Annotated in this window: 52 protein-coding genes and 6 pseudogenes (1 of these 58 only partly in view); 36 read left to right on the top strand and 22 right to left on the bottom strand. The window is 70.0% G+C overall.

The features are described 5' to 3' along the window. Positions 1–86: 86 nt before the first annotated feature. The 4 genes and pseudogenes from OH735_RS36510 to OH735_RS36495 all read left to right on the top strand — a co-directional run. A pseudogene (locus OH735_RS36510) lies at positions 87–337 on the top strand (FAD-binding oxidoreductase); the annotation flags it as partial. Between the two features lie 150 nt (positions 338–487). Beyond that, positions 488–979 (top strand): hypothetical protein, encoded by a 492-nt coding sequence (locus OH735_RS36505; RefSeq protein ID WP_406386033.1) that lies wholly within the window; start codon positions 488–490, stop codon positions 977–979. Between the two features lie 88 nt (positions 980–1,067). After that, positions 1,068–1,295 carry a hypothetical protein gene (locus OH735_RS36500; RefSeq protein ID WP_406386032.1) on the top strand — a complete coding sequence of 76 codons (228 nt, stop codon included), beginning with the start codon at positions 1,068–1,070 and terminating at the stop codon, positions 1,293–1,295. Positions 1,296–1,550: 255 nt separating this feature from the next. Continuing rightward, a pseudogene (locus OH735_RS36495) lies at positions 1,551–2,217 on the top strand (arabinose isomerase); the annotation flags it as partial. 114 nt (positions 2,218–2,331) lie between these two features. On the opposite strand, the gene OH735_RS36490 reads toward OH735_RS36495, so the two are convergent. The 5 genes from OH735_RS36490 to OH735_RS36470 all read right to left on the bottom strand — a co-directional run bounded on the left by OH735_RS36490 (position 2,332) and on the right by OH735_RS36470 (position 6,825). After that, positions 2,332–3,405 carry an enoyl-CoA hydratase/isomerase family protein gene (locus OH735_RS36490; RefSeq protein ID WP_406386030.1) on the bottom strand — a complete coding sequence of 358 codons (1,074 nt, stop codon included), beginning with the start codon at positions 3,403–3,405 and terminating at the stop codon, positions 2,332–2,334. Between the two features lie 456 nt (positions 3,406–3,861). Continuing rightward, entirely contained in the window at positions 3,862–4,350 is a 489-nt protein-coding gene (locus tag OH735_RS36485; protein ID WP_406386029.1) for a GNAT family N-acetyltransferase, read from the bottom strand. Between the two features lie 43 nt (positions 4,351–4,393). Continuing rightward, positions 4,394–5,545: a DUF6397 family protein gene (locus tag OH735_RS36480; RefSeq protein WP_406386028.1), complete on the bottom strand. Its 1,152-nt coding sequence runs from the start codon at positions 5,543–5,545 to the stop codon at positions 4,394–4,396. Positions 5,546–5,640: 95 nt separating this feature from the next. Beyond that, a complete protein-coding gene (locus OH735_RS36475; RefSeq protein ID WP_384459665.1) occupies positions 5,641–6,054 on the bottom strand; it encodes a roadblock/LC7 domain-containing protein in 414 nt (137 codons plus the stop codon). Positions 6,055–6,198: 144 nt separating this feature from the next. Then, positions 6,199–6,825, bottom strand: a complete 627-nt coding sequence (locus OH735_RS36470; protein WP_406386026.1) for a GTP-binding protein — start codon at positions 6,823–6,825, stop codon at positions 6,199–6,201. 441 nt (positions 6,826–7,266) lie between these two features. On the opposite strand from OH735_RS36470, the gene OH735_RS36465 reads away from it, so the two are divergent. The 5 genes from OH735_RS36465 to OH735_RS36445 all read left to right on the top strand — a co-directional run bounded on the left by OH735_RS36465 (position 7,267) and on the right by OH735_RS36445 (position 12,040). Further along, the gene (locus tag OH735_RS36465) at positions 7,267–7,632 is read left to right on the top strand and encodes an ArsR/SmtB family transcription factor (RefSeq protein ID WP_406386025.1); all 366 of its coding nucleotides are present in this window, start codon (positions 7,267–7,269) and stop codon (positions 7,630–7,632) included. Between the two features lie 115 nt (positions 7,633–7,747). After that, a complete protein-coding gene (gene mgtA / locus OH735_RS36460; protein WP_406386023.1) occupies positions 7,748–10,336 on the top strand; it encodes a magnesium-translocating P-type ATPase in 2,589 nt (862 codons plus the stop codon). Next, positions 10,333–10,881, top strand: a complete 549-nt coding sequence (locus OH735_RS36455; protein ID WP_406386021.1) for a GNAT family N-acetyltransferase — start codon at positions 10,333–10,335, stop codon at positions 10,879–10,881. Before mgtA ends, OH735_RS36455 begins: the two co-directional genes overlap by 4 nt. 231 nt (positions 10,882–11,112) lie before the next feature. After that, a complete protein-coding gene (gene tatA, locus OH735_RS36450; RefSeq protein ID WP_406386019.1) occupies positions 11,113–11,298 on the top strand; it encodes a Sec-independent protein translocase subunit TatA in 186 nt (61 codons plus the stop codon). Positions 11,299–11,464: 166 nt separating this feature from the next. Beyond that, positions 11,465–12,040, top strand: a complete 576-nt coding sequence (locus tag OH735_RS36445; RefSeq protein WP_406386017.1) for a TerD family protein — start codon at positions 11,465–11,467, stop codon at positions 12,038–12,040. Between the two features lie 117 nt (positions 12,041–12,157). Here the strand turns inward: OH735_RS36445 and OH735_RS36440 are convergent, their stop codons facing one another. From OH735_RS36440 to OH735_RS36425, 4 genes are all read right to left on the bottom strand, one after another. Further along, on the bottom strand, positions 12,158–12,592 hold the full coding sequence (locus OH735_RS36440; RefSeq protein WP_406386894.1) for a DUF742 domain-containing protein: 435 nt from the start codon (positions 12,590–12,592) through the stop codon (positions 12,158–12,160). A gap of 22 nt (positions 12,593–12,614) precedes the next feature. Further along, on the bottom strand, positions 12,615–13,052 hold the full coding sequence (locus tag OH735_RS36435; protein WP_406386015.1) for a roadblock/LC7 domain-containing protein: 438 nt from the start codon (positions 13,050–13,052) through the stop codon (positions 12,615–12,617). Continuing rightward, a complete protein-coding gene (locus OH735_RS36430) occupies positions 13,049–15,628 on the bottom strand; it encodes a nitrate- and nitrite sensing domain-containing protein (RefSeq protein ID WP_406386893.1) in 2,580 nt (859 codons plus the stop codon). Before OH735_RS36430 ends, OH735_RS36435 begins: the two co-directional genes overlap by 4 nt. 167 nt (positions 15,629–15,795) lie before the next feature. Continuing rightward, positions 15,796–16,674, bottom strand: coding sequence for an MHYT domain-containing protein (locus OH735_RS36425; RefSeq protein ID WP_406386014.1), 879 nt, complete (start codon positions 16,672–16,674; stop codon positions 15,796–15,798). Between the two features lie 171 nt (positions 16,675–16,845). Here OH735_RS36425 and OH735_RS36420 point away from each other — a divergent pair. Beyond that, positions 16,846–17,436 (top strand): annotated as a pseudogene (locus OH735_RS36420) (class I SAM-dependent methyltransferase); the annotation flags it as partial. A 68-nt stretch (positions 17,437–17,504) separates the two neighbouring features. Here the strand turns inward: OH735_RS36420 and OH735_RS36415 are convergent. Next, positions 17,505–18,431, bottom strand: coding sequence for an oxygenase MpaB family protein (locus OH735_RS36415; protein ID WP_406386012.1), 927 nt, complete (start codon positions 18,429–18,431; stop codon positions 17,505–17,507). 152 nt (positions 18,432–18,583) lie between these two features. Between OH735_RS36415 and OH735_RS36410 the strand changes: the two genes are divergently transcribed. Further along, on the top strand, positions 18,584–18,892 hold the full coding sequence (locus OH735_RS36410; protein WP_406386010.1) for a hypothetical protein: 309 nt from the start codon (positions 18,584–18,586) through the stop codon (positions 18,890–18,892). Positions 18,893–18,988: 96 nt separating this feature from the next. Further along, positions 18,989–20,131, top strand: a complete 1,143-nt coding sequence (locus OH735_RS36405) for a hypothetical protein (protein ID WP_406386008.1) — start codon at positions 18,989–18,991, stop codon at positions 20,129–20,131. An 85-nt stretch (positions 20,132–20,216) separates the two neighbouring features. On the opposite strand, the gene OH735_RS36400 is transcribed toward OH735_RS36405, so the two are convergent. The 3 genes from OH735_RS36400 to OH735_RS36390 form a co-directional block, all read right to left on the bottom strand. Then, positions 20,217–20,747 carry an MOSC domain-containing protein gene (locus tag OH735_RS36400; RefSeq protein WP_406386892.1) on the bottom strand — a complete coding sequence of 177 codons (531 nt, stop codon included), beginning with the start codon at positions 20,745–20,747 and terminating at the stop codon, positions 20,217–20,219. A gap of 68 nt (positions 20,748–20,815) precedes the next feature. Next, positions 20,816–20,959, bottom strand: a complete 144-nt coding sequence (locus OH735_RS36395) for a hypothetical protein (protein WP_406386987.1) — start codon at positions 20,957–20,959, stop codon at positions 20,816–20,818. 126 nt (positions 20,960–21,085) lie between these two features. Then, positions 21,086–22,174, bottom strand: a complete 1,089-nt coding sequence (locus OH735_RS36390) for a fatty acid desaturase family protein (RefSeq protein ID WP_406386007.1) — start codon at positions 22,172–22,174, stop codon at positions 21,086–21,088. Between the two features lie 281 nt (positions 22,175–22,455). Here OH735_RS36390 and OH735_RS36385 point away from each other — a divergent pair, with 281 nt between their 5' ends. The 8 genes from OH735_RS36385 to OH735_RS36350 all read left to right on the top strand — a co-directional run bounded on the left by OH735_RS36385 (position 22,456) and on the right by OH735_RS36350 (position 32,608). Beyond that, positions 22,456–25,362 carry a DEAD/DEAH box helicase gene (locus OH735_RS36385; protein ID WP_406386005.1) on the top strand — a complete coding sequence of 969 codons (2,907 nt, stop codon included), beginning with the start codon at positions 22,456–22,458 and terminating at the stop codon, positions 25,360–25,362. Then, the gene (locus OH735_RS36380) at positions 25,359–26,717 is read left to right on the top strand and encodes an SWF or SNF family helicase (protein ID WP_406386004.1); all 1,359 of its coding nucleotides are present in this window, start codon (positions 25,359–25,361) and stop codon (positions 26,715–26,717) included. Before OH735_RS36385 ends, OH735_RS36380 begins: the two co-directional genes overlap by 4 nt. A gap of 179 nt (positions 26,718–26,896) precedes the next feature. Then, positions 26,897–27,235, top strand: a complete 339-nt coding sequence (locus tag OH735_RS36375; RefSeq protein ID WP_406386002.1) for a hypothetical protein — start codon at positions 26,897–26,899, stop codon at positions 27,233–27,235. A 206-nt stretch (positions 27,236–27,441) separates the two neighbouring features. After that, positions 27,442–27,999, top strand: coding sequence for a hypothetical protein (locus tag OH735_RS36370; protein WP_406386001.1), 558 nt, complete (start codon positions 27,442–27,444; stop codon positions 27,997–27,999). Further along, positions 27,996–29,012 (top strand): acetamidase/formamidase family protein, encoded by a 1,017-nt coding sequence (locus tag OH735_RS36365; RefSeq protein WP_406386000.1) that lies wholly within the window; start codon positions 27,996–27,998, stop codon positions 29,010–29,012. Before OH735_RS36370 ends, OH735_RS36365 begins: the two co-directional genes overlap by 4 nt. 24 nt (positions 29,013–29,036) lie before the next feature. Then, positions 29,037–29,630 carry an N-acetylmuramoyl-L-alanine amidase gene (locus tag OH735_RS36360; protein ID WP_406385998.1) on the top strand — a complete coding sequence of 198 codons (594 nt, stop codon included), beginning with the start codon at positions 29,037–29,039 and terminating at the stop codon, positions 29,628–29,630. 105 nt (positions 29,631–29,735) lie between these two features. Next, positions 29,736–30,986 (top strand): GAF domain-containing protein, encoded by a 1,251-nt coding sequence (locus OH735_RS36355; RefSeq protein WP_406385996.1) that lies wholly within the window; start codon positions 29,736–29,738, stop codon positions 30,984–30,986. Positions 30,987–31,084: 98 nt separating this feature from the next. Then, on the top strand, positions 31,085–32,608 hold the full coding sequence (locus OH735_RS36350) for an aldehyde dehydrogenase family protein (RefSeq protein WP_406385994.1): 1,524 nt from the start codon (positions 31,085–31,087) through the stop codon (positions 32,606–32,608). Here the strand turns inward: OH735_RS36350 and OH735_RS36345 are convergent. After that, complete coding sequence (locus OH735_RS36345) at positions 32,605–33,315, bottom strand: hypothetical protein (RefSeq protein ID WP_406385992.1); 711 nt, start codon at positions 33,313–33,315, stop codon at positions 32,605–32,607. The genes OH735_RS36350 and OH735_RS36345 overlap by 4 nt on opposite strands. 118 nt (positions 33,316–33,433) lie before the next feature. Further along, positions 33,434–34,672, bottom strand: a complete 1,239-nt coding sequence (locus OH735_RS36340; protein ID WP_406385991.1) for a sensor histidine kinase — start codon at positions 34,670–34,672, stop codon at positions 33,434–33,436. 233 nt (positions 34,673–34,905) lie between these two features. Here OH735_RS36340 and OH735_RS36335 point away from each other — a divergent pair, with 233 nt between their 5' ends. Then, positions 34,906–37,080, top strand: a complete 2,175-nt coding sequence (locus OH735_RS36335; protein ID WP_406385989.1) for an MMPL family transporter — start codon at positions 34,906–34,908, stop codon at positions 37,078–37,080. Positions 37,081–37,139: 59 nt separating this feature from the next. On the opposite strand, the gene OH735_RS36330 is transcribed toward OH735_RS36335, so the two are convergent. Beyond that, a complete protein-coding gene (locus OH735_RS36330; RefSeq protein ID WP_406385988.1) occupies positions 37,140–37,637 on the bottom strand; it encodes a transposase in 498 nt (165 codons plus the stop codon). Positions 37,638–37,825: 188 nt separating this feature from the next. Beyond that, the gene (locus tag OH735_RS36325; protein WP_406385987.1) at positions 37,826–38,518 is read right to left on the bottom strand and encodes a response regulator; all 693 of its coding nucleotides are present in this window, start codon (positions 38,516–38,518) and stop codon (positions 37,826–37,828) included. A gap of 289 nt (positions 38,519–38,807) precedes the next feature. Here OH735_RS36325 and OH735_RS36320 point away from each other — a divergent pair, with 289 nt between their 5' ends. Both OH735_RS36320 and OH735_RS36315 read left to right on the top strand, forming a co-directional pair. After that, a complete protein-coding gene (locus OH735_RS36320; protein WP_406385986.1) occupies positions 38,808–39,275 on the top strand; it encodes a DUF6220 domain-containing protein in 468 nt (155 codons plus the stop codon). Continuing rightward, a complete protein-coding gene (locus tag OH735_RS36315) occupies positions 39,272–41,248 on the top strand; it encodes a multicopper oxidase family protein (RefSeq protein ID WP_406385985.1) in 1,977 nt (658 codons plus the stop codon). The genes OH735_RS36320 and OH735_RS36315 overlap by 4 nt, the downstream gene beginning before the upstream one ends. 157 nt (positions 41,249–41,405) lie before the next feature. On the opposite strand, the pseudogene OH735_RS36310 reads toward OH735_RS36315, so the two are convergent. Next, positions 41,406–42,080: pseudogene (locus tag OH735_RS36310) on the bottom strand (ISAzo13 family transposase); the annotation flags it as partial. Between the two features lie 319 nt (positions 42,081–42,399). Here OH735_RS36310 and OH735_RS36305 point away from each other — a divergent pair. Both OH735_RS36305 and OH735_RS36300 read left to right on the top strand, forming a co-directional pair. Further along, complete coding sequence (locus OH735_RS36305; RefSeq protein WP_406385983.1) at positions 42,400–43,941, top strand: M28 family metallopeptidase; 1,542 nt, start codon at positions 42,400–42,402, stop codon at positions 43,939–43,941. A 76-nt stretch (positions 43,942–44,017) separates the two neighbouring features. Then, positions 44,018–44,407: pseudogene (locus tag OH735_RS36300) on the top strand (transposase); the annotation flags it as partial. Here the strand turns inward: OH735_RS36300 and OH735_RS36295 are convergent. The 3 genes from OH735_RS36295 to OH735_RS36285 all read right to left on the bottom strand — a co-directional run bounded on the left by OH735_RS36295 (position 44,309) and on the right by OH735_RS36285 (position 46,107). Continuing rightward, positions 44,309–44,995: a DDE-type integrase/transposase/recombinase gene (locus OH735_RS36295; protein ID WP_406385981.1), complete on the bottom strand. Its 687-nt coding sequence runs from the start codon at positions 44,993–44,995 to the stop codon at positions 44,309–44,311. The pseudogene OH735_RS36300 and the gene OH735_RS36295 overlap by 99 nt on opposite strands. Then, entirely contained in the window at positions 44,992–45,120 is a 129-nt protein-coding gene (locus OH735_RS36290) for a hypothetical protein (protein WP_281277985.1), read from the bottom strand. The genes OH735_RS36295 and OH735_RS36290 overlap by 4 nt, the downstream gene beginning before the upstream one ends. Before the next feature lie 504 nt (positions 45,121–45,624). Further along, complete coding sequence (locus OH735_RS36285; protein ID WP_406385979.1) at positions 45,625–46,107, bottom strand: GNAT family N-acetyltransferase; 483 nt, start codon at positions 46,105–46,107, stop codon at positions 45,625–45,627. A gap of 609 nt (positions 46,108–46,716) precedes the next feature. Between OH735_RS36285 and OH735_RS36280 the strand changes: the two genes are divergently transcribed. After that, complete coding sequence (locus OH735_RS36280) at positions 46,717–47,634, top strand: pyridoxamine 5'-phosphate oxidase family protein (RefSeq protein WP_406386891.1); 918 nt, start codon at positions 46,717–46,719, stop codon at positions 47,632–47,634. Between the two features lie 343 nt (positions 47,635–47,977). On the opposite strand, the pseudogene OH735_RS36275 reads toward OH735_RS36280, so the two are convergent. Then, positions 47,978–48,256: pseudogene (locus tag OH735_RS36275) on the bottom strand (histidine kinase); the annotation flags it as partial. Positions 48,257–48,392: 136 nt separating this feature from the next. On the opposite strand from OH735_RS36275, the gene OH735_RS36270 reads away from it, so the two are divergent. From OH735_RS36270 to OH735_RS36225, 10 genes are all read left to right on the top strand, one after another. After that, positions 48,393–48,884 (top strand): hypothetical protein, encoded by a 492-nt coding sequence (locus tag OH735_RS36270; RefSeq protein WP_406385978.1) that lies wholly within the window; start codon positions 48,393–48,395, stop codon positions 48,882–48,884. Further along, on the top strand, positions 48,881–49,786 hold the full coding sequence (locus OH735_RS36265) for a hypothetical protein (RefSeq protein ID WP_406385976.1): 906 nt from the start codon (positions 48,881–48,883) through the stop codon (positions 49,784–49,786). The genes OH735_RS36270 and OH735_RS36265 overlap by 4 nt, the downstream gene beginning before the upstream one ends. Continuing rightward, a complete protein-coding gene (locus tag OH735_RS36260) occupies positions 49,773–51,179 on the top strand; it encodes a V-type ATPase 116kDa subunit family protein (RefSeq protein WP_406385974.1) in 1,407 nt (468 codons plus the stop codon). The genes OH735_RS36265 and OH735_RS36260 overlap by 14 nt, the downstream gene beginning before the upstream one ends. Then, positions 51,176–51,592, top strand: a complete 417-nt coding sequence (locus OH735_RS36255) for an ATP synthase subunit C (protein ID WP_406385972.1) — start codon at positions 51,176–51,178, stop codon at positions 51,590–51,592. The genes OH735_RS36260 and OH735_RS36255 overlap by 4 nt, the downstream gene beginning before the upstream one ends. Positions 51,593–51,594: 2 nt before the next feature. After that, positions 51,595–51,816: a V-type ATP synthase subunit F gene (locus OH735_RS36250; protein WP_406385970.1), complete on the top strand. Its 222-nt coding sequence runs from the start codon at positions 51,595–51,597 to the stop codon at positions 51,814–51,816. Further along, positions 51,813–52,337, top strand: coding sequence for a hypothetical protein (locus OH735_RS36245; RefSeq protein ID WP_406385968.1), 525 nt, complete (start codon positions 51,813–51,815; stop codon positions 52,335–52,337). Before OH735_RS36250 ends, OH735_RS36245 begins: the two co-directional genes overlap by 4 nt. After that, the gene (locus OH735_RS36240; RefSeq protein WP_406385966.1) at positions 52,325–54,067 is read left to right on the top strand and encodes a V-type ATP synthase subunit A; all 1,743 of its coding nucleotides are present in this window, start codon (positions 52,325–52,327) and stop codon (positions 54,065–54,067) included. The genes OH735_RS36245 and OH735_RS36240 overlap by 13 nt, the downstream gene beginning before the upstream one ends. Next, positions 54,064–55,443, top strand: coding sequence for a V-type ATP synthase subunit B (locus OH735_RS36235; RefSeq protein ID WP_406385965.1), 1,380 nt, complete (start codon positions 54,064–54,066; stop codon positions 55,441–55,443). The genes OH735_RS36240 and OH735_RS36235 overlap by 4 nt, the downstream gene beginning before the upstream one ends. Continuing rightward, entirely contained in the window at positions 55,440–56,075 is a 636-nt protein-coding gene (locus OH735_RS36230) for a V-type ATP synthase subunit D (protein WP_406385963.1), read from the top strand. Before OH735_RS36235 ends, OH735_RS36230 begins: the two co-directional genes overlap by 4 nt. 312 nt (positions 56,076–56,387) lie before the next feature. After that, on the top strand, positions 56,388–56,562 hold the 5' portion of the coding sequence (locus tag OH735_RS36225; protein WP_406385961.1) for a dsRBD fold-containing protein. The gene runs 107 nt beyond the window's last position; the window shows 175 of its 282 coding nt (coding positions 1–175); its start codon is at positions 56,388–56,390; its stop codon lies beyond the right edge, outside the window.

Raw genomic sequence — 56,562 nt, 5'->3', positions numbered from 1 at the left:
TCCGCAGACACCGGATCAGGGGGCTCCGCTCCGGGCGGCAAGCATGCGCGCAATGATGGTGGTTATTACATCTTTGCAGGAGGTGCCCCTACGGAACGCCCCTGGCCGTGGTGCGTCCGCAGAGCACCGATAATGTCCGGGACGTGGTCCGCCACTGCCTGGCACGACCCATCCCGCTGGTGCCGCGTGGCGCAGAACCGGCCTCTCGGGTGGGGCGAACGCCGTCGACGGGGCGATCGTGCTGTCCTTCGAGGACATGAACCGGATCATTCACATCGACACCGCGGAAAGGCTCGCGATCGTTCAGCCCGGGGTCGTCAACGACGATCTGCGGAGCCGGTCCGTCGCCGTCCGGTGAAAGCGGCGCACCGGGGGCGTAGCGGGGGCCTCGACTGCGGGCGGCGGCGTCTGGACGGCCCGCGCCCGGACCATTGTCAGTGGGGCGACGCACACTGACAGCAGTACGGCACGGGCGAAGGGGACGCTGATGGGCACCGAGCACGAGACCGGCTTCGAACCGGCCACCGGAGACGGCCCGCCGACTTCGGCACCGGACGGAAGCCGGGCCGCTGCGGTACGGACGGCGTTCGAGGGCCTGCTGCAGATCCGGCGGCTGACGAACACAGAACACGCGAGTCCGGAGGGTGTGCCCGCGCAGTGGGAGATTCACCGGCCGATACGGGCCGTCGCCCTGGCACTGGAGGCATCGGGCCTGGCCGCCTCGGCCGTTGACAGCTCGGGCGTGCGTACCGCGACCGGGTACCGCCTGGTGCCCGGTGATGCGCCGGGCAGCGTGCGGGTCGAGTGGCTCGGTCCGCCCGGCAGCGGAGCCGCTCACGCGGAGGAGGCCGAGCTGCCCCGGTGCGCCGCCGTGCTGCGGGAGTTGGGCTGGACGGTGTTGCTGTACCGCGGGCCGCGGCGCAGAAGATTCCTGGAGGTCGAACCACCGACCGGTGTCCGACGGCCGAACGGCGGCTAGCCGACGGTCCGGGGCCGCCGTGGGAGGTCATTGTCAGACCCATGGGGGATGCTGGTGGGTCCGACACCTCTGACCGGGAGATGCTGAGATGCGCAATGACGAACTCGCCGCGGCCCAGGCGTATGTCCGACTGCTGGAGGCCACTCGGGCGGCGCTCACGGAGCCTGACGAAGTTCCCAAGTATGTGCCCTTGCTCGCCTCGCCGATCGCGGAGGCGGATGTCGCACTTGAGCGTGCGGGGCTCTGCGGCAATGAGTCCCGGTTCTTCGAGCTCGTGCGCTCGCTCCAGCCGAGCATGTCCGGCACCGGCCGCTGACGGGACCTGCTGAACAGGGTCGTACGGTCGCGGTGCGCTCCATCGTCGGGCGGACCGGATCGGGCAGGTCCGCCCGGCCGTCGATCCGTCGCCGCTCTTCACCTCGTCACTCGGGCGAACTTCGCCAATGAACGCGGTGTGGACGGGACCGTCCGCTCTCTGCGCAACACCATGGGCAGGTGGCTGCTGGAGGAGTACCGCCGTGCCTGGGACCGGGATGGTACGGCACCGGGTCTGGCGGAACCGCTCGCCGAGGCGGCCCAGGTGTCGGTCGGGCTGGAACGGCTCGTCGAGGACTTCGAGCTCAACAGCCTCGCCTACTACCACCGTGGCCTGGAGGGTGGGATCCATGAGCGGCTCGGCGCAGGCATGATCCTCGGCGCTTCGCTGCCGACGGCCCGGGGCATCCCGGTGGCCGGGGAGTACGAGCTGCGCACCAGCCTCGCGATGCTGATCACCATCGGCCCGGCGGCTCCTTCACCGAGCTCCAGGCCCTCAACTTCCGCGACCAGGTCGTCGAGATGGGGCACGACGGTCCCGCCCACCTCGCGATCAGCGCCAAGGATCCGCTGCTGCGCGGGCTGTGGGTGTATCACGGCAAACGCGGGTGGGGCGTCAGCGTCGAATTCGACGTCAGGCACGGTCCGGTCACCACGTTCGGCGTCGGCCAGGAGCCGGACGGGACGTTCACCTTCATCGCCTCCGAGGGCGAAGTCGTCCCCGGACCTCTGCTGGAGATCGGCAACACCACCTCCCCTGTCGACTTCGGCTTCGACCCCGGCGAGTGGACCGACGCCTGGTGGCGACCGGCATCGGCCACCGCTGGACTCTGTGCACCGGCCACCGCGCCAAGGACTTCAAGGCCGCGGCCGACCTTCTCGGTATCCCGTTCCGCACCGTGACCGGCCCCAACGACCTCTGAGAGGCCCCGGCCTCAACCCGTCCACCTCCGCCCCTGTATGCCTCGGCCCGTCACCATGCCCCAGCCCGCCGCCATGCCTCAATCCGTCGTTATGCGTCAGCCAGTCGTTATGCCTCAGTCGGTCCTTCGGGAAGCGGGAGCCAGGCCGAGTTCGCGGTCGCCGAGCGGCGCGAAGTAGAGTTCCAGGTCGGCCTCGGTGACCTCGGCCAGGTTCGCCGGGTTCCACCGCGGATTGCGATCCTTGTCGATGATCTGGGCACGCACGCCTTCCACCAGGTCGGGCCTCGTGAAAGCGGTGCACGACGTCCTGTACTCCTGGTCGAGTACCTCCTCCAGGCTGCCGAGCCGACGGGCCCTGCGCAGCGCGGCGAGGGTCACCTTGAGCGCGGTGGGCGACTTGGCCAGGATCGTTTCGGCGGCCTGCTTGGCGGCGGGGACACCGCTGGTGCCGAGCCGGTCGAGGATCTCCTCGACGGAGTCGGACCGGTAGCAGGAATCGATCCACTCGCGGTGCTCCGCCAGTTCACCACCCGGCGCGGGAGAGGCATGCCGCCGTACGGCCTCCTCGACCTCGGCTGCCGTACCGCAGGCGGCCAGGGCCGTGGTGAGCCGGGCAAGGCGGTGGGACAGTACGAAGTGGTCGGCGAGCCCGCACAGCAGCGCGTCAGCCGCGCCGACCGCGTCCGCCGTGAGTGCGAGATGGGTGCCGAGCTCTCCGGGTGCGGCGCCGAGCAGGTGCGTACCGCCTACATCGGGGACGAAGCCGATTCCCGTCTCGGGCATGGCGACGCGCGAGCGTTCGGTGACGATACGGACGTCACCGTGGGCGGAGACACCGACGCCGCCGCCCATGACGATGCCGTCCATGACCGCGACGTACGGCTTGGGGAACCGGGCGATACGGGCGTTGAGCCGGTACTCGTCACTCCAGAAGTCCATCGATGTGCCGCCGCCCGAGCGGGCGTCCTCATGGATCGAACGGATGTCGCCGCCCGCACAGAGGCCGCGCTCCCCCGCGCCGGTGATCAGCACCGCGGTGATGGCGTCATCACGCTCGGCTTCGCCGAGTGCTTCGTGCATGCGCAGCACCATGGCGTGATTCAGCGCGTTCAGGGCACGCGGGCGGTTGAGCGTGATGTGCCGGATGCGTCCCTCGGTGTGCAGCAGAACGGGATCGTCGTGATTCATCTATGCGCTCCGGTCAGCCCGTGTGCCGTATCGCCCGCCGAGAGCGGACGATCTTCCGCTGTCATTCTGCGGGGCGGCTCCCGGGCCCGGGCAGCAGGGGTGCGGGGGCGAGGGGCGAGAACGAGAGGGGTGTGGCTCCCCGCGAGCGTGGAGCCACCTCGACCGGTGGCCCCGGCACACTCCTGTGCCGGGATCATTGGTCTATGTCAGTGCTGTGCGGTGCGACGCTTGCGCACGGACCACATGATGCCGCCACCGGCCAGCAGGACAGCCACGCACACGGGCGCCTGCTTGGTCTCGTCGCGCAAGAAGTTGTCACCGTCGCCGGCCGGCCTTGACGACCGGACACAGCGCGAAGAAAGCGGAGCAAGCCCATGGCCGCGATCCTCTTCGAAACGCAGCCCGCCGAGGCTGTCAGGTCGGACACTCGGCCGGATTTCGGAGACGGCAGATGCGTCAGAGGCGGCAGTGCATGATGTGCAGTCCGACGAAGCCCTGTTTCGGATGGTTGAACCCCTCGGGCAGCGTTCCGAGGATTTCGAAACCGAGCGAGCGGTAGAGCCGGACAGCGTAGATGTTCGTCTCCACCACTGCGTTGAATTGCATGGCCCGGAACCCCGATCTGCGAGCCCAGTCCAGCGTGTACGCGCACAGGGCCCGGCCCACACCCTGCCCGGAATGGTCGGGGTCGACCATGTAACTGGCGCTGGCGACGTGTGCGCCGTTGCCCATGTGGTTGGTGTTCATCTTCGCCGTGCCGAGGATCGCCCCGTCGTCGTCGACCGCGACGACCGTGCGGTTCGGCGACTGGAGGAGCCACCAGGAGCGGGCCTCGTGCTCATCGAGGTCGAGCGGATAGGTGAACGTCTCGCCCGCGGCGACGATTTCGTGGAAGAACGGCCAGATGGCGGCCCAGTCCCCGGCTGTGGCTTCCCTGATGAGCATGGGGATCAGGATGCCGGTGCCGTTCTCCCCGCGCCAGGAGTTTTCAGCAGGGACGCCGGTACGGGCGCCGCCGCAGCCCGAGCCGGGCGAGCAGCCCGAGTGCGGCTTTCGGCACCGCTGTCGGCGGAGGTCCAGGGGCGGGAACCGGATCGGGAGCCGGATCACGTACCTGAGCGCAATCGCGTACAGGAACGAAGGTGGGTGCGGGTTCGGGCACCGGACCGGGGTCGAACGCCGTGGCGGGTTCGGCGGCCGCAGCGCGTTCTCCCTCGGTAACAAACTCTTCCCGAACCCGGAGTCCTGGCTCAACACCGCGTTCGACCCCGGTGCCGCGCTCGGTTTCCGGTCCGTCCTCGCTCTCGACCTCAGGTCCGGGATCACACCCGGGGCCGGGGCGAGGGCGCCAATCGTCGCCCGGACGCGGAGCCGGACGGGCTTCCCGCGCGTTGTCCAGCTCCATGATCAGGCCGACGCGCCGCCACAACATCTCGTCCGGTTCGTCGGCCTGCATCAGCCGCGCCATGGTCTCCCGCGCGGCGGGCGACGCTGTTGGCCCGTAGACCGGTTCGGAGCCGACCCTGGCGAGGTAGGCACGCTCGTACGGATCGTCGACCACCTCCGCCAACTGCACCGGGTCCAGTGCGCCCGCGAGTACGGCCGCGCGGGCCCAGGGGTCCTCCGTGCGGCTCAGCAGCCGTTCGATCCGGAGTGAGCGCCACTCACGCGCACGGTGGTCGGCGCCTCCGTCGAGCCGGCTGCGCACCCAGGCCGGGCTCTTTCCCACCAGGAGGTGAGGTTCCCGGGCGGCGAACCCTGCGAGCTCCTCGGCGAGATAGAGCCAGACCACCGACCGGTACCGGTTGAGGTAGAACGTGATCGGCGGGAAGCAACCTGCGCGGGCCAACTTCGTGAAACGGTCTGGGCTGATCCCGAGCAGTCGGGCCCCTTCCGCCGTCCCAACCGTACGCAGCCGCTCCCGCAGCGCCTCCGGGAACCCGTCCTGCGCCCGCAGCCGGTCGACCTCCTCCCTACGGACCCTCGCCCTCGCGCCACCACTTTGCCGCTCCAGCACCCGGACCAGACCCACATGTGCGGCAATGGCGAACTCACCGCGCTTCAGCTGGAGTTCCTGGGCTGCCGTGCCCACGGCCATCGTGCTCCCGGTATCCGTGCACAGAGATTCGGTGACAGTCATGATGCTCTCCCCCGTGAGGCTCAATTACTCTCTGTGAGCACAGTAGCTCGGGGGAGGCACCGTTCGTCCGGCCTGTGGATAACTCCCGCGGCCGGTCAGGGCTGGTTTGCGCCGTCACTCCCCGCCTGCCGCGCGGCGACACCGAGGTGCTCCCCGACCCTGTTCACGAGCAACGTCATCTCGTACGCGACCTGGCCCACGTCGGCCTCGGCCTCGCTCAGCACACACAGGCAACTGCCCTCACCCGCGGCCGTCACGAAGAGCAGCGCCTCGTCGAACTCCACCATGGTCTGCCGGGCCCTACCGGCCCGGAAGTGGCGTCCCGATCCACGGGCGAGGCTGTGCAGCCCGGACGAGACCGCGGCGAGATGCTCCGCGTCCTCGCGCGCCAGCCCCGTACTGGCTCCGGTCACCAGTCCGTCGTTCGACAGCACCAACGCATGCCGTATGTGCTCGACCCTGCCCGTGAGATCGTCAAGGAGCCAGTCAAGTCCCCTGTCCAGCGCCATATCCCCGCTCCTCCCCGCTCATACGTTCCCCGTGCCCCACGTTTCACGTAAGCCTTGCGTACGGGTCACGTACGGGCAAGCGGTCCTCCGTCATGCGGCCGGGTCCTGGCCCTGTGGCGCGCGAGGTGCAGAGTGCCGGGAGGGTCAGCTCACCGAGTCGAGGAGCCGGGCCGTGTGCATCCGCCCGGCGTACTCGACCGTGCGGATCAGGACTTCCTTGCCGGAGTCCCGGTCGCGCGCATCGCACAGGACGACGGGCGTACCGAGGTCGAGGTCGAGGGCGCGGGACACATCGCGTTCGCCGTATGCGCGGGCGCCCGCGAAACAGTTGACCGCGACCACGAAGGGGATGCGTCGGTGCTCGAAGTAGTCGACGGCCGGGAAGCATTCCTCCAGGCGACGGGTGTCGGCGAGGACGACGGCGCCGAGGGCTCCCTGGGACAGTTCGTCCCACAGGAACCAGAAACGGTCCTGCCCCGGTGTGCCGAACAGGTAGAGCGAGAGGCCGGACCGGATGGTGATGCGACCGAAGTCCATGGCGACGGTGGTTGTGGTCTTCTGATCGACTCCGTCGGTGTCGTCGACCGACTGTCCCGCCTCGCTGAGGAGTTCCTCCGTCCGCAGCGGCCGGATTTCGCTGACCGCGCCGACCAGCGTCGTCTTCCCGACTCCGAAGCCTCCGGCGACCAATATCTTGAGCGCGAGAGCCCCGGTCTCCACACCCTCCCCGGCTATCGCCCCGTGAGTGTTGTCAGCGTGCTCGGAAAGCATCGATCACTTCTCTCACCAGTGAGCCCCAAGACACCGCATGCGCAGGTCAGAGCTGCCTTGAAGGGCTCGGATTCCGTGGACCGTCAGCATGAATACGTCGGCGTGATCACGTCGACGGCGACTACGGCGACAGCATGGCAAACGAGCACCCGCCCCGGGGGATGGGATCGCATTTTTAGCGATGTGACCGTTTCCCGCTCACTCCCTGACTGGATGAGTCCGCAACCGGATGAATCCAGCCATCGATGCGTCTGTCCGAGCTCCTCTGTAGTTCCCGCGTACCGGGTTGCGAGTTCCCACGCGCCCGGTCGTGAGCGCGCGGGGCCCGTGCCCAAGGATCGCTCGTTCCCGGAGGTACGGGCCCGCGGCCCCCAACCGCCCGGCGCCTACACTGGGTACTTCGGGTGCGGGAAACGGCCCACGCGGACAGGGAGAGCAAGAGTGTCGACAGGTGCCGGCGGCGGTTTCGAAGATCCGCCCGCGGAGGTACTGGTGGAGGCGGCTGCCACCTTCGGCCTGCTGGCGACGCCCGCGCGGCTGCACATCGTGTGGGCCCTGTCCCGGGGCGAGAGCGATGTCACCGGCCTCGCGGACCGGGTGGGCGGCACCCTTCCCTCGGTGAGCCAGCATCTGACCAAGCTGAAACTGGCCGGTCTCGTACGGTCACGGCGCGAGGGCCGCCGACAGGTGTACCTCGTCGACGACCCCGATGTGGTGACTGTGGTACGGCTGATGGTCGGCCAGCTCGCCGCACGCGCCGGACACCCGCCCGAGCAGCCCGTACGCCTCCGTGGGCTCGGTGCCTGAGAGCAGTGCCGCCGCGGGTCCCGGCAGCACCGATCCCGACCGCTCGTCCGCTGTAGTCGTACCGATGGCTGGTGCGGCGGCTTCCCGGAGCGCCTCCGCCGATATCGCGCCACCCATGTCGCGGAGCGCCGCACCGACCTCCTTGCAGGTGCTCCGCTCGCTGGACAGCGGGCCGCGAGGGCTGCTGGAGGGGCAGGCGGAGGAACGGCTGGAGCGGTTCGGCGAAAACACCCTGCCGGCCTGGCGTCCGGTCTCCTGGCCCCGCCGTTTCCTTCGCAGCCTGCGGGATCCGTTCACCTCGGTGCTCCTCTGTCTGGGCCTGGTCTCGGCAGCGGTGGCCTCGTGGGGCACGGCGTCGGTGACCCTGGTGCTCGTGGTCGTCAGCTGTCTGCTGCGTTCCGCGGAGGAGCATCGGGCCGACCGTTCGACGGCTGCCCTGCGGGAGCTGGTGGCGACCACCGCGACTGTGCTGCGCCGGACCGGCCCGGACGACGTGCCGGAGCCGCGTGAACTGCCGGTCGGGGAGCTGGTGCCGGGCGATGTGATCAGGCTCGGCCCGGGGGATCTCGTACCCGCCGATGTGCGGCTGCTGCGCGCGAGCGGCCTGACCGTGCATCAGTCGGCCCTCACCGGTGAGTCGGCCCCCGTCTCCAAACAACCCGTCGACGCGCCGGAGGCATACCTCCCGGCCGACGCGGGGCCCGCCGGCGGGGCCGGGCCGTTCGGACGACCCGAGCTGTGTTTCCAGGGCAGCAGCGTGGCCTCCGGCAGTGGTACGGCGGTGGTGACGGCCACGGGGGCCGACACCCGGTTCGCCGCCGCGTACGACGGTTCCGCTCGCCGCCGCGGCACGAGCGCCTTCGACCGTTCGGTGCAGGGCATCTCGTGGACGCTGATCCGGTTCATGCTGCTCACCCCGCCGCTGGTGCTGATGGCCAACGCGGCGCTGCGCGGCCGCGGTCTGGAGACGCTGCCGTTCGCCGTCGCGGTGGCCGTCGGGCTGACTCCGGAGATGCTGCCGGTGATCGTCACGACGGCGCTCGCCAGGGGCGCTTCGCTGCTCGCCCGAAACCGTGGTGTGATCGTCAAGCGGCTGCCCGCACTGCACGATCTCGGGGCGATCGATGTGCTGTGTCTGGACAAGACCGGAACGCTCACCCAGGACCGGCCGGTCGTCGAACGCTCGCTGAACGGAGCGGACAGGTCCGATCCCGAGGTGCTGCACTGGGCCGGGGTCAACGCCCTGTGGACGCTGCAGCTCGCCGATCTGCCTGCCCCCGACGCACTGGACGAGGCGGTTCTGGACGCGGCCGAAGACCAGGAGGAGGCACTGTCCGCGTACGACGGTGTGGCCGCGCTGCCGTTCGATCCGGTGCGGCGCCTCGCCACCGCGGTCGTCCGCAGCCCCGGCAGCCTCGGTGCGCACACCCTCGTGACGAAGGGGGCGGTGGAAGCGGTAATCGACCGGTGCACCCTGGACGATGCCGAACGGGACCGGCTGAAGGCCCTGGCCGCGCGCGAGGCCGGGAACGGTCTGCGGCTGCTCGCGGTGGCCGTGACCGAAAGGCCCGCCCGGCTCGGTCCGTACACGACGGCCGACGAACGGGGGCTGGCCTTCCTCGGCTTCGTCACTCTGCGGGACGCGCTCACCCCGAGCGCCGCAGAAGCGCTGGCCGTGCTGGGGCACCGGGGCATCGCCGTGAAGGTCCTGAGCGGCGACGATCCGGGGACCGTCGCCCGCGCCTGCCGGGATCTGGGCCTCGACCCGGGCGAGGTCGTCTCCGCGGAACGGATCGACGCACTGTCGGACGGGCAACTCGCGCAGGCCGCAGACCGGGCCACGGTCTTCGCCCGCTGCACGCCCGAGCACAAGGCCCGGATCGTCTCCGCGCTGCGCGGCTTCGGGCACACCACCGGATTCCTCGGCGACGGCGTCAACGATCTGCCCGCGATGCACGCGGCCGATGTCGGCATCTGCCCGCGCAACGCGGTCGACGTGGCGCGCGAGACCGCCGATGTGGTGCTCGCGGAAAAGGATCTCGTGGCCATCGATCACGCGATCACGGCGGGCCGGCACTCCAGCGGGAACATCGCCACGTATCTGCGCATCACGCTCTCGTCGAACCTCGGCAACGTCATCGCGATGCTTGCCGCAGGGCTGATGCTGCCGTTCCTGCCGATGCTTCCGGCGCAGGTCCTGGTGCAGAACCTGTGCTTCGACGTGGCACAGCTCGCCTTCGCGTTCGACCGGCCCGCACCCTCGGTACTTCGGCGGCCCACGGTGCTGCGTCCGCGCGACTTCCTCCGCTTCATCACGGGTTTCGGTCTGCTGAACGCCACCGCCGACCTGGCGACGTTCGCCGTGCTGGCCTTCGCGTTGCACGGCTCGGCGACATCTGGCGGGCAGCAGGCCTTCCACTCCGGATGGTTCACCGAGAACCTCCTCACCCAGGCCCTGGTGATGCTGTTGCTGCGTACCGGCCGTCGCACCGCCGAGGACCGCAGCGGTGGTCCGCTGCGCGCGGCCGCGTCGGGTCTTGCCGTGGTCGGACTGCTGCTGCCGCTCACCCCGCTGGGCCCGTTGCTCGGCATGAGCGCACTGCCGCCGCTCTATTACCTGTTGCTCGCCACGGTCCTGGCCCTGTACGCATACGGGCTGTGGGCTGCCCGTGCCTGCTACGAACGGAAGTGGAGGTACTCATGACCACCTCGCGTGTCGGCCACCCGGCCACCGGCTCCGGTACGGGCATCGACGGCGGGCACGTGGTGCGTGCTCGCCGCGCCACGTTCGACGATGTGCCCGCGCTGGTGCGGTTGCGGGGGCTGATGCTGGCCGACATGGGGATGGAGACGGGCGGTGCGGACGCCCCGGGGCGGGCGGCCTCGGCGCAGTGGTTCACCGAGCGGCTGCATCATCCCGCCGCGTTCGCCGCGTTCCTGGTCGACGATCCCGAGCTCGGCACCGTCGCCAGTGCGGTCGGGACGTGCGATGCGCATGCCCCCAGTCCGGCGAATCCGAGCGGACTGCACGGGCATGTCTCCAACGTCAGCACCGATCCCCGCCGTCGCCGCCGCGGGCACGCCCGTGTCTGCCTCGATGCCCTGCTCACCTGGCTCCGTGCCGAGGCCCACGTCACGGTGGTCGATCTGAACGCGACGGCGGACGGCGCCGCTCTGTACGCGTCGTACGGCTTCGCAGCTCCCCGTTACCCCACGCTCCGGCTTCGGATGGTCCAGGCGCCGCTCTGAGCGCCGCGGTGGCGTTTCTGGCGGGTGGTCAGCGTACGGACCGTCCGAAGACGGGTCGTCGTCGGGAGGGGAAGGCGCACTCCCGCCATTCATGGTTGTACAGTTGCGCAATGAGGCAAGTATTGCTGTGCGGGTGTGTCACCTGACCTGCCCGCAGCCGGGCCGGAGTACGGCCCGCGGACGCGGCGCGAGAACACCGGCCGAAATACCGAAAGGAAGGGCAGGACGTACATGTTGCGCAACGGCCTCGAACCCTGGCACCTGTTGATCGTGGCGATCGTGGTGATCGTGCTGTTCGGATCGAAAAAGCTGCCGGACACGGCCCGCGCCCTGGGCAAATCCATGCGGATCCTGAAGAGTGAGACGAAAGCCATGAAGGAGACCGATGCGAGCCCTGGGACCGAGCCGCACGCGTGAGACCCCTGCTCGCCGATGCAGAACATCCTCACAGCTTGTTACTTCAGGGATTGCGCAAGCAAGGGAACCGCGGGCGCGACACCGTCGTTGACCCGGGTGACAGCGCAAGAGGCGCTGATCACCGCAGCATCGAATCGCTGGACCACTGGATCAATGGAGGAAGTTCATGGGTGTGACCCTGGCCAAGGGCGGCAACGTCTCCTTGTCGAAGGAAGCGCCCGGCCTGACCGCAGTGACGGTCGGCCTGGGCTGGGACGTACGGACGACGACGGGTGCGGATCACGACCTGGACGCGAGTGCGCTGCTGTGCTCGGACGCCGGCAAGGTCCTCTCCGACCTGCACTTCGTGTTCTACAACAACCTGACGAGCCCGGACGGTTCGGTCCAGCACACCGGTGACAACCTGACCGGTGAGGGCGACGGGGACGACGAGTCCATCAATGTCGATCTGGCTGCTGTCCCGGCCGATGTCGCCAAGATAGTTTTTCCGGTCTCCATCCATGACGCGCAGAGCCGTGGACAGAGCTTCGGCCAGGTCCGCAACGCGTTCATCCGCGTGGTGAACCGGGCGAACGGCGTCGAGCTGGCCCGCTACGACCTCAGCGAGGACGCCTCGACCGAGACCGCCATGGTCTTCGGCGAGCTGTACCGGCACGGTGCGGAGTGGAAGTTCCGTGCGGTCGGCCAGGGTTACGCCTCGGGCCTGGCCGGTATCGCATCCGACTACGGCGTCAATGTCTGACCCGGAGGAAGCGTACGGACGTTGAGCACGGTCCGCTCTCCCCTCCCTCCGCCGGGTCGAGGAGGGCGGCCCGTGTGCTGCGTGCGCCGAGGGACCGGTCGTATCGCAGTCGTGCCCCTACAGGGCCCGCAGGCCGTTGATCACCTCCCGGAGGATGTGTTCGTCCGGCAGTTGCGCGGGCGGTACGGGGCGACTGACCCGCACATAGCCGGCTTCGAGCAGGTCGCCGAGGAGTACGCGTACGACTCCGACGGGAAGGTCGGCGTCGGCGGAGAGTTCCGCGACAGACTGGGTTTCCGACCGGCAGAGCGTGAGCATGGCCCGGTGTTCCGGGCCGAGCAGGGATTCCTCGGAGCCGTCCGGCGCGTTGTCGTCGAGGGTGACGAGTGCGATCAGGTCGAACCGCGCGCCGGCCGGGCCGGGTTCGGTCCGGCCGCCCGTCACCGCGTACGGGCGGACCAGCGGGCCGGCTTCGGCGTCGTACCACTGGCTGCCGGTGCGTGCGTACGGGGCCGGGGGCAGCGGGGTGCCCCCCGGACCCCCGTCGGTCATGGACACGGCCGTCTCCGCCCGCTCAGCCGACGGGCGACGAAGGCGCGGCGAGCCGCGGCGGGGTGCGCAGGTGCTCTCCGACGCGTTTGACGAGCCGGGCCATCTCGTATGCGACCAGTCCGATGTCGGCGAAGGCCGTGCTGAGTACCGCGAGACACGATCCGTCGCCCGCCGCGGCGACGAACAGGAAGCCCTCGTCCATCTCGATCATGGTCTGGCGTACGTTCCCGGCGCGGAAATGGCGCCCCGCGCCCTTGGCCAGGCTGTGAAATCCGGAGGCCACCGCGGCGAGATGCTCGGCGTCCTCGCGGCTGAGAGCGCTGGAGGCGCCCACCGCGAGGCCGTCGCCGGAGAGCACGACGGCGTGGCGGACTTCGCCGACCCGTGCCACCAGATCGTCCAGCAGCCAGTCGAGTTCACCCGAGGTGTGGCGTCCCCCGGTCCTCTCGTTCGCAATCATGTGTGGTCTCCTTCGCTGCGTGGACGGGGGTCGGTGATGCCGGGGGTCGTGGTGCCGGGGCGGGAACCGGAAGTGCCGGGGGTGGCGCCGCCGCCGCGCACCCAGCCGTTGCGGTAGGCGGTCATGCGGTCCCGGGCCTGCTCGGGGGTACGCTCCGGGGAACCGCCGTTGTCGTCCGGGGCGCCGCGCGGCGGTTCGTCGGGGCGGGGCTCCTCGCGGAGTTGTGGAACGAGGTTGGTCTGGCGCACCCGGCGCGGCAGGGTGCCGCCGTCGGACTGTGCTTCCGCCCGGGCTCCGGCCCCGCTCTCCGCCGTGCTGCCCGTACGCCCGCGAAGCGAGGTGACGGCGGCAGCCGGCTCCGTACGGGATTCGAGGGCGGGTACGGGTACCGGCGCGGGAAAAGCGGTGGTCCGCGGTCGCACCGCGCGAGGACCGGGTCCGGGTCCGAGGGGCGGGCGGTCCCGGTCGTCCCGGCGCTCGACCGAGGCGTTCCCCGGTACGGCCGGCTCCTCGGCCGCCGGGAGTGCGCTCTGCAGCAGTGACGTGGGGAGCAGAACGACGGCGGTCGTTCCGCCGTACGCGGAGGTGCTCAGCCGGACCTTGATGTGGTGCCGTACGGCGAGCCGGCTGACGACGAAGAGGCCGAGCCGGTCGCTGTCGAAGAGGTCGAGCGCCTCCGCCTGTTCGATGCGCCGGTTCGCCTCGCCGAGGAGTTCGTTGCCCATGCCCAGGCCGCGGTCCTCGATCTCCAGTGCGTAGCCGTTGCCCACGGGCTCGCCGCTGACGCGCACTTTGGTGTGGGGCGGTGAGAACTGTGCGGCGTTCTCGATGAGTTCGGCGAGCAGGTGGGTGAGGTCGGCGACGGCGGTGCCCTTCACCGCGGCGTCGGGCAGTTGCCGTACCTCCACCCGCGCGTAGTCCTCGATCTCGGAGACGGCGGCGCGTACGACGTTCGTCAGCGGTACGGGCATCCGCCAGGCCCGTCCCGGCGCCGCACCGGAGAGGATGATGAGGCTCTCGGCGTGCCGTCGCATCCGGGTGGTGAGGTGGTCGAGCCGGAAGAGGTCGCTCAGCTCGTCCGGGTCGTCGGCCCGGCGCTCCATGCTGTCGAGGAGGTTCAGCTGACGGTGGACCAGTACCTGGCTGCGGCGGGCAAGGTTGACGAAGACTCCGGAGATGCCGTCGGCGAGTTCGGCCCGCTCGACGGCGGCGCTGAGGGCTGCCCGGTGCACGGTGCCGAGCGCCTCGCCGACCTGGCCGATCTCGTCGTGGCTGGCCGGGCCCTGCGGGGCCTCGGCCGCGATGTCGAGTTCCTCGCCCGACCGTAGCCGTCGCATGGCGCGGGGCAGTTTGCGTCGGGCGATCTCCAGGGCGCTGTTGCGGAGGCTGACCAGTTCGACGACGAGCGCGCGGCCGATGCGTACGGAGATCACCAGTGACGCCGCCACGGCGGCGCAGCCGAAGAGAACTGCGGCTCCGGAAGGGCTGAGCAGCCCGCGGGCCAGCGGGTTCGCCCGGTCGGCGGCACGTTGTCCGGCGGTGGTGTCGATGGTGCGCAGCTCGCTCCGTACACGGGCCGCGGCTCGTTCCCAGTCGGTCACGGGTACCGCCTGTGCCGCCTGGCGTCCGGCGGGGGCGGCGAGCACCTTGTCCTCGGCGGCCTGGAGCTGCCGGTACGCGTCCCCGGTGGTGAGCCGCTGCCAGCTGGCGCCCTCGGTGACGGGGAGATCCGCACCCGCGGTCTCGGCGAGGGTCCTCCGGGTGGCCACTGCATCGGTGAACAGGCGCAGTTGGCCGTTCCTGAGCGTTCCGGTGCGGGCGGCCGTGGCGAGCAGGGTGTCCTCGCGGGCCAGCATCTCGTCGGCGCGGGCGAGTTCGAGCAGGACGCGGGCGTCGGAGCCGAGTGCGTCGTCCTGGATTCCGGTGAGGGCGCCAAAGACGCCGAAGGCCGCGGAGACGGCCGCGGTGTACTGCTCGTAGACGGTGCGCTCGTCGCCCGCACCGGTCTGGTCGGTGCGCAGTCGGTGGGTGAGGGCGAGGAACCGGTCGAGCCGGTCAGCGACCGCGGGCGGGAGGTTGCCGGTGTCGGCGATGGTGTGGTCGCTGTCCAGGCGCAGTGCGGTGAGCGCGGTGTCGGTGCGCCTGACCTGCCGCTCCAGCGCGGCGGCCTGGGCGCTGCTGGGGGCGGCGGTCTGCAGCACGGCCGCCCGGCGCTCGCTCTGGAGTGCCGCGACGGCGGTGGATATCGGAGCCCGGACCTCGCCGTCGACCCGTTGTAACTGACGTAGACGGGCCACATCCTGGGCGGTGGTGACCGTGGCGAATCCCCACAGGGCGAGCAGCGAGACGACCGGCACCATCAGCAGCGAGATGATCTTGGCGCGTACGGTCCTGGGACGCAGCGTCCACCGCCCGCGTGGCGCGGACGGGTCGTGCGTCAGCAGCAGCTGCGCGTCGTGCTCGGCACTCTCGTCGGCGGGCGGCCCCGCGTGTGCGCGGCGTCCACGCGTCGGTGGGGCGGGGGGCCGGGTGGTGGCCGTCGCACCGGTTTCCGGGGTCGTGCGGGGTGGGCGCATGGCCTCCTCGTTCCGGGTGTGGAGCTGGGTGTGTCGCGGGCGCCGGGGGCCGGTGCCGGTCGGCCGGGTGCACAGGCGCCGGGGCGCGGTGTTGTCACGCATGGTGATGTCAGGCGGGGGGGGCAGCCTCGGTGGCGTGAGGTGCGGTGGTGTCGGGCGCCGTGATGTCAGGGCGTAGCGGCGGGCAATGTGTCGCGCTCGCTCGGACCTCCGCGTCGTGGCCGGGAGACGGGACCCCGCCCGGTGAATCCGCGTGGTGCGGTCTCGGTGGAGTCCGCTTCGGCCGGTCCTGCGGAGCGTTCGGCGTAGACGTAGGCGGCGCGTTCCCGGGCCGTCGGGGAGAGCGCGACGAACGCCGAGGTCAGAAAGAGGTACGAGCCGAGCCCCACGGCCAGAGGGAAGATGAACTGCATGGTCGTGGCCCCGGCAAGGTCCCTGCCCGAGGGGGTGACCTGAACGGAGACCGCCAGCATTCCGGTGTAGTGCATGCTGCTGACCGCCGCGCCCATGACGAGCGAGGCCAGCGCGACGGCCCGGTTGGACTTGATGTTGAGCGCCGCCCAGAGCGCCGCCGTCGCGGCCACGACAGCGATGGCGACGGAGAGCGCGACGCGCAGCGGGTCGTAGTGGATCGTGCCGTGCAGGCGAAGCGCCGCCATTCCCAGGTAATGCATGCTGGCGACGCCGAGCCCGGTGGCGAACCCGCCGAGCAGCAGTGCCCTGGTCCGATCGAGGCTGTAGCCGACGGCGAAGACTCCGCCGCCGACCACGACCATGGCACCGAGCAGACTGAGGAAGGTCAGCGCCACGTTGTAGCGGATGTCGGTGCCGGTCACACCGAAACCGAGCATCGCGACGAAGTGCATCGTCCAGATGCCCGACCCGATGGCGGATGCGGCCGTGATCAGCCAGTTGCGGCGCGAACGGCCGGTCGTCTCGAGTGCCCGCACGGTGCAGCTCAGTCCGAGTGCGGAGCCGATGCATGCCATCGCGTACGACAGCGCAGGTGTCAGCCAGCCGAAGGTGGCGTGGTCCAGGTGTCCCATGGATCGGGGACGCTAGTCGCGATGAGGGCGTGCGCCCGGCGCGCATTTCGAAAGCTGCTGAAATATGACAGAGAGATGTTCCCGAACGATCGCAAGGTGCTCGAACATGCACCCCATTTCCCGATGTTTCGCTCTGTTCCGCCCTTTCGGCAACTGCGCGATCATGTCCGTATGACCGATGACCACACACACGTCCAGGAGTTCTTCACGGCGCGCGCGGCGGGCTGGGACACCCGGTTCCCCGACGACGGGCCCGCCTACGCCTCCGCCGTCGACGCACTCGGGCTGGGCCCCGGTGACGCGGTGCTCGACGCCGGCTGCGGTACGGGCCGGGCACTGCCCGCTCTGCGCGCGGCCGTGGGGCCGCGGGGCACGGTCCTGGGCGTGGACCTCACGGCGGCGATGCTGGAGGCGGCGGTACGGGCAGGGCGGAACCGGAGCGGAGCTCTCCTCCTCGCCGATGTCGCCCGCCTGCCCCTGCGGTCGCGGTCGCTCGACGCGGTGTTCGCGGCCGGGCTGATCTCCCGTCTGTCCCACCCCGGGCCGGACCTGGCGGAATTGGCGCGGGTGGTCCGGCCGGGAGGACTACTGGCCCTCTTCCACCCCATCGGGCGAGCCGCTCTGGCAGCGCGCCACGGCCGCCGGATCACGGACGAAGATCTGCGCGCCGAGCACAACCTCCGTCCCCTGCTGGCACGTTCGGGCTGGCGGCTCGATACGTACACCGACGAGGACGACCGATTCCTCGCCCTCTCCGTACGGACGCAACTACGGTCGAGCGCTCTGCCGTCCCGCTCACTTCCTGACCGATCGGCCGTCGACTCGACCGCTCACTCGGCTCCTTGCTCGGCTCCTTGCTCGACCGGGGCGTCGGGGCGCCCGTGGTGCGCTGCCGGACAGCCGCGGATGCCCGGGGTGGGGAACGTACCGAGCCCGGCCACCTCGTAGCCGTCCGGGTAGCCCTTGATCTCCGGGTTCTGCCGGGCGTAGTGCGGGGTGGCACGCGGCGGCAGCAGTCGCACGGCCCGCGCCCTCAGCCGCAGGGCGCCGTGGGCGAGGTTACGGGTCACGGAGCCCGGGCGTTCGTACCGGAACGCCCGCAGCAGGGAATCGTCGAGAAGCGCGAGGGCCGCTTTCCGCGCGACGGGCGCGAAGGGACGCGGATACCAGGAGCTCATCAGGTCCAGCGTGGCATCGGATACGCGGCGCCCCCCTTCGTCCCAGCCGAAGTGCTCGGCCTCGTAGCTGTCGAGGGTGCGCTCGAAGTCCTCGTACGTCTCCGGCAGGTCCTTGATGCCCATACGGGCGCCCAAGGTCCGGTAGTGGACGGCGCACGCCCTCAGTTCGTGGTCGGACAGCCGGCGCCAACCGTAGCTGTCGAGCCACCGCTTCGGGGTGACGACGAAGGTGCACAGCACATACCGCATGTCGTCGTTGCTGATGTCGTAACTGCGGTGCATCTGATTGATCCGGCGGATGGCCGTACGCCCCTGGGCGCTGTCGAAGCCGTGCTCGACGACCGTATCGAGGAGGAGTGCCGTGTCGTCGTAACGCTTCTGCGAACGGCCCGTCAGTTCGGCTGTTTCGGCGAGGAGTCGTCCGATGCTCGGGACGGCATAGGTGCGGTACAGGGCCAGTTCGAGAGCGCGGGTGATGTCCCAGGGAAATTCGTAGGTTGCCGTGATCCGATAGATTCGGAGGAAGTCCCGCTCCGGATCGAGGCGCTGAATCTCCCTCAGCCGGTCGTACCGCTTCATCGCGCTGCCCCCTTGCCTCGGTCGGTGGTCCAACTCTACGTCGGCGGGGAACACCGTAGGTTGTACGAGCAAGTGCTGGACGAGCAGGTGATGTTCGACCAGATACTGTTCGCGCACGTCATGTATTCACAGGTCCCAGGAGGACGGTCTCCATGATCGGCATATTCGGCAGTCTCCGGAAGGTTGTGTCCCCGGACCGCAAGGGCGAGCGGCCCGTAGCCCCGCTCGATCAGGACCGGCGCAAGCAGCACAACCTGTTCGAGGCGGCCGCCACGTATGTCTCGGCATCCGTCGAGGAGGATCAGGCGCGGATCGACGAGGCGAGCGGCTGGGTGTCGCCCGAGGCGCTCTCCTTCGGTGTCAGCGAGCTGGCCTGCCGGGCCGTCATCGCGCTGGCCCGCGAGCGCGACGAGTCACCGCAGACAGTGGCCCGTACGCTGCTCGGTCTGCCCACCGACTGAGCAGCGCCGTCCGCCCGGCCGCGGGGCCCGCGTCCCCCCTTGTCAGGGCCTCGACGAGCGGGTTACCGACTGGTTAGGGTGCGCCGACGGACAACCATGACGGACGAGGAGGGTGCCGTGACCGGCACGAGCTACGCAGTCGCGGACGACGACGCACTGTATGTGCTGACCGCGGTGCTGCTGACACCGGCACAGTTCCCGAGCGTGCTCGGCGACGACTACCCCGCTGCGTGTGCGGCGCTCACCCTCGAACCGTACGCCGAAGGGTACGGACTGGTTCTCGGCCAGGACGGCGATGGTGCGCGGTGGACCGTCGTCGTCGAGGACGTGTCGCTGGTCGCGGTCGCCATCGCGGCCTGGGACTGCGGAATGGAGTACGACCTCTCCCCCGACGACCGTTCGGTGGTCTGCGCTCTGCCCGGCTGGCCTCTCGCGGTGAGGGTCGCCGCTCCGGGGTTGGCCGCCCCGCACGATCCGTTGCCGGACCCGGATGCCGACGGCGCCGATCCGGCGCCGCTGACACCTCCGGACACGGAGTCGTGGGGTCCGGCCCAGCGGCGCTTGGGCGCGGACGAGATAGCCCACCAGTGGGCGGCCTGGCGCGAGCAGCTCGACGACGAGGCCGCCTTCGCCACTCCGGGCGGCGGCACGGCCACGGCTGGGGGCCCGTCCGACGACGGCACCGGTACGCCCACCGGACTTGCCGAGCGGGATGACGCCGACACCGACGCCGACACCGACACCGACACCGGGAATGATGGCGACGGCGAGCTCAGGGCCGACGCCGAGGTCGAGTCCGAGGACGGAGTTGTCGGCGAGAGCAGTGCCGGAGACGAATCCGGAGCCGGGCCCGACGCGGGGCCCGAAGCCGAGACCGAAGTCGGGATCAAGGCCGGGGGCGAGGACCAGCCCCGGAGCGACGGGCCCGGTTCCACCGCCCGGAACCCCGCAGAGAAGAAGCCTTCCAGGGCGCACCCCGGTGTACGCCGGGCCCTCGCGGAGGCCCATGCCTATGTGGACAGCCCGCCGCCCCCGGGCCGCGTCCGGTCCTCCTTCGCCACGGGCGACGCGCGGATGCTGCGCGCCGACGGCCCCGGTTGGTCACTGGTCGCCAGGACCGATGACATCGCGTTCATCCTGCTGGACGAGGAACCGGGCGAGGTGCTTCCGGTCGGGCGCGGCACGGAACTGCCCGGCCTGTTGAAGGCCCTGGACGCCATCGCGGTACGGCCGGCCTGAGCAGGCTCCCGGCGCCCGGCGTCAAGCGGCAGCCGACCGCCGACAGCCGGCTTGTCCGCCCTGACCCGCGTCGCGCGCTCTCCGGCTACACGCGCTCCAGCGCCCGATGCGGTCCGACGGGCAGCTCGGCCTCGATCGGGTCGCCGGGCCGGACCACACCGCCGGCCGTGACGACGCCCATGATCCCGGCCTTGCGCACGATCCGGCCCGCGGCGTCCCGACCGACGACCTGCTTGAGGAGCCCGTCCCGGAAGGTGTCGATCTGCAGGCACGGATTGCGCAGGCCGGTGACCTCGACGACTGCCTCGTCGCCGAGGTGCAGCAGAGTACCGACGGGGAGGGCGAGGAGATCGACTCCGCTGGTCGTGATGTTCTCCCCGAGATCGCCCGGAGCGACCTCGAAACCCGCTGCCCGCAATTCGCCGAACAGCTCCGCGTGGATGAGATGGACCTGGCGCAGATTCGGCTGGGTGGGATCCTGCGCGACCCGGGACCGGTGCTTGACCGTGACTCCCGCGTGCACATCTCCCTCCACGCCGAGGCCGGCAAGCAGGGTGATGCTCTTCCGGTTCGGCTTGGTGAACGAATATGCTTCGTTCCTGCTCACCGCGGTCACGGTCCCGCCCACAGCGGAGTCCCCCTTGTTGTCGGCTTGTTCTCGGCGGCTGGTCTTCGGTTGGTTGTTCAGCGGCCTATTTCCTTGCGGGTGATCCTGCGGAGCCTGCGTCGCTGACTCGGGTCCAGCAGCAGATAGGCGACCGCCGGAACTCCGATCAGGACCAGCAGTGACAGCCAGAATCCGATGAACGGCATCAGGATGACTGCCACGACTACTCCCCCGATGGCGATCTTCGCGCTGTTCGACATCGTCCACGCCTCCTTCGCGGCCCGGAAGCCGCTCCTGCTGTGAGAACGCCTGTGCGTCCCCATCGGTTCCTGCCGACCGCGGCTTCCTCACCTCAGGGGTTCGCCGACCTCGTGCATGTGCTGGAGTGCCTGCCGGTAGGACTCGATCAGTCCGGTCTCCAGGTACGGCATGCCGATCGCCTCGCAGTGGGCACGCACCATCGGCTGTGCCAGGCGCAAATGCGGGCGGGGCATGCTCGGGAAAAGGTGGTGCTCGATCTGGTAGTTGAGCCCGCCGAGGAACCAGTCGGTGAGGATGCCGCCGCGTACGTTGCGCGAGGTGAGGACCTGACGCTGGAGGTGGCCCCAGCGGTCGCCGTCGGGGTCGGGCATCTCCATGCCCTTGTGGTTCGGCGCGAACGCCATGCCCAGGTGGAGCCCGAACAACGCGTGGTGCACGAGCGCGAAGACGACGGCCTTCCCCGGGGACAGGACGGTGAGCAGCAGTGTTGCGTACAGGCCGAGATGGGCGACCAGCAGCAGTGCCGAGAGGGCCCGTTCGCGGACGGGCTGCTGCCGCAGATACTGGAAGCCGGAGATCTTGAGCGCGATGCCTTCGAGGAGCAGCATCGGGAAGAACAGCCGCGCCTGGTTACGGGTGAGCCAGCGGGCGAAGCCTTCTCGCTGGGCCGCCTGCTTCTGGGTCCAGACCAGGGCGCCGACGCCGACGTCGGGGTCCTTGTCGATGTGGTTGGGGTTGGCGTGGTGGCGTACGTGCTTGTCGTTCCACCATGCCTCGTTCATGCCGAGCAGCAGGTTGGCGTGCACGAGGCCGATAGCTCGGCTCACCCTGCGGTCACCGGATATCTGCGCGTGTCCGGCGTCGTGTCCGGCGAACGCGGTGCGGGACCAGAAGATCGCCAATGGCAGTGCGAGCAGCAGGGTCCACCACGTGTTACCGAGGAGGAACATGCCGGTGAGTACGGCGCCCAGTGCGACCAGGTTGGTGGCGATGCCCATCGCGTACCACCCGGTGCGCCGTTCCAGGAGCCCTTGCCCCTTCACCACCCGCAGGAGGGGAGCGAAGTCGCTCCCCTGGCTCAGGGCGGTTCCGGTACGGCCGGCGTCTACATCACTTACAGCACTTCCCGTACCGTCACGGGTGCCTTCCACGACGGTGGCTACGGCCTGGGGCATGAGGTCTCCGGTCTCTGGAAAGCTGCGCTGACCTGTAGAAACGTATGGTTACGAGGGATACGTCAGCCATGGCGCCAGCACCCCGGAGTTCCGGGGGCAAGCCCCCTCCCCCGATGGGGGTGCTGGCGTCACCCCGAAGCGCGGCAGGCGGTCGGGCAGGGTTACCGGGTCATCCGAATGTGGGCTGGATCACGGCGATTCCGCTCACGGAGGCATGCTGTGGTGGAGTACCCTCGGCGCCTCGACCCCAACTAGTCAAATTTGAGGAATTCGGCATCGCTGTGCACAGGTTTCCTGCGACAACGCTCTCCGAGATCTCCGCGCTCTCCGGCTGCTCCGTGGTCTTCCTGCCCGCGGATCCCTTCCGTACCGGCCGTATGGCTTTCTGGTATCCGGACAGTAGCAGTCCCCCCGATACTCCCGGCTCCGTCGAGGAGTTGACCGTCGTCGGCGCCGACGCGCGGGTGTACGTCGTACCGGCGCTGCTGCTCCCGGTCCGCGACGCGCTGCCCGTACTCACGCGCGCACGGACCGCGGAGCATGCTTCCGGCGCCGCCGCGTTCTGGGGCGCCGCCGCGCTGCTCGCTCTGCAACTCGCGGCCCGCGGCCTGCTGTTGCCCGGGCTGACGGCCACCGATCACGACGCCTGGCGGGCCGGTCCGCTGACCGCCGACGATCAGTCGCGGATCCGGACGCTCGCCGCCTCGATGCCGCCCCTGGCCCATGCGGTACCGCTCGACGGGGCCGCTCAGCCGGTGCTGCTGCCCGAACCCGAGCGGCTGCTGCGCTCGTTCCTCGACGCGGTGGCGGACGGGCTGCCGCGCACCCCCGCGGCGGCCTTCGCCACCGGCGGCCCGGCGTTCGCCGTCGACGCGCCCCAGCATCTTCCCGGTCAACGGGCCTGGGCCACCGATGTCGCGGCCGGGCACGACGCGGGCGTCCGGCTCTCGCTGCGGGTCGAGGCGTCGGGACTGACGGCGCCGGACCAGGACGGGAACGAGGACCAGGAGCGGAGCGCCGGGCCGTCCTTCCGCGCCGTCCTGCAGATCCACAGCGTCAGCGATCCGGCGCTGGTCGCCGATGCCGCCGAGGTCTGGGCCGGCTCCGCACCGGCCGCGGCCGCCTTCGGCCCGCGGGTCCGGATGGACGCCCTGTTGGCGCTGCGCCGGGCCGCCCGTGCCTGGACTCCGCTGGCTCCGCTGCTGTCGGCCGATGTGCCCGACTCCATCGACCCCGCCGACGAAGAGCTCGCCGAACTCCTCGGCCCCGCCGGGCGGGCACTCGCCGCGACCGGGGTCCAGGTGCACTGGCCCCGGGAACTGGCGCGCAAGCTCACCGCACGCGCCGTCATCGGCCCGCAGGACGACGGAGCGGACCAGGAACACGAGGGGTTCGCGCGGACCGGCTCGGACACCCCGGCGCTGCTGTCCACCGACGCGCTGCTGACGTTCAACTGGTCGTTCGCCCTGGGCGACCAGCAGCTCAGCCGCGCCGAGCTCGACCATCTCGCCGAGGCCAACAGGCCGGTGGTGCGGCTGCGCGACCAGTGGGTGCTGATCGATCCCGACGAGGCACAGCTCGCCCGCGAGACCCAGGACCGCAAGGTCACTCCGATCGATGCGCTCGGAGCCGTGCTGACCGGTTCCACCGAGGTCGCCGGCCGCCGGGTCGAGGTCCGGGCCACCGGCTGGCTGGAGCAGCTGCGTCGCCGGGTGGCCGACCCGGAGTCCGGCGGGGAACAGGACGGGCAACGGACGGTCGGTCAGCCCGCGGCCCTTGCCGCCCCCCTGCGCGACTACCAGCTGCGTGGTCTGAACTGGCTGCACACCATGACGTCGCTCGGCCTCGGCGGCTGTCTCGCCGACGACATGGGGCTCGGCAAGACCATCACACTGATCGCTCTGCATCTGCACCGCCAGGACATCGAATCGGCCGCCGGGCCGACGCTGGTGGTCTGCCCGACCTCGCTCATGGGGAACTGGCAGCGGGAGATCGAGAAGTTCGCGCCCGGTACGCCGGTACGCCGCTTCCACGGCGGGGCGCGCAGCCTCGCGGACCTGACGGACGGCGAGTTCGTCCTCACCACGTACGGCACGATGCGGCTCGACGCGGCGAAGCTCGCCGGCGTCCGCTGGGGCATGGTGGTGGCCGACGAGGCGCAGCACGTCAAGAACCCGTACTCGGCAACGGCCAAGCAGCTGCGGACGATCGGCGCACAGGCACGGGTGGCGCTCACCGGAACGCCCGTGGAGAACAACCTCTCGGAGCTGTGGGCGATCCTCGACTGGACAACGCCAGGTCTGCTGGGCAGGCTCGGTACTTTCCGCAACCGCTACGCGCGGACCGCGGAGGGCGGCGACCCGGCTGCGGCCGAGCGGCTCGCCGCGCTGGTGCGGCCGTTCCTGCTGCGCCGGCGCAAGTCGGATCCCGGCATCGCGCCCGAACTGCCGCCGAAGACCGAGACCGACCGGACGGTGTCACTGACAGCGGAACAGACGGGCCTGTACGAGGCGGTGGTACGCGAGACACTGGCCGCGATCTCCGGCGCAGACGGCTTCGCCCGCCGCGGCCTCGTCATGAAGCTGTTGACTGCCCTGAAGCAGATCTGCAATCACCCCGCGCAGTACCTCAAGGAGAAGGAGCCCCGGATCGAGGACCGTTCGGGCAAGGTGGAGCTGCTGGACGAACTGCTCGACACGATCCTGGCGGAGGACGCGAGTGTCCTCGTCTTCACCCAGTACGTGCAGATGGCCCGGCTCCTCGAACGGCATCTGGCGGCGCGCGGGGTGCGCACGCAGTTCCTGCACGGCGGCACGCCGGTCGCGGAGCGGGAGGCGATGGTGAACCGCTTCCAGGCGGGCGAAGCCCCGGTCTTCCTGCTGTCCCTGAAAGCGGCCGGCACCGGACTGAACCTCACCCGGGCAGGCCATGTCGTGCACTTCGACCGGTGGTGGAACCCGGCGGTGGAGGCGCAGGCCACCGACCGCGCGTACCGGATCGGGCAGACCCAGCCGGTGCAGGTGCACCGGCTGATCGCCGAGGGCACCGTCGAGGACCGGATCGCCGCCATGCTGGCCCGCAAGCAGGGACTGGCGGACGCGGTGCTCGGATCCGGCGAGGCGGCGCTGAGCGAACTGACTGATGCGGAACTGGCCGATCTGGTGGAGCTGCGAGGTGGCACGCGATGAACGACGCATACGACTGTGACGGGTACGCGTCCGCCGCCGGGCGTGACGTTCCGGCTCCGGTACAAGAACGTACCTTCGCCGCGCTGCCGCCCACACGCGGCCGCGGCTTCGCGGAGACCTGGTGGGGCCGGGCATGGCTGAAGGCCCTGGAGGACACCGCACTGGACGGCGCACAGCTCAAGAAGGGGCGCAGTTTCGCCCGCGAGGGCCGGGTCGGAGCGGTTTCCGTGCGGCCCGGCCGGATCACCGCGGTCGTCCGGGACCGTGACTCGTCCACGTACCGCAGTGATGTGCTCCTCCAGGAGCTGAGCGAGGCGGACTGGGAACAGTTCCTGGACATGGCCGCCGACCGGGCCGGGTACATCGCGGCGCTCCTCGACCGCGAGATGCCGCCGCACCTGGTGGAGGACGCCTCGGCGGCCGGTGTGGAACTGCTCCCGGGGATCGGCGGTCTGGACCCGGAGTGCACCTGCGAGACCTGGGACCACTGCCCCCACACCGCCGCACTCTGTTATCAGGTGGCGCGGCTGCTGGACCAGGATCCGTTCGTCCTGTTGCTCATGCGGGGGCGCGGTGAGCGGTGGCTCCTGGACGAGCTCCAGGAGCGCATCGCGGCCCGCGCCGAGGCGCGGGCGCCTGCCGGGCCTGCCGTCGCCTCCGACGGGTCCGGCGCCTCGGCCGCGAAGGCGACGGACCGGGGTGTACGGGCGGACGAGGCTTTCGCCGCGCGGGACATCCTGCCTCCGCTGCCTGCTCCCCCGCCGCTGCCCGCGGAACCGGGCCCGGCGCCGTCGCTGGACACGGAGACGGATCCGGAGCCCGGCGTCGATCCGGCGGTCCTGGAGTTGCTGGCGAGGGACGGTGCGGCACGCGCCCACCGGATGCTGGCCGACGCCCTCTCCCCCGGCCATGAACGGCAGCCGCTCCCGCCCGGGTTGACGCCGCAGCAGGACGCCGTACGGCTGCTCGCGGACGCCCGGCCCGAGCCCTGGATCGCGACGCGGCTGGCCGCCGGATCGGGGCAGTCGCGGGCCGGACTCGACGCGGCGGTGCGTGCCTGGCAGTACGGCGGGGCGGCCGCGCTCACCGTGCTCGACGAGGAGTGGACGCCGGATCCGGAATCGCTGGCCCGGGCCCGGGCCCGGCTCGCGGCGGCGTGGGACGAGGGCGAGCAGCCACCGCTCCGGTCCGCGGGCAATCGCTGGACCGCCGCGGAAGCCGGTGTGCAGCTCCGGTACGGGCGGGACGGGCGCTGGTGGCCCTACCGCAAGGAGAACGGGCACTGGGTTCCGGCAGGCCCGGCGGACGACGATCCGGCGGCGGCGCTGGGAGGTTCGAGCGGATCGGAGGACTGAGGCCGCCACGACACCCTGACGGGCGGGGGCCGGTCAGAACGTCCTGGCCGACCAGTCAGGACGTTCTGGCCCCGCCCGTCGTCGCGTTCCGCCCCGGTGTTCAACTCGATGTCACCTCGCGTTGCGGGTGAGGCCGGAACCTGACGCGGATTGGAGCTGATCGTGCCTCAGGAGACCCCATGTCCACGCGTGTTGGACTTCGTTCTCCTGCCGTCGGGCTGCCGCCCGCCCTGCTCGGAACGGTGTGTGCCGCCGGAACGGCGACGGGCGCGAAGGACCGGCACGAACGTCCGGAGCGGACCGCGCGCGTCACCGGGAGCGCCGTACTCGGTGACGTTCCGCCGGCCGGGTTCAGCAACGGGCTGCTCCCGCGGACGGTCGACGACGACCGCGGCGTGCTGCTCTGCGGCATCATGACCGACGGTGCCGAGGCGTTCGACGCGAACGGCCGACTGGTCGACAGCGGCATCAAGACGTCGGGGACGCTGCTGAAACTGCCGCGCCCGCTGGGTGGCTGACCCCTCGTACCCGTTCTCCTTCCGCGGCCCGGTCCGTGCGCCCAGGCTGTCCGCGTCCGTGGTCCGGCGCGCTCCCGCCCCACGCACCCGATTTCGGCTCCTGCCGTCTTCCGTCGCCCGCACGACGCCCGTACGGTAGGGCGCGCGAGACACTCGGCCGTACATCGGACAACGCCTTCCGGTTGTCGGACAGAGGGAGTCACGAGGTGCCGGGGGATACGGGCAACGGACTGTTACGTGATGCCATCGGGCTGCGCGAGGTCCTCTTCCAGAGCATCACGGCGATGGCGCCCGCCGCCGCCATCGCCGCGTCGATTCCGTCCGGAGCAGCGTTCGCGGGCGACAGCCTTCCGCTGTCCGTGGTGGTGGCGCTGGTCGCCTGTCTGTTCACCGCGTCGTGCGTCGCGGAGCTGGCCCGCCATCTGCCGGCCGCCGGTTCGGTCGCCACCTACTCCGCGCAGGGCCTGCATCCGACCATCGGCTTTCTCGTCGGGTGGGGCTATGTGTTCGTGGAGGCGCTGGTCCCCGCACTGCTGCTGCAGCTCGGTTTCACCGGAATTCCGGTCTTCGAATTCGTCTCGGAGCTCAGTGCGCCGGTCTCGTACGCGGGTCCGGTCGTCGGTGTCTGGATGCTGATCGGGATCGTTGTGCTGGTGGTGCTGTTGCGCAGGCATCCGGAGCGGGTGGCACAGACCGGACGGATCCATCTCGACAAGGTCCCGGAACAGGCCGGGCAGCCCAGGACAGGAGCAGTGCAGCGATGAACGACCCCCGTGTGCTCACCGTCCGCCCCAAGGAGGGCGAGTACGCCTGGACCTTCGGTGGAGCGGCGCCGGTCGCCCGCATCGAGCCGGGTACGTTCCTCGACATGTATACGGAGGACTGCTTCGCCGGCCGGGTGCGCTCGGAGAAGGACCTGGTCTCCGAGGTCTGCGAGTTCCCCTTCCTCAACCCGCAGACCGGTCCCTTCCATGTGGTGGGCGCGGAACCCGGGGACACCTTGGCGGTGCACTTCGTCTCCATCGAACCGGCCAGGGACTGGGCCGCCTCCACGGCCGTGCCGCTCTTCGGCGCGCTCACCTCCACGCACACCACCCCGTCACTGCAGGCCCCGCTGCCCGAAGTGGTGTGGATGTGGCAGCTCGACCGGGCGCGCCGCACCTGTCTGTTCAGCGCCCGGGACAGTGACGTCCGGGTGGAGCTGCCGATGGATCCGATGCACGGCACGGTCGGGGTGGCGCCGGCCAATCTGGAGGTACGGTCCGCGCTGGTGCCCGACGCGCACGGCGGGAACATGGACACGCCCGAGATGCGGGCGGGTGTCACCTGCTATCTGGGCGTCAATGTCGAGGGTGCGCTGCTGAGTCTCGGGGATGGGCATGCCCGTCAGGGCGAGGGCGAGACCTGCGGAGTCGCCGTGGAGTGCGCGATGAACACGGTGGTGCTGGTCGAGCTGCTGAAGGGTGTCACGACGCCGTGGCCGCGCATCGAGTCCGACACGCATCTGATGTCGACCGGCTCCGCCCGTCCGCTCGAAGATGCCTTCCGAATCTCGCAGTTGGACCTGGTGCAGTGGCTGGCGCGTGACTACGGCCTGTCCGAGCTCGACGCCTATCAACTGGTCGGCCAGGCCGGCCAGGCGCCGCTGGCCAATGTGTGCGACACCAACTACACCTGTGTGGCCAAGATCCGCAAGGAATGGCTGCCCGCAGGCGAACCGCATCGCGGACTCCACCGCCATCTGCGGGAGACCGCGTCGCTGCTGCCCAGCCCCTGACCCCCTCCCCCCATTGGAGTGTTCATGCACCGCAGAAGGATTCTTCAGGGCGCCGCCGTGACGGCGGCCGCCGCGCTGCTCCCCGCCTCGGCCCGCGCCGCGGCTGCCACGGCGGCGGGCGAGACGGACTATCCGCTCGCCCATTGGACGCCCGCCTCCACGTCCAACTACACGGCGTCGAAGCGCCCTTCGGCCTATCCGATCCAGTACGTGATCATCCATGTCACCCAGGAGACGTTTTCGAACACGATCGGGATCTTTCAGAATCCGGCGAAGCGGGTCTCCGCGCACTACGTGGTGCGCTCGGCGGACGGCTACGTCGCCCAGTGCGTCCGGGAGCAGAACATCGCCTGGCACGCGGGCAACTGGGACTACAACACGCGCAGTGTCGGCATCGAGCACGAGGGCTGGGTGGACCAGCCGTCCTACCTCACCCCCACCATGTATGAGAAGTCGGCGCTCCTGACCGCGTCGGTCTGTGACCGTTACGGCATCCCCAAGGACCGTGCGCACATCCTCGGCCATGCCCAGGTCCCCGGCACCGACCACACCGATCCAGGCCCGAACTGGGACTGGGTGCGCTACATCCGTCTCGTCAATCTCTACTCGGCCGGCTGACCGGCCCGCACGGCCACGTCCGGTCACTCTCCGCAGCACGGTTGTCACGTACGTCCGCTGCGGCCACGATGGGGTGGGCACGACGCCCCTGGACGGGAGGGTGAGTTGACGGACCCCTGGGTGGCCCTCACAGCCGACGCGGACCCCGGTGAACGGCTCGGCCAACTCCGGCATGCACACGAGGTGTTCACCGCCGCCGGATGGCTGGAGCGGCCGGTGCGTCCGGTGGTCGGCGAGTCCTGGCGGCGCTCGGCACGGGCCCGGGTCAGCCCGGACGGCGCCGCCCTGGTCGAGCTGGGCGCGGACGACCTCGGACCGTACCGGGACGGTCACCCCCTGGCCCCCGCCATGCCGGTGATCCGCGAGCTGATGAGCGCGTACGCGACGGACGGCGAACACCTTCTCGCGGTGTGCGACGCGCTCGGCAGGCTGCTGTGGGTCGAAGGACACGCGACGACCCGGCGGGCCGCGGGCCGGATGAATTTCGTGGAGGGCGCCCGCTGGGCCGAGTCCGTGGCCGGTACGAACGCGCCGGGTACGGCCATCGCCGTGGACCGGCCGGTGCAGGTCTTCGCCGCCGAGCACTTCCTGCGGCCGGTCCAGCAGTGGACCTGCGCGGCGGCGCCGCTCCACGACCCGCACACGGGCCGGGTGCTGGGCGCCGTGGACATCACCGGCGGGGACCGGCTCGCGCATCCGCACAGCCTGGCGTTCGTGCAGGCGGTGGCCCGCGCCGCCGAGTCGCAGCTGGCGCTCCTCGCGCCCGCGCCCGCCGGAGAGACGGTGCGGCTCAGTGCGCTGGGCCGGGACGAGGCGCTGCTCGTCGCCGGGGGCCGCAGGATCCGGCTCAGCAGGCGGCACAGCGAGCTCCTGGTGAGCCTGGCCCGCCATCCCGAGGGCCTCGGTGGCGACGAGCTCCTCGTCGAGCTGTACGAGGACGAGTCGGTGACCCCGGTCACGCTGCGGGCCGAACTCTCCCGGCTGCGACGGCTGCTCGGCCCCGAGCTGCTCCTCTCCCGCCCCTACCGTCTCTCCGCACCGGTCGACGCCGACTTCGACACCGTGGCGCGCAGACTGGCGTCCGGCGCGGTGGCGGCGGCGCTCAGCGCCTACGCGGGTCCGCTGCTGCCCGGCTCGCAGGCGCCGTCCGTCATCCGGCTGCGGCGCCGGCTCGACGAGCAACTGCGGGCCGCGCTCATCGCGCGCGGTGACCCGGGCCTGCTGGCCGACTGGGCATACAGCCCCTGGGGCGAGGACGACCTCCCCGTCTGGCGGGCGCTCGCGGCGGCCGTCCCCGCGGGGCGGCGCCCGGCACTGCTCGCCAGAGTCCGGACGCTGGAGTCCGAGCAGGGATAGCGGTGTTCCCGTGCAACGGGGTTGCAACATGCCGCTGGCTATCCTCGGCCCGAGGGCCGTCCAACGGCGGGCGGCACCGGATCCGGGAGGCCACAGAGATGACCCGTTACGCTGCGCCGGGCACCGAGGGCGCCATCGTCTCGTACGAGTCCCGCTACGACCACTGGATCGGCGGCTCGTACGTCCCGCCCGCCCGTGGCCAGTACTTCGAGAACCCCAGTCCCGTCAACGGCCGCCCCTTCACCGAGGTCGCCCGCGGCACTGCCGAGGACATCGAACGGGCGCTGGACGCGGCACACGCCGCGGCCCCCTCGTGGGGAGCGACCGCGGCGGGCGAGCGCGCCTCGGTCCTCAACCGGATCGCCGACCGGATGGAGGCTCATCTGGAGGAGCTGGCGGTCGCCGAGAGCTGGGACAACGGCAAGCCGGTACGGGAGACGCTGGCCGCGGACATCCCCCTGGCCATCGACCACTTCCGCTACTTCGCCGGTGCGCTGCGCGCTCAGGAGGGGTCGCTCAGCGAGATCGACGACGACACGATCGCGTACCACTTCCACGAGCCGCTCGGCGTCGTCGCGCAGATCATCCCGTGGAACTTCCCGATCCTGATGGCGACGTGGAAGCTGGCCCCGGCGCTCGCCGCGGGCAATGCGGTGGTCCTCAAACCGGCCGAACAGACCCCCGCCTCCATCCACGTATGGCTGAAGCTGGTGTCCGACCTCCTGCCGCCCGGCGTCGTCAACATCGTCAACGGCTTCGGCGCGGAGGCCGGCAAGCCCCTCGCCTCCAGCCCGCGCGTGGCGAAGATCGCCTTCACCGGTGAGACCACGACGGGGCGGCTGATCATGCAGTACGCCTCCGAGAACATCAAGCCGGTGACGCTGGAGCTCGGCGGCAAGTCGCCGAACATCTTCTTCGACGACGTGTGGAACGCGGACGACGACTTCCGCGACAAGGCCCTCGAAGGGTTCACCATGTTCGCCCTCAACCAGGGCGAGGTCTGCACCTGTCCGTCGCGCGCGCTGATCCAGCGCGGCCACTACGGCGAATTCCTGGAGGCGGGCATCGCCCGCACGGAGAAGATCGTGCCGGGGCACCCGCTGGACACGGACACGATGATCGGCGCCCAGGCCTCCAACGACCAGCTGCAGAAGATCCTTTCGTACCTGGACATCGGCCAGCAGGAGGGCGCGAAGGTCCTCACGGGTGGTCAGCGCATCGAGTACGACGGGGAGCTGGCGGGCGGCTACTACGTCCAGCCGACCGTCTTCGAGGGCGACAACCGGATGCGGGTCTTCCAGGAGGAGATCTTCGGCCCGGTCGTGGCGGTCACGTCCTTCTCCGATTTCGACGACGCGATCGCCACGGCGAACGACACCCTGTACGGCCTCGGCGCGGGCGTGTGGACCCGCGACATCAACACCGCGTACCGGGCGGGCCGCGCCATCCAGGCCGGCCGGGTCTGGACGAACTGCTACCACGCGTACCCGGCGCACGCCGCCTTCGGCGGGTACAAGCAGTCGGGGATCGGCCGCGAGAACCACAAGATGATGCTGGAGCACTACCAGCAGACGAAGAATCTACTGGTGAGCTACTCGCCGAAGAAGCTGGGCTTCTTCTAAAGGCATGAAAGAAGGCGCCTGACCTGGTGCTTTACCCAGATCAGGCGCCTTCTGGGAGCGCCCGGCTGCGAGGGCAGGTTCGCCGGCGCCATGACCTTGTTGGTGCGGACGCGGTCTTCGACCTCGGCGTGGTCGCGGTGCAGAGTGTCGAGGAACTGGATCTGGTGGGAGCCGGCGATGCCCCACGTACCTTTGAACGTGGCAGCGGCCCCTTGCTTCCTGGACGCGCTCGTGATGACCGTGGCGTCCAGGTCGACGACGATCCAGCCCGTCAGCCTCCGCCCGGCCACCGTGAGCCACGGGAAGCCGCCGGGCCGCAGGCGGAGCAGCATCCACACGTGCCGGCGCACCCGCCGTCGCACCTTCGCGATCTTCATCAGGGTCGTGTCGTCCAGTTCGACCAGCCGGCGGCGCATCGTCGAGTCCGGGGCCGCAGGGCCGAACAGGCCCTGGTGGTGGATCTGTAGCTGCTCGGCCTCCAGCAGACTCCACGCCCCGAGCACCATCGCGACTGCGAGCTGGACGAGCACACCAGCCCGCTCCCGCCACCCGGCACTCGTGCTGGAGGGAAGCACCCCGGCGAGCCCTCGCGTCAGCCCCACCCGGTCCGCCAGTCGGCGCAGCAGCACCGCCCCCACATGCCCGACCAGCCCCTTCCCGTCGGCTGTCGCGGACAGCCCACGGTCCCACCCTGTACGCTCGCTCACCAGAAAGGTGTCCTGAATTCAGCACCGGATACGGCCTAGACACTCGCACCCTTGCAGGTCAGCGGCACCTTTCTACTGTCAGGACGTCAGCTCGCCCAATTCCGATGAATAGCCGGGGTCAAAGGAGCGAACCGGTCGGTATGAGGGGCAGCCGTGCCGTGACCTCGAACCCCCCGCCCGGAGTCGGCTCTGCGTTGAAATCTCCGCCGAGCAGTTGACAGCGCTCGCGCATGCCCAGGATCCCGCGGCCGGACTTGTCCCGCTTGCCCGTGCCCGTGCCGTTGCCGGACGGCCGACGCGCGGGGACGCTATGGGGACCGGCGCGGCCCTGGTCGGTGACGCGGATCTCCAGGTGGTCGATCCCCGGGTTCACCGCGACCGTGACCTGAGTCGGGCCGGTGTGCCGGATGATGTTGGTGATCGACTCCTGGAGAATCCGGTAGGCGGCACTGTCCACCGCACTCGGCAACGGCGCTGCGGGCGAGTCCACTTCGAGCGTGACGTCCAGTCCGGCGGCGCGTGCCTCGGCGGTGAGGTCGTCGATCTGTTCCAGGCCGGCGTGCGGCACGGGGTCGTCGTTGTCGCCACGGAGAACGCCGAGGATGGCTCGCATCTCCTGGAGCGTCCGGGCACTTGTCTGCTCGATGGTCTGCAACGCTTCGCGTGCGTGTTCCGGTCTCTTGTCGAGCACGTGCGCGGTGACCCCGGACTGTACGTTGATGATCGCTATGGCGTGAGCGACGGTGTCGTGGACTTCGCGCGCGATCCGGAGCCGCTCGGCATCGACCCGTGCGCGTGCTTCTTCCTCCCGGGTCCGTTCCGCCAGTTCCGCACGCTCTTGAGCGTCGGCAGCGATGACCCGCCGGGACCGGACGGACTCGCCGAGAGTCGTGCTCATGACCGTCACACCGATGCGGAAGAACACCCAGCCGATGGCCTCGCGCGGTTCTACGTCGGCCGATGCGAACAGCCACCCGCTGGCCAGGATCACGGTGCCCACGCCGGCGATCGCCAATGACCGGCGCCCGTCACCGTAGGCGGCGACGGTGTACAGGGCGATCATGAGTCCGAGCCAGCCGTAGCCGTCGGGGAACTCGAGGGCGTAATACACCAAGCTGGCGACTACGGCGGTGACGAACACCAGAACGGGCCACACGCGGCGGACGACCACGACCAGGCCACCCACCACCAGCAACGCGTATCCAAGGTATCCGAAGTCGGCGAGCGAACGCTGTTCTGTCCCCCTGGCGGCGGCGAGGGCGACCGTTCCCTGCACCTGCATCACGGTGACGAAGAGCGCGAGCAGCACGTCTTGGGTCAGCACCCGCAGCGAGAACGACCCGGGGCAGAGTTTCATACCGTGATCCTACTGTTCGGGTCCACGGACAACGCTCCGCTCAGACGCGCGACTTGCTACGTCGACAGGCGCAGCGGGGCACAGCAGGATACGCCCGATTGCGTAGGCATCACCATCCGTCGTCAGAGGCCAGGGCCTCCTCGCCTGCGGGACGATCGCCGTTGTGACCGATCAACCTCCCCAATATCGAGAAGCGAGCCATGCCGCAAGGCTCAACCACTGAGGAGCAGATGATGACAACCGAGTCTCCACGTACGGATGGAGCTCTGGCGGGACTGGGTCGCTTCTGTTTCCGCCGCCGCCGCCTGGTCCTGCTGACCTGGATCGTCGGTGTGATCGTCGTGGCGTTCGTCGGCTTCAATTTCGGCGCCGCCTCCGACGACAACTTTTCCGGCGGAGACTCCGGGTCGGCCAAGGCGCAGGAGCTGATTCAGAAGCACTTTCCCGAACGGTCAGGGGACACGCTGACCCTCGCGATCAAGGCGGACAAGGGAATTGATGCCCCTGCCGCCCGACAGGAAATCGAGAAGGTCGTCGCCGAAATCTCCGACTCGTCCATCACCGGGCCGGTGGTCTCGCCATACCAGGACGCGAACCTGGTGACGAAGGATCGTCGTATCGCCCGTATGACCATCCCGCTGACCGACAAGGAGGTGGAAAAGAGCGACGTCAAGCCCTTGGTGGACGTGGTCAAGGACGCCTCCGACGACAGCGTCACCCTCGGGCTCGGCGGGTACATGGCGGAAAAGGCCGAGACCCCCAAGCAGGGTCCGGCCGAAAGTGTGGGCATCCTGGCGGCAGCGGTGATCTTGTTCATCGCCTTCGGGTCGCTGGTGGCGATGGGCCTGCCGATCGTGACCGCCCTGCTGGCACTCGCGGCCGGCCTCGCGCTGATCAAGCTGGTGGGGCACGTGGTCCCCGCGCCGAGCTTCACTGTGATCTTCGGCGCGATGATCGGGCTCGGTGTGGGCATCGACTACGCCCTGTTCATCGTGACCCGCTACAAGGACGGCCTGCGGGACGGCGATGACCCCGAGACCGCAACCGTCACGGCCATCACCACCTCCGGTCGCGCGGTGCTGTTCGCCGGCCTGACCGTCGTGATCGCGTTGCTGGGCCTGATCGTCATGGGACAGCGGCTGATGACCGGGGTAGCCATCGCCACGTCCATCGCGGTGCTGTTGACGATGATCGCCGCGGTGACCCTGCTGCCGGCGCTCCTGGGGTTCACCGGCTACAAGATCAACTCGCTGCGCCTGCCTCGTCGCGCGTCCCGCCGGAACCAGCCGGTCGATGCCCAGTCCCAGCGCCGTACTCCCGCCGAGCGTTGGGCCGGCGTGGTGCAGCGCAGGCCGCTGATTGCTGCGACCCTGGCCGGCGGGTTCCTGCTGGTGCTGGCCGCCCCCATGCTGGATATGCGGCTGAGCCAGCCCGACGCCAGTGTCCAGCCCCACGACCGGAGCAGCTACATCTCGTACAAGATCCTCTCCGAGGGCTTCGGTCCGGGCTTCGGAGCACCGCTGATCTTCGCCACCGAGGTCGACTCCGCGAACGCCGATCTGAGTCCTGTTGTCGCAGCGGTCAGCAAGACCGAGGGCATCGCCCAGGCCACGCCGCCCCAGGTCAGCAAGGACGGGCAGGCCGCCACCTTCACGGCCTTCCCCACGACCGGATACCAGGACGAAGCGACCGCGGACCTGGTGCACAAGCTCCGCGACGATGTGCTGCCCGAGACGCCCGGTGGTGAAACTGTCCTCATCGGCGGACCGAACGCCAGCGTCATCGATGTCTCCGAGGAATCCGCCGAACGTCTGCCGCTGATGATCGGGGTCGTCATCGCGCTGTCCATGGTGCTGATGCTCGCGTTGGTCCGGTCGGTCACGATCGCCCTGCAGGCCGCGGTGATGAACGCGCTCTCGATCGGCGCCGCCTTCGGTGTGGTGGTCGCGATCGTGCAGTGGGGATGGCTCGGCACGGCCTTCGGCTTCCCCACCGAGATGCCGGTCACGAGCTGGGTGCCGATGACGATGTTCCCGGTCCTGTTCGGCCTGTCGATGGACTACCAGGTATTCCTGATCTCGCGGATCCGTGAGGAGTACGAGCGAACCGGCGACACCCGGCTGTCCGTCACCCGCGGGCTGGCACGGACCGCCAGGGTCATCACGGCCGCGGCCGCCATCATGATCGCCGTCTTCATGACCTCCGTGTTCGGGCCCGACGTCGCAGTCAAGCAGGGGGCCGTGGGCATGGCCATCGCCGTGTTCATCGACGCCACCATCGTGCGGATGGTTCTGATGCCCGCGGTGATGGAACTGTTCGGCAAGGCCAACTGGTGGATGCCCGGACGCTGGGCACCGAAGACGGTCTCGGCACCCCCGGCTGAGGTCGAGGGAGGGGTCAAGGTCTGACCCTCCGTCAGCCTGGATCCACCGTCACTGTGGATCCAGGCTGACCCACCTGCGCTTTCTCAGATACGCATCAAGCATGGGCAAGAAACTCCATGTCCGTCCGTCGCTTGCTCACCGCCGCACCGACAGCCCTGCTCGGGGTGCTGGCACTTGCCGCACCGGCAGCCGCACAGGACAGCGGTGGCTCCGGCCGGGCCGTGTCCGGGGTGGCCCTGCTGCGTGGTGCGTTCACGCACGAGTCCGGCGGCCTTGAGACGGGCCAGCGCGAGATCGAGCAGCCGGTCGGCACGGTCGTCCTGGGCGAGACGCTCGCGAAAGTCGGCCAGCACGCTGTGGTGGAATCCGGGATCGTCCAACTCCATGGCCAGCGCGTATGTGAGGTCGATGCGGCAGCGCACCGCCTCGGCAGCCTGCCGGTCCGATAAGTCAAGCAGAAACTGCAGCACACAGACGGTGGCCAACTGGGCGGGTATGAGGCCCGGACGCCCGTCGCGCGGGTACCAGCCGGCGAAGTCCTCGTCGCACCACAGCCCGTCCAGCCGGTCTCTCACCCACATCGCCGACGTACCGCCCGGGTTGCGCGCCCGAGCAACCCGCGCAGTCAGAGAAGGAATCTGCTCACCGGAACGAGGACGGAGCGACAACGGACACCTCGATAACTGCATCGACCTTCGAAACAGTCCCGAGCATGCCCCTTGATCATGCTGCCGCACCGGGAAACTCCAAGATCCCCGACAGAGTCAAGCTAAGGGCTGACGAGCCCTGTCCGATAGGCGATGACGACCAGTTGTGCGCGGTCCCGCGCACCCAGTTTCACCATCGCGTGGCTGACGTGGGTGCGCGCGGTGGCCGGGCTCAGGCACAGCCCGGTGCCGATCTCGTCGTTGCTCAGGCCCTGTCCGACCAGAGCCAGCACTTCACGTTCGCGCTGCGTCAGGACCGCCAGCCGGTCCTCGCCGGCCTGCGTGGCGACCCGTTGCGCGGTGAACTGGGCGATCAGGCGGCGGGTGATCCGCGGGGCGAGCAACGCGTCTCCGGCGGCGACGACGCGGATGGCATGGAGGAGTTCGGCCGGTCCCGCGTCCTTGAGCATGAAGCCGCTTGCGCCGGCCTGCAGTGCTTCGAAGACGTACGAGTCGGTCTCATAGGTGGTGAGGATCAGGACCCGGACATGCTGAAGCCCATGCGTCTTGACGATCTGGCTGGTTGCCTGGATCCCGTCGAGCTTCGGCATCCGGATGTCCATGAGCACAACGTCGGGGCGGGTCGCACGGGCCCGCTCGACGGCCTCGGCACCGTCGGTGGCCTCCCCGACCACCTCGATGTCGTCCTCGACGTCGATCAGTACCTTGAACCCGGATCGCACGAGACGCTCGTCATCGGCGAGCAGAACTTTGATCGGAGCGTCGCCGAGCGAGGACGTGCCTGTCGCGTTCATAGCCGCACCGTTCCGGTCGGCGTCAGGGATCGCATGCTTGCCAACACCGTGGCTCTGCGTTGCATACCCAGGATCATACTGCCGGGGCGGTTAACGCCGAGTACTCGTCCATCCGTAATCCTCTACGGCGCAGAGCGCGATCGAACGCCCATGGCGTACGCAGATCTGCGTACGCACAGCCATCCGCTATCGGAGGACGTTCCGGGTCGTCGACGCGACGATCCCTTCGTGAACCCGCCGACGCAAACAAGCACGTCCGTGACCACACCAACCCGAGGGGCGCTCTTCGATGCGTAAAACCATCGCCGGACTGGCGGCAGTGCTCGTGCTCGCGATCGCAGTGCAGTTCTTCCTGGCCGGCAGCGGAGCGTTCGACACCGCGCCCAACGACGAGTCCTTCCGGCCGCACCGGGCGCTGGGCTACATGATCGTCCTCCTTGCGCTCGTCACGACGCTGACCGCCGCGCTGGCCCGCATGCCCGGTCGGCTCGTTGGCATGACCGGTCTGCTCGCCGGGCTGGGGATTGCTCAACCTGTGATCGCGACCATCGCCAAGGCATTCGGTGACACGGACGACACCACGACCGCGGGTCAACTCGTCTTCGGCCTGCACGCGGTGAACGCGCTGATCATGGTGGCCGTGGCCGTCAGGACCCACCGCCAGGCGCGAGAGCTGTCGAACTCCTCGGCATCCACCGCGCGGGCCGCCGGTGACGATGCCCGAGCTGCCGGACCCACCTCGGGATCCGCTCAGTGACCACGGCCCAGTTGATTCTCCTGGACCACGCCGTCGCCCTGCTGGGCGTCGTATCGTGGTTCGGGGCCGGCGTCGCGGCGGCCCTCCGGCGCCACCAGCTCGGATTCGGACTGCTCATCGCAGCTGTCCTGGTCACGCTCGCCCGGGCTGCCACCGTGTCGGTCCTGGCCGACCGCGGCTGGTGGTTCGTAGCGGAAAAGGTGCTGCTGGGGCTTCCGTTGCTCGGCGTCGCCGGGGTGGCCGCGGTGCTCATCGCGGGGCCTCGGCTGCGGGCGGCGAGAAAGGCGGCCGACGAACGCCTGCCGGCAGGCTGCGTCGTCTCGCTGTTCACCGCCGCTTACGCCGCGCTGGCCGGCCTCGTGGTGACCTTCCTCGCCGGGTACCCCCTCAGCTGGTCGACTGCGCTGATCACGGTCTCGCTGGTGTCAGCCGGCGCCGTGCTGACCACCCATGTCGTGGCGCGAGAGGCAGACGACGGGGGGCGCGCGGAGACGGACCGTCATGCCGCTTTCACCCGGCGGCGGTTCGTCAACACCGCAGTCGGAGCCGGTGTCGTGGGCGCGGGGGGCACAGGCGTCGGCCTGCTGTTCCGACCCACCGACTCCGTCGTCACCGGAGGCGGCCCCGCTCACTCGTCCAGCTCCCATCAGGCACTGTCGGTGGCAGATCTGCGCGGCCTCGCGAGTCCGTCTCCCGGCGGTGCCAGGCGCCGGCACGTGCTCACCGCGAAGAAGGCCACCGTACGACTGGCGTCCGGACGTGAGATCGACGCGTGGACGTACAACGGCCAGGTACCGGGCCCGGCGATCAAGGCCACCGAGGGCGATCTGATCGAGGTGACGCTGCGCAACAGCGACATCGAGGACGGAGTCACACTGCATTGGCACGGCTACGACGTGCCGTGCGGTGAGGACGGTGCGCCGGACCTGACACAGCGTCCGGTGGCACCTGGTGAGGAGTTCGTCTACCGATTCCGCGCCGACCAGGTGGGCACCTACTGGTACCACACCCACGAGGCATCGGACCCCGGCGTGCGCAAGGGACTGTACGGGACACTCGTCGTCACACCACGAGACGGACAGCCGCCGGGTGAAGGCTCCGGCCGGCAGCAGCTCGACCTCACGCTGCCCGTGCACACGTTCGCCGGCACCGTGGTCGTTGGGGATCAGGACAGGCGCACCGCACACACCGCGGCCCCCGGTATGGCGGTACGGCTGCGGCTGATCAACACCGATTCGGATCCGCACCGGCTGACGCTGGCCGGGACGCAGTTCCGGGTCGCGGCCGTCGACGGCCGCGACCTCAACCATCCCGAGCAGGTCCGTGACATGAGCGTGCGGCTGCCCGCCGGCGGGCGCTACGACCTGGTGTTCGTCATGCCGGACACGGCCGTCGCGCTGGTGCTCGACAACGACCGCGACACCGGGGTGTGGCTGCGCCCGGACGACGCCGAACGCGAGCCGCGGATCAAGGACACCTCCGACTGGCCGGAGCTCGATCTCCTGCGGTACGGAACGCCTGCTTGTGCCCCGTTCGATCCGGACGCCGCCGACCGGGACTTCGCCCTCGTCCTGGACCGCGCGGTCGCCATGGTCGACGGCCGGCCGGCCTACGCACAGACGGTCAACGGGCTGGGGCACCCATCGATCCCGGACCTGCTGGTCGCCGAAGGCGATGTCGTCCGGTTCAAGGTCGTCAACCGAAGCCTGGAGACCCACCCCTGGCATCTGCACGGCCATCCCGTGCTGATCCTGTCCAGGGACGGGACGCCCTCATCCGGCAGTCCCCTGTGGGTGGACACGTTCGACGTGCGGGCGGGAGAAGTCTGGGAGGTGGCGTTCAAAGCCGACAACCCCGGGATCTGGATGAATCACTGCCACAACCTGCCCCACGCCGAGCAGGGGATGATGCTGCGCGTCTCCTACGACGGAGTCACCACGCCCTTCGGAGACGCACACGCCAGTCACCGGTAGGAGTCGGCGGCACCGTGACCGGTGCCGTCGGCGGTGTCACTGCGGGCGGAGCAGCGCGACGGTGCGGTCCCGCCGTTTTCGCGCGAGCAGGCGACGAGCGGGAGGAGGACAACCGCCAGGACCGAGGGCGTGCCGGCGAGTTGCGCAGGGCCTCGTTGCCGAGGTGCAGGTCGGCGAAGTCGTGGACGTGCACCGGCACCGGGTCACCCGCGGGCCGCCACTGGCGGCCGTGATTCTTGAAGTCGCCGACGAGTTCCTTCTTCCTGGTGTCCACGCTGATCACCGGCTGGCCGGTATCCCGGTGCTCGCGGGCCTGCTCGTTGAGGCAGCGGAACCGGGCGTCCCGATCCGCGGGCCGGCTGCCCTCGATCGTCTTGGCATTGGCCCTGCAGACTGAAGCCTTCCGCCGGCAATAGGCCGGCGACGGTGCGGCACTGACGCGATGTCCGGCCCGGGTCAGCTCCCGCGCAAGCGTGCGGGTGGACTTCACCGTCCACCGCAGCGACGACATCGGATCGCCCCGCACATCCGGTTCGACCAGCGCCAGCAGTGCCGGCCGCAGACCCGGATCCAGATCCGCGACCCGTTTGCGGCCCCCGCCCGGACGACGCACCCGCCCCAGCGGCTCCTCACCCGCCTCGAGTTCGAACACCCCCTTGCGGACGGTCGTCTCGCTGACTGCGGCGGACTGCGCCACGACCCGGACACCGCCGTGCCCCGGTACCCGGGCCTCCGCAGCCATCAACAGCCGCCGCTGCCGCTCATCCAGATGCGGAAGCAATACCGCGAACTTCACAGCGAGTTGGGTACGAGCCTCATCCGGGATGCGCATACCAAACCAACGAGTTTCAGGACGGGAAGCAACACCTTGATTCTCCGCAAGCGCTCAGTCAGCACCGGTGACTTCCAGCCAACTTCGGTTGGGTCAGCGGCCGATCGGCATGCTCGGTACCGCGCACGGACGGCTCCGACGGCAAAGATTCCCGTCAACCCATTACCAATCGTTTACTGAGCAGATACCTTTCTCCTTGCCGGTGACAGGGGGCGGAGCGATCCGGCCGTCCCTGCCTGCCCCGGAGTACCCGCCGTACGTCGTTCGGCCCGTTTTCGGCCATTACGCATATTCTCATGGACCGCCGGAAGGAAGCGCTTTGAACGCTCGGAACCGCCGCACCACGGTAGCCGCCGTATCCGTCGCAGGGCTCATAGCGCCGCTGCTGCTGATCGGATCGGGCACCGCCTCCGCCCACAGCGACCCTGCCAAGGAGGCTGCCAAGCTCGCAAAGAAGCTCGTCAAGAAGAGCAACGCCGAGAATGCCTACGAGCATTTGAACCAGTTCCAGCAGATCGCTGACAAGAACGGGAACACCCGGGTGGCCGGGTCGGAGGGGCACCGGCAGTCGGCCGAGTACGTCGAAGGTCTGCTGAGGAAGGCCGGGTACTCGGTGACCCGGAACGAGTTCGACTACCCGTTCACCCAGACGCTGGCGCAGAGCCTGCGGGTGGTGTCGCCGCAGCAGCAGGACGTCCCGTTGATCGCCATGACGTACTCCGCCAGCAGCCCGGTCGGCGGCATCACCGCCCCGGTCGCGGTGGTGCCGGTCAACGACACCACCGGCTGCGAGTCGGAGGACTACGCCCCCGGGACCTTCACCGGCAAGATTGCGCTGATCAAGCGCGGCGGCTGCGCCTTTGCGCAGAAGCAGGAGATCGCCGCCGGTGCGGGCGCGGTCGGCGCGATCATCTACAACAACACCGAGGGCGCGCTCAACGGCACCCTGGGAGACCCGTCCGTCGCCAAGATCCCGGCCGGCGGCGTCACACAGGCGGACGGCGAGGCGCTCGCGGCCAAGGCCGCCGCCGGCGCAGTGACCGTCAACCTGGAGATCCGCACCTTCGCGGAGACCCGGCACACCTACAACGTGATCGCCGAGACCAAGGGCGGCGACGCCGACAACGTGGTGATGTTCGGCGCCCACCTGGACTCGGTGGAGGCCGGCCCGGGCATCAATGACAACGGCTCCGGCTCCGCTGGTATCCTCGATGTGGCCCTGAACCTCGCCCACGAGAACGTCAAGAACAAGGTGCGCTTTGCCTGGTGGTCGGCTGAGGAGTTCGGCCTGCTGGGCTCGGAGGCGTACGTCAACAGCCTCTCGGCGGCGGACCTTGCGAAGGTCAAGCTGTACCTGAACTTCGACATGATCGCCTCGCCGAACTACGCCCAGTTCGTCTACGACGGCGACGACTCCGACCAGGTCGGTGCCGGCCCCGGCCCAGAGGGCTCGGCGCAGTTGGAGCGGCAGATCACCGACTACCTGGACAGCCAGGGCATCCCGCACGAGGGCACCGACTTCACCGGCCGGTCGGACTACGGGCCGTTCATCGAGGTGGGCATCCCCTCGGGCGGCACCTTCACCGGTGCCGAGGGCATCAAGACGGCCGAGCAGGCAAAGGCGTACGGCGGTAAGGCCGGTGTCGCGTACGACGCCTGCTACCACGCCGCTTGCGACACCCTGCAAAACATCAACATGAAGGCGTTCGACGTCAACGTCGACGTCATCGCCAACGCGGTGGGCCAGTACGCCTGGGACACCAGCCTTCTGAGCAAGCCGGTGGCGCCGCAGAACACCACGGGTTCGGCAGGCAGCGGCGGTGGCCTGCACGAGGGCCACGACCACGAGGTCACCGAGTAACTCCCGGTACACACGTGGAGGGGAGGGCTGGACTGTCCGGCCCTCCCCTTCGATGCTGCGGCGGGAGGCGCAGTCGCCGCGGCGACGGCGATATCCGGGCCGGTTGTCGGCGGATGACCGGGCTGCCCTACATGGGATCGTTTACGTGCTGTGCAAGGGCGTGAGCTGGGCGGATGTACCCGCGGAGAGGATCGGCTGCAGTGGCGTGACGTCCTGGCGGCGGCGGGACTGGACCGAGGCTGGTGTGTGGCCCCGTCTGCACGAGGTCCTTCTGACAAAGCTGCGTGCGGCGGGTCTGCCGGAAATGGATGACGCGGCAGTCGACGGCTCTCATGTCAGGACCCTCAAGGGGGCTCACACCGGACCTTCACCGGTCGACCGCGCACGCCCGGGCGGCAAGCACCACCTGATCACCGACCGGCACGGAACACCCCTGACCATCTCGCTGACCAGCGGAAACCGTCACGCCCCTGGCGTCGCCGCCCCGGGTGGCCGCGGCCAGGTGCAAGGCGGCTGCGACGAGGTCGGCGTCACGCCGCTCGCCCATCGCGTAGCCGAGCCAGCGGCGTGAGAACAGGTCGATGACGGTGGCCAGGTAGAGCTTGCCCTCACCGGTGGTGATCTCTGTCATGTCGCCGCACCACACCTGGTCCGGAGCGTCCGCGGTGAAGTCCCGCCGCACGAAGTCCGGGGCGGCCGGCCGTTCGCCGGACCCGGTCAGCCCACGCCGCCGACGGATCTTCCGCCCGGCCAGGCCGAGTTCGGCCATCAGCCGGGCCACGGTGTTCACCGGGACGCGCCGGCCCTCGCGGACCAGGACGAGCCAGACCTTCGGGGAACCGCAGGTGCCTCCGGAGCCTTCGAAGACTTGCCGGATCGCGTCGGCCAACTGTCCGCGCCGGACCTCACGCGCAGTGGTGGGCTTGTCGCGCCACTTGTAGAACCAGGACTCCGACACTTCCAGGACCTGGCAGGCCAGACGGTGCGGGACACGGTGCCCGGTCCTCTGGTCACCGATGAACGCGGCCGGGGCGGCCGGGTCCGTCTCGGTCACTTCACCCACAAGACCATGCAGCGTTTGAGGACATCACGCTCCATCTCCAGCTCGCGTATCCGCTTGTTCTTCTCACTCATCTCCCGCCGCAGCCGCTCCAGCTCGGCCCGCTCCGCCTCGCGCATCCGATCACCCGGCGCGGGCTCGGCCGGCCGGTCGGATGACGCCGACCCGTTGCGCCGCCACCGCGACACCCAGCTGTGCAGCGTTCCCGAGTGGACTGAGTCTTCCCTCGTAGCGTAGAGACCCTGACTGCAGGGGAAGTTGGGAGTCATGGCGGAGAAGAGGCGGAAGTTCGACGCGGAGTTCCGTGAGAGGGCTGTGCGGATCGTTGGAGCGGCCCCGTGCCGCGTGGAGCACGACGTTCGCGCGCACCCGGGCCTGATGGGGAGTCTTGTGGCCGTAGGCCATCTTCTTCAGCCGGCGCCTCTGCGAGGCGGTCAGCGATATCGGGCAGGCGGCGGCAACGGGCAAGGCAGACAGGCCGATCAGCAGAAGTGGATCTTACCGGCTGCAGCCTGCCGCACCACTGTCGCGGGCGGCCAGGCAGGATGGCCCTATGCCCACTGTGCCGGAGTCGACCAAGACCTCCCTCGCCCAGAAGCTGACTGCGCGAGCCCGTCGTCTCGTCAGCGAAGCGCCTTCACCATCACCCGTTCCCTGGTCACACCATCGGGCAACAGGTCTCCGAGCTCTTCCCCGACGACGAAGCCGTTGCGCTGATACAGCGCGATGGCCGGCTCGTTGCCCGGGATCACCGCGAGTTTCAGCGTCGTAGCACCCGACTGCAGGGCCCACGTTTCGACTGCCGCTATCAACCTGTCTCCGACGCCGCGACCCCGCGCCTGGGGACTGACCCACACCGACCTCAGCTCGCATGCGCCGCTGTCCCCAGGAAGGCCGCTGGCCACCGCGACCATTCGACCACCCAGCAACGCAACAATGTTGTAGGCGCCGGGCATCTCCAAGCGCGCACGCCACCGGTCCTCCCCGCCGCTGTGCCAGTCCGCAAGCCGAGCCTTGAACACCTGCGGTGCCTCGCCCAGCGCAGCGAGGCGAACCTCCCGCCACAACGGCCAGTCGCTTTTCGTGAGAACGCGCAGGTGTACCATGCCGAGGAGTCTGCCGCGACGCCCGCGGAGAAGTCCACGACACCAACGTTGACCTCCGACATGTCCACCGCACTCGAGCGGTACTCGACGCCACTCGGCCTTCGGAAAGACGCAGTGGCGATCCGGCAAGCCGGGGCACCAGGCACCACACCGACTCTGCAGACAACCCCCGAAAGACTTCCGAACGCGACCACTTAGGAATCTGCGTACCGGTGTCGAGACCAGGTATCTGGTCGACCCCACGGTGGCGACCGCAAAGGTTCGGCCCCGCACGCTCCATCCGTGCAGCGCCTCGGCTGCGACGTCCAGCACTTCCTCCTCTTCCATCGGCTTGGTGTCGGCCGGGCCCGGCCCGGCTCTTACATGCGGGGGTCCAGAAGAGGCGGCTTCTCCTTTCGGGATGTGCCGGCTGGTAATGGTCAGGTGCCGAGCGGGTCAGGATCTGTCACCCGCGAGCCGCGCAGGTGGCCCGGCCCGGCTCGTCGGTGGACCCGTGGGCCCGGTACCGGCCGCTTCGGCCCCGCGGAATCACGGTTTCTCATCCCGTGCGGCGACACGCCATGCGTGGCACGTTGGGTACAGCAACATGATGAGGAAACGGCGGCGATCATGCGAGCTCACCTCGGCGATCAGCTTGTTGTCGAAAGCCCGGCCACCGGCGCCAGCAGGCGCGACGGCGAGATTGTCGGACTCCACCACGAGGACGGAACCCCTCCCTACGACGTGCACTGGTCGGATACCGACCAGGTGACGCTCGTGTTCCCCGGACCCGACGCCCATATCCGGCACCTTGAGCACCGGCCCGGGAGTTCCCGCGAGCCGTCCCGGCCGAGCATGGCCGAGGCCGGCGCCGAGTCCGCCAAGGTCCAACTCGATGGGGCACCCAACCCCGGCGACATCGGCCGGCGCGTGGCCGTGGAACGCGAGCGACAGGGGCTCAGCCGCGCAGAAACAGCCCGCCGCGCCAGAATGGCGCCGGAGTACCTGGCATACCTCGAACAACAGCCGGCCGATCCGAGTTTGGCGAGTCTCATCAGCCTGGCCGACGCACTCGGTACCACCGTCGCAGCTCTGCGCGGAGGCGGCATTGATCTGCCACCCGGCCAGGGCCAGGCGCTCCTGCACCCCCGGCTGCAGGACCTGGACCCCGACGAATGCCGCGCCCGGCTCTCCACACACGGCGTAGGACGCATCGCGGTGTCGACACCCGATGGCCCGGCAGTCTTTCCAGTGAACTACGAGGTCATCGATGGCACGATCGCTTTCCGGACCGCGCCTGACTCAGTGCCTGCGACAGCCGGGGGAACAGATGTCGCATTCGAGGTCGACCACGTGGACGAGGCCATGAGCCAGGGCTGGAGCGTGCTTGCCGTAGGCCCTGCGCGGATCGTTACAGAGCCCGACGCACTGCGGCAACTTGCCGATCGCGCCCACACCACGCCCTGGGCAGGGGGCGAACGCAACACATGGGTGTCGATCCGTCCCACGCGCCTCACAGGGCGGCGCATCAGTCCAGCTGATCAGTGATCGACAGCGGACTGCCGCGACGCCCGGCGGGCATTCCACGACCACGATCCAGCCCTCACCGCACAGTGGTCCCGACGAATGGGCCCACCGACTCGGGCAGGGAGGGTTTGGTGATCCAGGCCCCTGCTCGCCGACGAACATGCAACAACGCCGGCCTTACGGCGCGTGGCCGTGGCGCTTTGTCTGTCTCCAGGGCAGCCTTGACTTCCATGTACGGCTGATTTCGACCGAGTCATGCCGTACGCCGAACTCGACACCCGTTCCGGCGGTCTCAGGGGCACGCGAGAACGATCCGTGCCGGCCCGCGGGCCCAGCCCGGATGGGAGGGCCCGGCCCGCGGGCCCAGCCCTCCCATCCGCAGCGGCGACTGGAGGCCCAGGGTCCGTGCGGCCTGCTCGACCACGGTCGCCGTCCGAGCACGCAGCCCCTGGCCAGCCCGGCCCGAGTCACGGACACGGAGGCCGAAGATGATGGACCGAATGATCTTGCTGGTCTCGTCTGGATCATCCACCGCACGCAACCACCGCTCGCTCGCCTGTGGCTGATCCACGAACCGCACCACGCTCTGCAGCGCCATCCCCGTCGCGAACAGCCGCTGAATGGCCAAGTCGTGCAGATCTCTTTGGCCGGTCGGGCACCTACCCGATGAGCTGCGAAGAGACCCATGCCCATCAGTGCGGGCCGATCGGCCCAGTCCAGGGCGACAGCGGTGTTACCGCCGTGGACACTGATATGGGGATACACCTTAAGGAGCTCTCGTGGCGGCGTTCAGGGACTTCCTGATGCGGTTCCGTCCGACCGGCTCGCCGGGCCCGGCGGCCCCTACGGGTGTGCCCGCCGATCGTTCGGCGGACCTCTCAGCCGAACTGGTCCCAGTGCTCTCTCGCCTGGAGCAGGCCGAGACCGAGGCACAGCGGATCCGCGAGGAGGCCGCTCAACAGGTGGAACAGAACCGACGGGCCACCGCCGACAAGGCCGAGAAGATCGTGAAGCAAGCCCGGATCCGCGCCCGTGAGGTACGGGCGGAGAGCGCCGCGCAGGCCAGCGGCCTGGCCAAGAGCGAGGCGGCGCGCTGTCTTGCGGAGTCGGAGCGCGAAGTCGCCCTGCTGCAGCGCCGAGCGCAGCAACGCATGGCTTTCCTAGTCAACAGCGTGGTGGCGGACGTCGCGGAATTCGGCGCCTCCGCTGTGCCCGCAGGGGGACTCTCCGGGGGGAGGTCCCGGTGGGAGCGGGATGGGTCGCGGGAGTGACCCGGGCCAGAGCCATGGTGTCGCGCCGCCTGGGAACCCGTGCCGCCCGGGAGGTGGCTGCAGCGGCGACGCTCGATGACGCCCTCGGGCACCTCGCGGTTACGGCGTACCGGCGCGGCCTCGACACGGAGGCCGGGCTGGCGGCCGCCCAGCGCTCCGTCGCAGCGACTCTGCTGTGGCATCTGCGAGTGCTCGCCGGCTGGCTGCCGCGCCAGGGGGCGGGCGTAGTCCGCGTGCTGGCGTCCGGGTTCGAGGTCGCCAACGTGGACGCGCACCTGCGCGCGCTGTCGGGCACGGACGCCGACAGACCCAGCCCGTACCGGCTCGGCGGGCTGGCGACGGCCTGGCCCCGGCTCGCCGAAACCAGGTCGCGGGCCGAGCTGCGGAGCGCGCTGGCCAGCTGTGCGTGGGGCGATCCGGGGGACGACTCGGCGGCGGCGGTGGGCATCGGCCTGCGGATCTCGGCCGCCACCCGCACGGCCGGTGCCGTGCCGGAGGCGGCGTCCTGGGCGGGAGGGCGCCTTGCCCTGCTGGTCGGCCGCGAGCTGTTCATTCACGGTCGTCGGCTGACGGAGCCGTCCGCTCGGCGCGCTGCCCGGGTCCTCGGCTCCGGGGCCCTGCACGCCGGGGCCTTCGCCGACTTCCGTCGGCAACTGCCAGGCACCGCGCGCTGGGCGGTGGACGGTGTCGAGGAGCCGGCCGACCTCTGGCGGGCCGAGGCGCACTGGTGGACGCGGGTCGAGCAGGACGGCTCCGCGCTGCTGACCGGTTCCCGGCTGGACGCCGCGCCGGTTGTCGGTGCGGTCGCGTTGCTCTCCACTGACGCCTGGCGGGTACGGGCGGCGCTGGAGTCGGCCGCACGGGGCGGCGGGCCGCTGGAGGCGTTCGATGCGCTGGTCTGAGGCCGCGAAGCCGGTTCCCATGCAACGGGTGGCGATCATCGCGCCGCGCGAGGCACTCCGGGAGACTCTCGTGCGGCTCGCGGACGCCGGGTGCGTCGAAATCGACCGATCCGAGGGCTCCAGGCAGGGCGCGCGTGGACCGGCCGCGCGTCGGCTGCAGCGGCTGCTTGCCGAGCCGCCCAAAGCGGCGCTCTCCGCTGCCCCTCCCGACCTCGACGCCCTGGAACGCGAAGGCCACGCGGATCTGCTGGCGGGCGAGGCGCAACTTGAGGAGCATGTCGTCAGCGCTGTACGGCGCGGAAATGTGGTGGCACTGGCCGGCTGGTGCCCGGCCGCCCAAGTCCCGGCGACGGCCGCGCGGTTGGTCGATCTCGGCGGTGTACTGGTGCCGTTGACGCCACCGCGAGGCGTCGACCCGCCGACCCTGTTGCGCAGCAGTGAACCGGTGCATCGTTCGTTCACGCCACTGGTGCGCACCTACGGGACAGTGCCGTACGTCGATGTCGACCCGACGTGGCCGGCCGGGATCGCTTACGTGGTGATGTTCGGCATGATGTTCGGCGACGCGGGGCACGGTGCCCTGCTGCTCCTGATGGCGCTCCTGCTGCGTAGCTGCCGCCCCCGGAGGCTGGTACGGCTCCGTGCGATGTGGCCCTTCGTTGCGGGGGCCGGGGGTACGAGCATGGCGTTCGGCTTCGCCTACGGGGAGTTCTTCGGTCCGACGAAGGTCCTTCCCGTACTGTGGATGGCCCCTCTGGACCACCCCGAACGGCTGCTCACGGCTGCCGTCGCAGTCGGCGTGGTGCTGCTCGCGCTGGCGTACGTCGCGGGGATCGTCAACCGCTGGCGGGAGGGCGGCCCGGCGCGGGCGCTGTGCGCGGTCTCAGGCATCGCGGGTTCGGCCCTTTTCCTCGGACTCGCCGGCCTCGCCGCGGGCGGGTATCTGCACCACACGCCCCTCACCCTCACGGGAGCCGTGATCGCGGCCGGCGGTCTCGTGCTGGCAGCCTCAGGACTGTTCGCCGTTTCCGGCGGCGGGGTCCCCGGTGCGATGCAGACTACGATCCAGCTCTTCGACGCGGTGGTGCGGATCTTCTCGAACACCGTCTCCTTCGCACGGCTGGCCGCCTTCGGGCTGACGCACGCGGCGCTCGGCGACATCGTGTGGAGAGGAACGACCGCACTGGCCCACGCGGGTCCGGGCGGGCTGCTAGGGGCTGCGGCGGTCTTCACCGTCGGCAATGCCCTTGTGTTCTCTCTTGAGGCGCTGGTCGCGGGCGTACAGGCCCTGCGGCTGGAGTTCTACGAGCTGTTCTCCCGGGTCTTCGAGACCTGGGGTCGTCCCTTCCGCCCTTGGCATGTGTCCACGCAACGTACGGAGGTGGCACCGTGATCGCCTGGCTCATCGCCCTTCCTGTCCTCGCGGTGATCTTTCCCGTCACCCGCCGACTGGCGCGGCGGCGCGGCCGTGCAGCCCTCCGGTTGATCATCGCCACTGACGCGCTGCTCTTCGGCGGCGCACTGGCGCTGCTGATGGTGGCGCTCAACGGCGGCGTCGCGCGGGCAGCATCCAGCACGGTTGCCGAGTCCGGAACCAACTCCGCCGCTCTGATCGGCGCCGCGATCGCGGTCGCCGGGGCCTCGATCGGTGCGTCGATCGCCGTCGCCTACACCGGAGCGGCGGCGCTGGCCGCCATGAGCGAGCGCCCCGAGCTGTTCGGCCGGGCCATGGTCATCGTCGGACTCGCCGAAGGAATCGCCATCTACGGGCTGGTCGTCGCTGTCCTGCTGCTGGGCAAGGCCTGACCATGGGGCAGGTGGCAGCCATCGGGGAACGGGTACGGGTGGCCGGGCTGTCGCTGGCCGGGGTGAAAGTCCTGGTCGCCGAGGAGCCCGAGGCGGTCCGACGGGCCTGGCGGAGCCTGTCCGGCGACGTCACGCTGGTGGTCGTCACCCCGGCCGCAGCTGAGATGCTCGGTCGGACGGCGTTGGAGAGCACGCGGCCGCTGACCGCAGTGATGCCGGCATGACGACACCAGCCGCTGGACAAACAGACGCCCTCGCGACGGTACGCGCCGAGTTGCTGCGCTCGGCGCGGGCCGACGCCGAAACGCTGCTCGCCCAGGCTGCACGCGACGACGAGGCGGTGCTCGACCGCGCGAGGACCGAGGCCGAGGAGATCGTGGAACAGGCCCGCCGCGAGGGTGCGGCCGAAGGTGCGGCCGCCGGAGCTGCCGGACTGCTGCGGGCCCGCCGGAGCGCCAGGTCCCGCGAGCTGGCCGTCCGCCGGGAAGCGTACGAGGAGCTGCGCCGCCAGGTGACAGAACGCGTCCGTGCCCTGCGGCACACGACAGACTACCCCGGTGTACGCGACCGGCTGGAGCAGCGGGCCCGGCAGCTCCTCGGTCCTGACGCCACCGTTACCGAACAGCCCGGCGGCGGGGTGGTCGCGCACGCGGCCGGGCGGCGGGCCGACTTCACCCTTGATGCCCTCGCCGCCCGCGCGCTCGACCGACTGGGTGCGGACACGGAAACCCTGTGGACGCCGTGACCGGCTCGCCCCGAGCCGATGCTCGGATCCTGCGGGTCGCGGGGCCGCTGGTCGAGCTGGAGTACACCGGCGACACCGCCATGAACGACCTGGTTTCCCTCGGAGAGGCCGGGCTGCCCGGCGAGGTGGTGGCGATCACCGACGACGTGGTGACGGCCCAGGCATACGAGTACACCGGCGGGCTGGCACCCGGCCACCGCGCCCGCCCCCAGGGCGGCCCGCTGTCGGCACACCTCGGCCCCGGCCTGCTCGGCGGGATCTTCGATGGCCTGCTCCGCCCGCTGTCAGGCGGCGAAGACTGGCTGCTGCCCGGAAGCGGCGGGAGCGGACCCGAGGGGCGTACCTGGTCCTTCTCCCCTTCCGTGGCAGCCGGCGATCAGGTGACGGAGGGGCAGGTACTCGGCGAGGTGCGGGAGGCGGGTCCTGTGTGGACGCGGATCCTGGTCCCGCCCGGCTGCGCCGGTCCGGTGCAGGAGATCGTCCAGGAAGGGGGCTACCCACGGGATTCGGTGCTGGCCGTCGTCGGCGGCGCCCAGGTACGGATGACCACCGACTGGCCGATCCGTCGGCCACGCCCTGTGCGTGAACGCCTCGACGCCCGCCAGGCGCTCAACACCGGCCAGCGCGTGATCGACCTGCTCTTCCCCGTGGCCCGGGGCAGCACGGTCGCCGTACCCGGCGGTTTCGGGACCGGCAAGACCATGCTGCTCCAGCAGATCGCCAAGTGGTGCGACGCAGACGTCATTGTCTATGTCGGCTGCGGCGAGCGCGGCAACGAGATGGCCGATGTCATCGTCGAACTCTCCGAGCTCGTAGACCCCCGCACCGGAGGCCGGCTGGCTGAGCGAACGGTGGTCATCGCCAACACCTCCAACATGCCGATGATGGCCCGCGAGGCCAGCATCTACACCGGCGCCACGGTCGCCGAGTACTTCCGGGACATGGGACGAGACGTCGTGGTCATTGCCGACTCCACGTCGCGATGGGCCGAAGCGCTGCGCGAGTTCGCCTCCCGCACCGGTGCTCTGCCGGCCGAGGAGGGCTATCCAGCGGGCCTCGCCTCGGCGATCGCCGCCTTCTACGAGCGGGCCGGTGCGGTGACCACCCTCGGCGGGGACCTGGGCTCGGTCACCGTGATCGGCGCGGTGTCCCCGCCCGGGGCGGACATGGCCGAGCCGGTGACCGCCCACACCGAGCGGTTCGTGCGCTGCCTGTGGACGCTGGACCGCGAGCTCGCCTACGCCCGCCGCTACCCGGCGATCTCCTGGGCGGGCTCCTTCTCCCGCGACGCCGACACCATCGCGGCCGGCCACGCGGAGGCCGAGGACCCTGCCTGGCAAGGCAGGCGGGCCGAGATCAGCGCCCTGCTGGCGGAGGCCGACCGGCTCACCGATCTCGTCGACCTCATCGGCATCACCGCACTCCCCGACCAGGAGCGCATCAGCGTGCTCGGCGGCCAACTGGTACGCGAAGGGGTCCTCCAGCAGAGCGCCCTTTCCGACCAGGATGCCTACTGCGGCCCGGAGAAGGCCTCGGCTCTGGCCGAAGCGGTCCTCACGGTCGTCGCACGGTGTCGGGAACTGGCCGAGGCCGGTGTGCCGGCAGGTTCCATCGAGGAGGCGGACTTCGGCCCCCTGCTGCGTGCCCGCGAGGAATTCGACCCGCACGACTCGGCAGGCGTGGCCCTGCGGCGGGACGCCGTGCTCGCTGTACTGCAGGAGCTGATGTGACCACCTGGGGCGAAGTCGAGTACACGGCCATCCGCGAGCTGCGCGGTCCGCTCGCCGTCGTCGAAGGGGTGAGCGGGGTCGGCTGGGACGAGTTCGTCCGGATCACCCTGGAGTCCGGCGAGCAGCGACACGGCCTCGTACTGGAAGCGGACCGCGAGGTTGCTGTGGTGCAGGTCCTGGAGGACACCGCCGGCATGGATCCCTCACGCGTGCGGATGGCCTTCGCCGGAGGGCCGCTGCGCATCCCGGTCGGCCCCGGCTGGCTCGGCCGGGTCTGCAACGGCCGCGGCGAGCCGGCCGATGGCGGGCCCCCGATCTTCGGACCCACCACTGCGGCCGTCGGCGGCACTCCGATCAACCCGGTGCGACGGGATCCGCCCGGAGAGCCGGTGCTCACCGGAGTCGCCGCTGTCGACGGGCTCACCACCCTGGTCCGCGGGCAGAAGCTGCCGGTGTTCTCCGTGGCCGGTCTGCCGCATCTGGAGCTGTCCGTCCAGATCGCCGCCCAGTCCACCACCGGTGGAGAGCCGTTCTGCGTGGTCTTCGCCGGTATGGGGCTCACCCACGCCGACGCCTCCTTCGTACTGGACACCCTGGAGGAGCGCTCCGCCGCCCACGAGCTGGTGCTGCTGCTCAACATGGCCGACGACCCTGTCATCGAACGGATCCTCACCCCGCGCCTGGCACTCACCATCGCCGAGAACCTCGCATTCGACGGCGGCAGGCACGTCCTCGTGGTGATGACCGACATGACCAGCTATGCCGAGGCGCTGCGCGAGGTGTCTGCGGCGCGCGGCGAGATCCCGGCCCGTCGCGCCTACCCCGGATACCTCTACAGCGATCTCGCCTCCCTCTACGAGCGTTGCGGGCGGATCCAGGGCCGACCCGGCTCCGTCACTGTCCTGCCGGTGCTCACCATGCCCGCGGGTGACATCACCCACCCGGTTCCCGATCTGACCGGGTACATCACCGAAGGCCAGATCGTGCTCTCCCGCGAGACCCACGCCCAGGGTGTCTACCCGCCTGTGGACGCGCTCTCATCACTCTCCCGTCTGATGCGCAAGGGTGCGGGCCCCGGCCGCACCCGCGACGACCATCTCGATGTCGCGGCGCAGCTGCTGGCCGCCCTCGCCCGCGCCCGCCAGGTCCGCGAACTCACCGACCTGGTCGGACAGGCGGCCCTGAGTCCGACCGACCGCCGGTACCTGGAGTTCGACCGGGCCTTCCTGCACCGCTTCGTGGACCAGCGACCCAACGAACTGCGCACCCTGGACCAGACCCTGGACCGCGCCTGGCAGGTGCTTCTCACCCTCCCCCGCAGTCAGCTCGCCATGCTGCCGACCGCCCTCCTCGACGCGCACGGATCGAGACCATGAGCACCTTTCGAGCTCCGCCCGGGCGTGCCGGACGCCTCCGTCTGCGGCACGGCCTGGACATCGCCGAGCGTGGCGCGGACCTCCTCGACCAGAAGCTCCGCATCCTGCACGCCGAGCACCAGCGTCTGCAACGGGCCGAGGAGGCAGCCACCCGTGCCTGGCACAAGTCGCTGCGGGAGGCCGAAGCCTGGCTGCTGCGCGGGCTCCTGCTGAGCGGGGAGGGGGCCCTGGAGGCAGCAGCAGAGGCGCTGGACCCCACCGATGTCAAGGCCCACTGGGCCAGTTTCATGGGCGTCCGGTACCCGACGAACGTCTCCTGCACCGTGCCCGACCGCTCACCCACCGCAGCCGCCCCGGCCAACACCGCCCTGATACACGCTGAGGCCGCTTACCGGGAAGCAATCCGGGCGGCTGCCGAGCACGCCGCCGCCGCTGCCGCCATCCGCATCATCGGCGCGGAGGTGCTGAGCACTCGTCAGCGGGTCCGCGCCTTGCGACGCCACTGGATTCCAAACCTGCGCGAGGCACTCACCCACACCGAGCTCGCCCTGGAACAGAGCGAGCACGAAGACGCCGTACGACGGCGCTGGGCCTCCAGCGTGCTGCGGGAAGAAAGGCCGCGCTCGCAATGACACACCATCCGTCCCCGGCACGGGAGGCCGCGTGCGGCCCCTGCCCTCGGACGGGCCCCGCAGGGCGTGCGCGCGGGGACGGCCCACAGGGCGTGCCGGACGGACCTGTCCGGCACGCCCTGTGGGCCGGTAGGCCCAAGCCCGGGACAGCTCACACGGCGCAGTATGGAGGCCGGAGCAAGTCGAGAAGGACCGTTGTCGCGCCGAATCCGGGAGTCGGTCGTGTGCTTCTGCCGGCGTGGATACCCCGGCGTGCCGACAGCGGCCGTGTCCCCGGCAGCCTGGACCATTCAACGGAAGGAAGTCTTGGCCATGACCCGGCACACCAGCACCGAGAAGCCACACAGCAAGCAGTGGAGTGTGCGTCTGGACCTCTTCGAGGAAGGTGACCTCACCAAGGTTCACGCCGTCCTCGACACTGGTGACACCACCCTTCGGAGTCGCGCCTGCGCCCAGCGCAACCCTCACGACACGCCCGTTCCCGAGA

It is taken from the genome of Streptomyces sp. NBC_01618 (assembly GCF_045209435.1).
GTDB lineage: Bacteria > Actinomycetota > Actinomycetes > Streptomycetales > Streptomycetaceae > Streptomyces.
The sequence above is the reverse complement of the archived record's forward strand: the minus strand, read 5'-3'. Positions and strand labels throughout refer to the sequence as shown.

Excerpts from the sequence above, each read along its gene's own strand:
- OH735_RS36505 (WP_406386033.1), top strand. The coding sequence starts at position 488 with ATGGGCACCGAGCACGAGACCGGCTTCGAACCGGCCACCGGAGACGGC.
- OH735_RS36500 (WP_406386032.1), top strand. The coding sequence starts at position 1,068 with ATGCGCAATGACGAACTCGCCGCGGCCCAGGCGTATGTCCGACTGCTG.
- OH735_RS36490 (WP_406386030.1), bottom strand. The coding sequence starts at position 3,405 with ATGAATCACGACGATCCCGTTCTGCTGCACACCGAGGGACGCATCCGG.
- OH735_RS36485 (WP_406386029.1), bottom strand. The coding sequence starts at position 4,350 with ATGCTCATCAGGGAAGCCACAGCCGGGGACTGGGCCGCCATCTGGCCG.
- OH735_RS36480 (WP_406386028.1), bottom strand. The coding sequence starts at position 5,545 with ATGACTGTCACCGAATCTCTGTGCACGGATACCGGGAGCACGATGGCC.
- OH735_RS36475 (WP_384459665.1), bottom strand. The coding sequence starts at position 6,054 with ATGGCGCTGGACAGGGGACTTGACTGGCTCCTTGACGATCTCACGGGC.
- OH735_RS36470 (WP_406386026.1), bottom strand. The coding sequence starts at position 6,825 with ATGCTTTCCGAGCACGCTGACAACACTCACGGGGCGATAGCCGGGGAG.
- mgtA (WP_406386023.1), top strand. The coding sequence starts at position 7,748 with ATGTCGCGGAGCGCCGCACCGACCTCCTTGCAGGTGCTCCGCTCGCTG.
- OH735_RS36455 (WP_406386021.1), top strand. The coding sequence starts at position 10,333 with ATGACCACCTCGCGTGTCGGCCACCCGGCCACCGGCTCCGGTACGGGC.
- tatA (WP_406386019.1), top strand. The coding sequence starts at position 11,113 with ATGTTGCGCAACGGCCTCGAACCCTGGCACCTGTTGATCGTGGCGATC.
- OH735_RS36445 (WP_406386017.1), top strand. The coding sequence starts at position 11,465 with ATGGGTGTGACCCTGGCCAAGGGCGGCAACGTCTCCTTGTCGAAGGAA.
- OH735_RS36440 (WP_406386894.1), bottom strand. The coding sequence starts at position 12,592 with ATGACCGACGGGGGTCCGGGGGGCACCCCGCTGCCCCCGGCCCCGTAC.
- OH735_RS36435 (WP_406386015.1), bottom strand. The coding sequence starts at position 13,052 with ATGATTGCGAACGAGAGGACCGGGGGACGCCACACCTCGGGTGAACTC.
- OH735_RS36430 (WP_406386893.1), bottom strand. The coding sequence starts at position 15,628 with ATGCGCCCACCCCGCACGACCCCGGAAACCGGTGCGACGGCCACCACC.
- OH735_RS36425 (WP_406386014.1), bottom strand. The coding sequence starts at position 16,674 with ATGGGACACCTGGACCACGCCACCTTCGGCTGGCTGACACCTGCGCTG.
- OH735_RS36415 (WP_406386012.1), bottom strand. The coding sequence starts at position 18,431 with ATGAAGCGGTACGACCGGCTGAGGGAGATTCAGCGCCTCGATCCGGAG.
- OH735_RS36410 (WP_406386010.1), top strand. The coding sequence starts at position 18,584 with ATGATCGGCATATTCGGCAGTCTCCGGAAGGTTGTGTCCCCGGACCGC.
- OH735_RS36405 (WP_406386008.1), top strand. The coding sequence starts at position 18,989 with ATGACGGACGAGGAGGGTGCCGTGACCGGCACGAGCTACGCAGTCGCG.
- OH735_RS36390 (WP_406386007.1), bottom strand. The coding sequence starts at position 22,174 with ATGCCCCAGGCCGTAGCCACCGTCGTGGAAGGCACCCGTGACGGTACG.
- OH735_RS36380 (WP_406386004.1), top strand. The coding sequence starts at position 25,359 with ATGAACGACGCATACGACTGTGACGGGTACGCGTCCGCCGCCGGGCGT.
- OH735_RS36375 (WP_406386002.1), top strand. The coding sequence starts at position 26,897 with ATGTCCACGCGTGTTGGACTTCGTTCTCCTGCCGTCGGGCTGCCGCCC.
- OH735_RS36365 (WP_406386000.1), top strand. The coding sequence starts at position 27,996 with ATGAACGACCCCCGTGTGCTCACCGTCCGCCCCAAGGAGGGCGAGTAC.
- OH735_RS36360 (WP_406385998.1), top strand. The coding sequence starts at position 29,037 with ATGCACCGCAGAAGGATTCTTCAGGGCGCCGCCGTGACGGCGGCCGCC.
- OH735_RS36350 (WP_406385994.1), top strand. The coding sequence starts at position 31,085 with ATGACCCGTTACGCTGCGCCGGGCACCGAGGGCGCCATCGTCTCGTAC.
- OH735_RS36340 (WP_406385991.1), bottom strand. The coding sequence starts at position 34,672 with ATGAAACTCTGCCCCGGGTCGTTCTCGCTGCGGGTGCTGACCCAAGAC.
- OH735_RS36335 (WP_406385989.1), top strand. The coding sequence starts at position 34,906 with ATGACAACCGAGTCTCCACGTACGGATGGAGCTCTGGCGGGACTGGGT.
- OH735_RS36330 (WP_406385988.1), bottom strand. The coding sequence starts at position 37,637 with ATGTGGGTGAGAGACCGGCTGGACGGGCTGTGGTGCGACGAGGACTTC.
- OH735_RS36325 (WP_406385987.1), bottom strand. The coding sequence starts at position 38,518 with ATGAACGCGACAGGCACGTCCTCGCTCGGCGACGCTCCGATCAAAGTT.
- OH735_RS36320 (WP_406385986.1), top strand. The coding sequence starts at position 38,808 with ATGCGTAAAACCATCGCCGGACTGGCGGCAGTGCTCGTGCTCGCGATC.
- OH735_RS36290 (WP_281277985.1), bottom strand. The coding sequence starts at position 45,120 with ATGCGCGAGGCGGAGCGGGCCGAGCTGGAGCGGCTGCGGCGGGAGATG.
- OH735_RS36285 (WP_406385979.1), bottom strand. The coding sequence starts at position 46,107 with ATGGTACACCTGCGCGTTCTCACGAAAAGCGACTGGCCGTTGTGGCGG.
- OH735_RS36280 (WP_406386891.1), top strand. The coding sequence starts at position 46,717 with ATGCGAGCTCACCTCGGCGATCAGCTTGTTGTCGAAAGCCCGGCCACC.
- OH735_RS36260 (WP_406385974.1), top strand. The coding sequence starts at position 49,773 with ATGCGCTGGTCTGAGGCCGCGAAGCCGGTTCCCATGCAACGGGTGGCG.
- OH735_RS36250 (WP_406385970.1), top strand. The coding sequence starts at position 51,595 with ATGGGGCAGGTGGCAGCCATCGGGGAACGGGTACGGGTGGCCGGGCTG.
- OH735_RS36245 (WP_406385968.1), top strand. The coding sequence starts at position 51,813 with ATGACGACACCAGCCGCTGGACAAACAGACGCCCTCGCGACGGTACGC.
- OH735_RS36230 (WP_406385963.1), top strand. The coding sequence starts at position 55,440 with ATGAGCACCTTTCGAGCTCCGCCCGGGCGTGCCGGACGCCTCCGTCTG.